Raw genomic sequence first — 55,586 nt, 5'->3', positions numbered from 1 at the left:
CGTAGCCTCGCTCGCCGGTGTAGCCGGTCCGGCACACGACCGTCCCGGCGCCTTGGAAGTCCGTCTCCAGGAACGACATGTAGTCGTGTCCGACCGGCAGGCCGAGCTTCGCGAGCGTCTCGTCGGCCTGGGGCCCCTGGACGGCGAGGACGGCGTACCGCTCGTGGTGATCGGCGATCGCCACTCCCTCGGGCAGCTCCGCAGCGAGCCGCCGCAGCACCTCCGCGGAGTTCGCGGCGTTGGGCACCAACAGCACGTGCTCGTCGTCGTGCAGGTAGGCGATCAGGTCGTCGACGATGCCACCGGACTCGGCGTCGAGGCACAAGGTGTACTGCGCCTGGCCCGCCTCGATCTTGCCGAGGTCGTTGCTCAGGGTGCGGTTGATGAAGTCGGCCGCGCCCGGACCAGAGACCATCGCCTTGCCGAGGTGGCTCACATCGAAGATGCCCACGCCCTCACGGACGGCGGTGTGCTCCTTGACCACGCCGGTCGGGTACTCCAGCGGCATCGACCAGCCGCCGAAGCCGGCGAACTTCGCCCCCAGAGCCTGGTGGCGCTCGTGCAGGGGCGACTGCTTCAGTACCGGCTCGTCTGCTGCCGTCGGACCCGATCCCTGTCCCGCGTCGTCTGTCATGGCAACGAAACCTATCGGACGCCGATCGCCCTGCTGCGCACCTGATCTAGAGTTCGCCAGGTGACGTCGTACACGCTGCGCAAGGGAAGCCCCGCCAAGACTCGGAGCGATGCCGTGGTCGTCGGTCTGGTGAAGACCGCGAAGGGGATCGTGACCGCTCCCGGGGCGGAGGAGGTCGGCGAGGCCTGGGGCCGCAAGCTGCGGCCCCTGCTCGAGAGCCTCGGCTTCAAGGCCGGGGTCGGCGAGGTGGCGAAGGTCCCCTCCGGCGGTGTCGTCAACGCGCCACTGGTGGTCTTCCTCGGCCTCGGTGACGCCGATGCCCTCTCCCCTGCCGTCGTACGCCGGGCCACCGGTGCCGCCGTACGCGCGGTGCCCAACGCGGCGACGCTGGCCCTGGCGGTGCCGTCGGAGACGCTGCCCCTGCTGGCCGCGGCGGCCGAGGGCGCCGCGCTGGGTGGCTATGCGTTCACCCGGTACAAGAAGGAGTCGGCGCCGACGAAGCCCGGGGTGGGCGAGGTGATCGTGCTCAGTCCGCTCGCCCGTCAGGAGGAGGCCACGCGGGCGTTCGAGGAGGCACTGCGTGTCGCGGAGGCGGTCAACACCACGCGCGACTGGGTGAACCTTCCTCCCAACGACCTCGACCCCGCCGCGTTCGTCGACCTCGTCACCAGCCAGCACAAGGCGACGACCAAGGGGCGCGGCGCCCCGAAGATCGGTCTGGAGGTGTGGGACGAGGAACGTCTCGCCGCCGACGGCTGCGGCGGAATCCTCGGCGTCGGCGGTGGTTCCGCCGCGCCGCCGCGGCTGGTGAAGCTCACCTGGTCGCCGAAGGGTGCCGAGCGGCACATCGCTCTGGTCGGCAAGGGCATCACCTATGACTCGGGCGGCTACACGATCAAGCCCGCCGGGTCGATGCAGACCATGAAGAGCGACATGGCCGGAGCGGCGGCGGTGGTCCAGGTGCTCTTCCACATCGCGCGGGCCGGCCTGCCGGTCCGGGTCACTGCTTGGGCGCCGCTGGCCGAGAACATGGTCTCCGGCACCGCGATGCGGCCCGGCGACGTGCTCACCATCCGGGGCGGCACCACGGTGGAGGTCACCAACACCGATGCCGAGGGACGCCTGGTGCTGGCCGACGCGCTGGTGCTCGCTGCCGAGGAGGAGCCCGACGAGATCATCGACGTCGCTACCCTGACCGGCCACATGGTCGTCGCGCTCGGCGACAAGATCAGTGGCGTGATGGGCGACGACCGTCTGGTTGCCGACCTGCGTGCTGCCGCCGACGAAGCCGGCGAGGCGATCTGGCCGATGCCGATCCCAGCCGAGATGCACGACCGGCTGCGGAGCTCGAAGGTGGCCGACATCGCCCAGCACGACTGGGTCCGGTGGGGCGGCGGGCTCTACGCGGCCGGCTTCCTGCGCGAGTTCACCGCCGGCCTGCCCTGGGCCCACCTCGACATCGCAGGCCCGTCGTTCAACTCCGGTGGCCCTCACGGGCATGTGCCCAACGGCGGTACCGGAGCGGCGGTAGGCACCCTGGTCGCCTACCTGCGGACGCAGGCAGCAACAGGCGCGTGACCCGGTTCCGACCTGCCGAGTAGCGGCGGTCGGGCTCCGACCCGCGCCGGGGCTCAGACGGCGGCTCGGACTCAGCGTTCTTTCTGGCGGCGGTTCCAGTCGCGCATGCGTTGCGGAACGCCGACCACAGCGGCGTCGTACGACGGCACCCGGTGCTTGTTGGCGAAGTTGTGTGCCCACTGCACCGACGGGACCCGGCGCCGGGTCCACTCGCCGTCGTGGGCGACCAGCAGCAGCGTCACGTCCGAGACTGCCGTCCGCGGCTCCACGAACCCCTCGACACCACGGCGCGTGGTGACGAACTCCAGCAGGTGCTTCTCGTCGGCGGAGTTGGAGGAGCGCACCGTGGTCGACCCGGTACGAGCAGCGTCACCTTGGGGACGTCGCATTCCCCCGCGACGAAACCTGTCGAACATTCCCATAGGCACAGTGTGACGCATGGGATGTGCTGGACCGAGCCGACCGGCGTAGTGCAAAGATGGGTCCGTGCCCGAAGGTGTGGAGGATGCGGTGGCCGGCGCAGCGCCGGGATCGACCCATGACCTGATCGTCCTGGGCGCCGGATCGGGTGGCTATTCCTGTGCGCTCCGCGCGGCCCAGCTGGGGCTCGACGTGGTGCTCGTGGAGGCCGACCGGGTCGGTGGCACCTGCCTCCATGTGGGCTGCATCCCGACCAAGGCGCTGCTGCACGCCGCCGAGGTCGCCGACGCGGCTCGCGACTCCGAGCAGTTCGGAGTGCGGGCGAGCTTCGAAGGTATCGACATGGCCGGCGTCAACGCCTACAAGGACGGCGTCGTGCAGCGGCTCTTCAAGGGTCTGGAGGGCCTCATCAAGGGCCGCGGGATCACCGTCGTCCGCGGGCGCGGGCGCCTCACCTCCCCCACCACCGTCGAGGTCGACGGCACCACCCTGACCGGCCGCCACATCGTGCTGGCCACCGGCTCGCACAGTCGCAGCCTGCCGGGACTGGAGATCGACGGCTCGCGGGTGCTGAGCTCGGAGCACGCGCTCACCCTCGACCGGGTGCCGACCTCGGTGGTCGTCCTCGGCGGCGGTGTGATCGGGTGCGAGTTCGCCAGCGTCTGGCGCTCCTTCGGCGCCGAGGTGACGATCGTCGAGGCGCTTCCCCGCCTGCTGGCCGCTGAGGACGCCGCGTCGTCGAAGGCGGTGGAGCGCGCGTTCCGCAAGCGTGGCATCAAGGCACTCACCGACACGCGCTTCGAGTCGGTCGAGGCCACCGACTCCGGCGTCCGAGTCCGCACCGCGGAGCAGACCCTCGAGGCGGAGCTGCTGCTGGTCGCCGTGGGCCGCGGGCCGAGCACCGACGGCATCGGCTTGGAGGAGGTCGGTGTGGCCACCGAGCGCGGCTTCGTGACCACTGACGGTCGTGGACGCACCAACGTGGCCGGCGTCTGGGCCGTCGGCGACATCGTGCCCGGCCTGCAGCTCGCACACCGAGGCTTCCAGCAGGGCATCTTCGTGGCGGAGGAGATCGCCGGCCTCGCCCCCACCACCATCGACGAGGCTGTCATTCCGCGCGTGACCTACTGCGACCCCGAGGTCGCCTCGGTCGGGCTCGATCAGGCGACCGCCGAGGAGCGGTTCGGCACGGAGGAGATCGAGACCCTCACCTACGACCTGGGTGGGAACGGCAAGAGCCAGATCCTGCGTACCCAGGGCTTCGTCAAGCTCGTCCGCCGGCGCAACGGACCGGTCGTCGGCGTTCACGTGGTGGGCGCCCGGGCCGGCGAGCTGATCGGGGAGGCGCAACTCATCACGGCATGGGAGGCTCATGCCGAGGACGTCGCTCCCTTGATCCACGCGCACCCCACGCAGAACGAGGCACTCGGCGAGGCGCACCTGGCGCTGGCCGGCAAACCACTCCACGCTCATTCCTGATAGACCAGCACCCGACACCCACCAGTTCAGAAGGACATTCATGGCCAGCGAAGTCAGTCTCCCGGCACTCGGCGAATCCGTCACCGAGGGCACCGTCACCCGATGGCTCAAGCAGGTGGGTGATCAGGTCGCCGTCGACGAGCCGCTGCTGGAGGTGTCCACCGACAAGGTCGACACGGAGATCCCCTCGCCTGTCGCGGGCGTGCTGCTCGAGATCCGCGCCAACGAGGACGACACCGTCGAGGTCGGCGCGGTTCTCGCTGTGATCGGCGAGGAGGGCGAGGGCGGCGGCTCCGCCTCTGCCCCGGCTGAGGAGACCCAGACCGAGGAAGCCCCGGCCGAGGAGCCGGCACCGCAGTCCGAGCCGGAGGCCCCGGCAGCTCCCGCCGAGGAAGCCCCGGCAGCTCCGGCGGCCCAGGCTCCGGCCCAGCCCTCCGGTGGTGGATCCGGTACGTCGGTCACGCTGCCCGCCCTGGGTGAGTCGGTCACCGAGGGCACCGTCACCCGCTGGCTGAAGCAGGTCGGCGACGACGTCGCGGTCGACGAGCCGCTGCTGGAGGTCTCGACCGACAAGGTCGACACCGAGATCCCCTCACCCGTCGCCGGCACTCTGCTTGAGATCAAGGTGGCCGAGGACGAGACGGTCGAGGTCGGCGCCGAGCTCGCGCTGATCGGCGACAAGGGCGCGGCACCCGCCGAGCAGGCAGCAGCCCCGGAGAAGCCCGCCGAGCCGGAGAAGCCTGCCGAGCCGGAGAAGCCCGCCGCGCCGGAGAAGCCCGCCGAGCCCGAGAAGCCCGCCGAACCGCAGGCCCCGGCACAGCCCTCGCAGCCCGCCGCACCGGCGCAGCCTGTCGCGACGGAGGCGCCCAGCAACCCCGCCAGCGACACCGGCTACGTCACGCCGCTGGTCCGCAAGCTCGCCAACCAGCATGGCGTCGACCTGGCCGAGGTGCAGGGCACCGGCGTCGGTGGGCGGGTCCGCAAGCAGGACGTGCTGGACGCCGCGAAGGCGAAGGAGTCGGCTGCTCCGGCCGCTCCGGCCGCCGCCGCATCGGCCGCTCCTGCCCCGGTGACCCCGTCGCCGCTGCGCGGCAAGACCGAGCCGATGAGCCGGCTGCGCAAGGTCATCGCCAAGCGTATGGTGGAGTCGCTGCGGGTCTCCGCGCAGCTCACCCAGGTGGTCGAGGTCGACGTCACCAACATCGGTCGCCTCCGCGACCAGGTGAAGGCCGACTTCCACGCACGCGAGGGCGTCAAGCTCAGCTACTTCCCGTTCTTCGCCCGCGCCACCATCGACGCGCTCAAGGTCCACCCGGCCCTCAACGCGCAGGTGGACGAGGAGAAGGGCGAGATCACCTACTTCGACGCCGAGCACCTGGCGATCGCAGTGGACACCGAGCGCGGCCTGCTGAGCCCGGTGATCCACAACGCCGGTGACCTCAACGTGGCGGGCCTGGCTCGCAAGATCGCCGACCTCGCCGACCGCACCCGCAACAACAAGGTGCTGCCCGACGAGTTGTCCGGGGGCACCTTCACGCTCACCAACACCGGCAGCGTCGGGGCGCTCTTCGACACGCCGATCATCAACCAGCCGCAGGTGGCGATCCTCGGCACCGGCGCCGTGGTGAAGCGCGCGGTCGTCATCGACGACCCGAACCTGGGCGAGACGATCGCGGTGCGCCAGATGGCCTACCTGTCGCTCACCTACGACCACCGCATCGTCGACGGTGCCGATGCCGCTCGCTTCCTGCAGGACGTGAAGCAGCGGCTCGAGGCCGGCGCGTTCGAGGTCTGATCGAGATGCACGTCGTGGTGGCGGGGGCCAGTGGATTCCTCGGGAGCGCGCTCTCCCGCCACCTCGTGCGTGCCGGACACCGGGTCACCGCACTGGTCCGGCGTCCTCCCTCCTCCGCGGACCAGTCGCAGTGGGATCCGTATGCGGGTGAGGTCGACCAGAGCCTCGTCGACTCGGCCGACGCGGTGGTCAACCTGGCCGGCACACCCACCATGGGCAATCCGCACTCGGCCCGGTGGGCCAAGGCGCTCGAGCACAGCCGGGTCACGACGACCGGCGTGCTCGCCACCGCCGTGGCCAGGGCGCAGGAGCATGGCCGAGGACCGGCATTCGTCGCCGGCAACGGCATCTCCTGGTACGGCAGCCAGGGCGACCGTCCACTCGAGGAGTCCGCGCCGTCGGTCGGCGACGCCTTCCTCACCGAGGTCACCCGGGTATGGGAGCAGGCAGCCGCACCAGCCGTCGAAGCGGGAGCGCGGGTCGCGGTGTTGCGCACCGCGCCGGTTCTCGACCGGCAGAGCCCGCCACTGCGCCAGCTCGCGCTCAGCGCGAAGCTCGGGCTGGCCACCAGGATCGGCGACGGCCGGCAGTACTTCCCGGTGATCTCCCGCCGCGACTGGGTGGGCGGCGTGACGCACGTGCTCGCCACCGAGGTGTCGGGGCCGGTGAATCTCTGCTGCCCGACCACCCCGACCAACGGCGAGTTCACCAAGGCGTTGGCGGACGCCGTGCACCGCCCCGCGTTCCTGTTCGTGCCGGCGCCCGTGGTCAAGGTGGGTGCCGGGCGGATGGCGCCTGAGGTTCTGGGGTCGATCCGCGGCGTGCCGGCCGCGCTGGCCGATGCGGGCTACGAGTTCCGCGACCAGGACGTGCGCGACGTCCTGGCGACCGGGTTGCGCTCAGCCGACTGACCCGCGCCACCAGCCAGGCGCCGTCTACGCGGCGCAGCACCACCTCCTGCCGCTGGGCTGCCGCGCGGGGCAGCTCTCGGACCACGCCGGCGGTCCGTACCCGCGCCCAGGCGACCCGCTGGGTCACCTGCAACCGCACCCGTCGCGCGCCGGTGCCCATCACCTCGAAGGCCAGCAGCTGCGGCTCGACCTCGACGCCGTCGACGCCACGTCGCAGCCAGGTGGCCAGCAACCGTAGGTCAGCGCGCGCCACCCGCGAGTCGACGTACAGCGAGCGGAGGCGGCGGGCATCGCCAGCCGCCCAAGCCGCGGAGCGACGGCGTTGCCAATCCCGGTAGATGCGCAGCGCCGTCGGCTCGGTCACCGTGCCGAGCCGTGCCGGCGCCTCCGGCGTGGGTTGCTCCGGGTCGTCGCGCACGCTGAGCGCGATGGTCATCGCACCGGCGAGCAGCAGGACGACCACCGCGGTCGGCCCTCTGGGAAAGCTCCTCGACACCATGGGGACCACTCTGCGCCGGACCACCGACACCCGCATCCCGTCATCCACAGGCCCGGCGTAGTCTCGAACCGTGACCCTCGACTTCACCATCGCCGGACTCGGACCGGACGCGGTCCCCTACCTCGAAGCCTGGGAGCTCCAGCGCCAGCATCATGCGGAGGTCGTCGACGGAGCGCCGGGCCGGGTCCTCCTGCTCGAGCACCCGCCGGTCTTCACCGCCGGCAAGCGCACCGACCCGCACGAGCGCCCCCTGGACCCGGGCGGCGCGGAGGTCATCGATGTCGACCGTGGCGGCAAGATCACCTTCCACGGTCCGGGGCAGCTCGTCGGCTACCCGATCGTCAGACTGCCCGATCACGTGAAGGTGGTCGACTACGTCCGACGTGTCGAGGAGGCGCTGATCGCGGTCTGCACCGACCTGGGCGTCACGACGGCGCGCGTGCCGGGCCGCAGCGGGGTCTGGCTGCGTGCCGACGAGCGCGGACCGGAGCGCAAGATCGCCGCCCTCGGCATCCGGGTCAGTCGCGGCATCACCATGCACGGCTTCGCCCTCAACTGCGACGTCGACCTCGGCTGGTACGACCGCTTCGTCCCGTGCGGGATCGCCGACGCCGGCGTCACCTCGCTCTCGCGCGAGCTCGGACGCGACGTCACCGTCGCCGACGTGCTTCCCTCGGTGCAGCAACACCTCTCCGAGCTCCTCGCCTGGCAGCCGTACGACGCCACCCCGGACTACGAGCCGCGTCCCGAGCCCAAGCGCATCCAGCTGGTCACTCCCGGCGCCTGAGCCTCCGGCAGGCGTTGCCGGGCTACTTCCCCGACTCGGTGAGTGCCGGCGTACCGAGGTCGCGCTTGAGGTAGTGGTGGAAGCCGTAGTTGCCGATCCACTCCCAGCCCTGCTCCTGGAGGCGCCGCGAGGCACGCGCGCCGGCAACACGCTTGTGCTCCCACTGCGTCGCCCCGCGGACGACTCGGTGGTGGAGGAGACCCGGTGCGACGCTGTGCCAGCCGTAGCGGCCGGCGAGGTTGAGCTCGCCCATCTCGTCGAAGGCGGTGACCGGTCCGATGATCCGTTCGTCGGCGGCCAGCGGCAGGTCACCCGGCAGCGTCGCCGGAAAGCGCTTCTGCGCGGCCTGCTTGGAGACGCCGAGCGTCTCGCCGATCCGCTGCCAGGTCACCCCGGAGTCGCGAGCGGCGATCACCGCGTGATGGAGCACGGTGCGTGCCTCCTCCTCCAGCTCGCGGGCCTCCCGGACCCGGGCCAGGAGCGCATCCTGGCTGTCACCCGCAACCCCTGCGCGACGCTCGAGGAGATCGAAGAGATCGGCTGCCTCGGGGTGCGTGCTCATTGGGGCGGGAGGGTGTCGGAGGGGCGCCATCCGCCGCGCTTGCGGAACATCAGGCGCGAACCGACGAAGACCAGCACCAGGATCACCACCACTCCCGTGATCTGAAGCCAGGTCGGGGGGTCGGTCAGGGCAAGCACCATGCCGATGAAGACCGGCAACATCATCAACACGTAACCGAGCTGCCAGGCGTTCCGCGCGTCGTTGGTCATGCGTCAATCTTTGGTTGACGAACACCCGGTTGTCAACCCTGGGTTGACCGACGCGTCAGGTCCTTGCATTCCACGAAGGTCGGGTCCCGAGCGCCCCAGGTGGGACCTGAGTACCGACCTGCTCGTCCCCTGGTACCGCGGAGCGCCGCGGCGGCGCAATCAGCGCTGAACGCACCCCTGCGCCTGACATGATCAGCGCGTGAGCGACCTGGTGATTGAGACGACCGGGCTCCGCAAGGAGTTCCGAGGCCGGAAGGGCGGCCCTCGCGTCGCCGTACAGAACCTCGACCTGGCGGTGCCGGCAGGCGGCGTACACGGCTTCCTCGGGCCCAACGGCTCGGGTAAGACGACGACGATCCGGATGCTGCTGGGCCTGGCCCGACCGACGAACGGCACGATGCGGCTCTTCGGGCAACCCGTCCCGGAGCACCTTCCGGAGGTGATCGGCCGGGTCGGTGCGGTGGTGGAGTCACCCAAGTTCTCCCCCAGCTTCTCCGGTCGACTCAACCTCGAGCTGCTCTCCGACGCCATCGGGGCTCCCCGTTCGCGGGTCGACGCCGCCATCGAGACGGTGAACCTCACCGGTCGCGAGGACGACCGCTACAAGGGCTACTCGCTCGGCATGAAGCAGCGGCTGGCGATCGCGGCAACGCTCCTCAAGGACCCGGACCTGCTGATCCTCGACGAGCCCACCAACGGCCTCGACCCGGCGGGTATCCGGGAGATCCGAGAGACGATCCGCGCCCTCGGCGATTCCGGCGTCACGGTGCTGCTGAGCTCGCACATCCTGGCCGAGGTGCAGCAGGTCTGCACGTCCGCCACGATCATCGGCAACGGCCGCCTGCTCGCCTCCGGGGAGGTACAGGACCTGCTGGGCAGCAGCAACGCGCATCGGGTCGTCACGCCCGACCCCGCCCGGGCGGCCGAAGTGCTCACGAGGGCCGGGCTCAGCCCCAGCCTGGACGCGGGGGTGCTGCGGGTGGAGACGGACGACGCCAGCAGCGTCACCCGCACCCTCGCGGAGGCCGGGATCTGGCTCTCCGAGCTGACGCCGCTGCGTCCCGATCTCGAGACCTTCTTCCTGCAACTCACCGACGCCGACAAGCTGGGGGCCTGACATGCTGCGCCTGACCAAGGTGGAGCTGCGCCGCCTCCTGCACCGCCGCGCCGTCCTCGTCCTCCTCGCTGCCTGTGTAGTGATCCCGACGCTCATCGGCATCGGCGTCGCCTACGACACCCGGCCGCCGTCCGACGAGGACCGCGCCGCCGCCCAGGCCCAGCTCGATCGAGATCGCACCTCCGGCGACACCGCCGACTCACTGCGCAACTGCGTGCGCCACCCCGACGACTGGGGCCTGCCGGTCAACCTGACCGACCAGCAGGTGCAGCAGCAGTGCGAGGAGATGACCCAGCCGCAGCTGGACTGGTACCTGTGGACCCAGCCGCTCGACCTGGAGCAGCAGCGCGAGGAGGGCAGCGGGATCTTCGTCGTGCTCGCGGTGGCCATGCTGATGCTCGTCGTCGGCACGACCTTCGCCGGGCACGACTGGTCCAGTGGCTCGGTGAGCAACCAGGTGCTGTTCGAGCCGCGGCGCGGCCGGATCTGGGCGGCCAAGGCGGTCGCGCTCGCGGGCGTCGCGGGCGTCGTCGCCGCAGTGGTGCACAGCGGCTACTGGCTGGTGCTCGACGCACTGGCGGGCCATCGGGGCGAACGGCACGGCGGCGCACTCCTGATGGACTGTCTGCAGCTCGGCTGGCGGGCCTCGGTCATCACCGCGCTGGCAGCCGTGATGGGCTTCGCCCTGACCATGTTCTTCCGCAGCACGGTGGCCACCTTGGGCATCGTCTTCGGCGTGGCCCTGGCCGGCGGCATGGTGCTGGCGATCATCGGCGTCACCGATGCCTGGAACCCCGCGCTCAACCTCTGGGCGATCGTCAGCAACGGTGTGAATTACCACGCCGAGGTCGCCTGCCCGGGCGCCAACCCCGGCGGCGAGCAGTGCTTCGAAGAACGGACGCTCACCTTGGCCCGCGGGGCGGCGTACGCCGGCGTGGTGGTGCTTGCCGTCGGCATCACCTCGCTGCTCAGCTTCCGCCGTCGCGACGTGGCCTGAGCCGCCGGGAGCAGACGTACGCCGGCCGGCCGGCGGTCACCCCACGCTGGTGACCGCCGGACTCGGGTGCTGAGTAGAGTTGAACCCGTGACGCACACCCCTGCCGACCAGTCCCCCACCGCCCCCGGCGGGCGCAAGCTCCTCCGCCTGGAGGTCCGCAACTCGGAGACCCCGATCGAGCGGAAGCCGGAGTGGATCAAGACCCGGGCCAAGATGGGTCCCGAATACAAGGCGCTGCAGCATCTCGTGAAGTCCGAGGGCCTGCATACCGTCTGCCAGGAAGCCGGCTGTCCCAACATCTTCGAATGCTGGGAGGACCGCGAGGCCACCTTCCTCATCGGTGGCGACCAGTGCACCCGACGCTGCGACTTCTGCCAGATCGACACCGGCAAGCCGCAGCCGTTGGACCGCGACGAGCCCCGGCGGGTCGCGGAGTCGGTGCAGAAGATGCAGCTCAAGTACGCGACCATCACCGGTGTAGCCCGCGACGACCTGCCCGACGGCGGCGCCTGGTTGTACGCCGAGACGGTGCGCGCGATCCACGAGCTCAACCCGGACACCGGCGTCGAGAACCTCATCCCCGACTTCAACGGGGAGCCCGACCTCCTGGCCGAGGTGTTCGAGTCCCGCCCCGAGGTGCTGGCGCACAACGTGGAGACGGTGCCGCGCATCTTCAAGCGGATCCGTCCGGCGTTCCGCTACGAGCGCTCGCTCGACGTCCTGACCCAGGCCCGCGCGTTCGGCCTGGTCACCAAGTCCAACCTCATCCTCGGCATGGGCGAGACCCGCGAGGAGATCTCCCAGGCCCTGCGCGACCTGCACGAGGCCGGCTGCGAGCTGGTCACCGTCACCCAGTACCTGCGTCCCAGCCTGCGCCACCACCCCGTCGAGCGTTGGGTGAAGCCGGAAGAGTTCGTCGAGCTGGCGGCGGAGGCCGAGGAGATCGGCTTCTCCGGCGTGCTCTCGGGTCCGCTCGTCCGTTCGTCGTACCGCGCCGGGCGGCTGTACCGTCAGGCGTTGGAGAATAGGTCCACGGCCTCCGCGCAGGCCTGACGGCGAACGCCGTCACCCACCACAGAACCACCACGCACCGTCCCAGAGAGCAGGCAGATGTCGACGCCCACCCCTGAGAAGTCCAGCCGCCGCCAGCAGCTCGTCCAGACCTACCGGATGGCGAGGAAGACCGACACCAAGCTCGGTCTGTGGATGCTGGGCAGCTTCGTGCTGGGCTTCGCGGCGGGCTTCGCGCTCTTCGCGTTCCTGCCTGGCCCGATCTGGCTCTTCCCGGTCATCGGCGGTCTGCTGATCGGCCTGCTGCTGATGATGATCGTCTTCGGTCGACGCGCCCAGAAGGCGGCGTACAACCAGATGGACGGTCAGCGCGGTGCCGCAGCGGCGGCGCTGAGCATGTTGCGCCGCGGCTGGAAGGTCGACTCCGCTGTCGCGTTCACCAAGCAGCAGGACGTCGTGCACCGGGTCGTCGGCCCGCCCGGGATCATCCTGGTCGGCGAGGGCAGCCCGGCACGCGTGAAGCAGCTGCTGGTGACCGAGCGCCGCAAGCACGAGCGTGTTGTCGCCGACACCGAGATCCACGAGGTCGTCTGCGGCAACGGCGAGGGCGAGGTGCCGCTGCCCAAGCTGGTCAAGCACGTCACCAAGCTCGGCAAGTCCCTCAAGGGATCCGACATGACCGACGTGCTCTTCCGGCTCAAGGCGCTGGACGCCAACCGTTCCAACGTGCCGCTGCCCAAGGGACCGGTGCCGACCAGCATGAAGGGCCACCGCGGCAACCTGCGCGGTCGCTGACCGGCGGCCCCGGCGCCGAACGCATCGCCTGCGTCCGGCCAGGCTCTCCTCGAGGGCGATACGGAGCCGGGCGTGCGCTCCTGGCCCTCAGGACGAACGACTCACTCCGCCGGTGCCGTCAACGTCGGGCTGCTCGGCCGGGGCGCCGCCTCAGGGTCAGGCAGGTCCAGGTGGCTGTCGAGCTCGGTGACCTGAGCGGCCGGTGGCTCGACCACCTCGGGCGCCTTGCCGAAGTCGCCGAGAGTCATGGTGAGGGTGTTCTCCGCCTTGGAGTCCACGACCGTGAGCACCAGCTTCACCAAGCGGCCCTGCGGGTCGAGCCACAGATCCTCGACGGTGGACTTCGGCTTCTCCGACTCCTCCAGGAGGCCACCGAAGAGCTTGTCGAGCGCATCGTTGCTGGCCGTCACCCGGTAGCGGGTGGCGACGACGCCGCCGACCTGCTCCTCGCCCGTGTGCTCCACCTCCGTGGCGCCGTCGAGCACCAGACCGGTGAGCTGGTAGGGATGCAGGAACGCAAAGAAGGACACGCCGTCGTCGCCGGTGCCGGTGACCTCCGGCGTGAGCTTGGCGTACTTCGGCTCGTCCGACTCCTTGGTGTAGACGACGTCGTCGATGAAGATGAAGCGGGAGTCGTCGATGCCCTCCTCCTTGAGCAACAGGTCGAGCGCGTCACGATCGCCGCTCAGGTCGAGCGTGCCGCTGCCGGTGCCACCGTCGTCGTCGAAGTCGGCGATCAGATCGACGGATGCCGTGGTGACGGCGCTCCGGCCCTGCTCGACGACCGCGGCGAACGCAGCCGGGTCGATGTCACCGGTAGGCAGGTCGACCTCGGGGACGCCGCCGTCGGTCTCGGTGCCGTCGGTCTCGGTGCCCGGGTCGTGCCCCGTGGACTGGTCACCGCTGGGCGATGAGCTGGCGGCCGGGTCCGATGCGCTGTCGTCCTTGGACTTGTCGCCGCAAGCGACCAACGTGAGGACGAGCAGCGGTGCGACTGCTGCGGCGGCGAGGGTGCGGCGTACGGAGGAGTGCATGGGGGAAGCCTCTCCCCCACCAGCCCGGTCGAAACGCGACGCGGGGCCGGTCCGAGTCGGACCGACCCCGCGGGCGTTCTTCAGAGACCCGAGGTCACTGCTTGCTGAGTCCGCCCATCATCTCGGACATGTCCTGCACCTGGTTGGCCGGCGGAGCCTTGATGTCCACGTCCGCGCCCCAGTCGAAGACGTTCATCTTCATGCTGCCCTGGCCGTCGAGGTCGGCCTGCATCTGGGTGAAGCGGCCCTCGCCGTCGAGCCAGATGTCGTAGGTGAGCTCCTTGGGCACCTCGGCGCCCTCAGCGCCCAGGTCGCCGAGCATCGCGGCCGCCTCGGCGGTGTCGACGGTGACCCGGTAGTGGGTGGTGTCGACGCCGTCGATGTCCTCAGAGCCGATGGTCTCGACCTTCTTCAGACCCTTGGTGAAGCTCTCCATCATGGTGGCCATGTCGAAGTTGCTCAGGCCGCCCATCTGCTTCTCGAGCTCGGGGTTGGCCTTGGGGTCGATCTTCATGTACCCCTTCTGCCCCTCGATCGGCATCGTCATGTAGATGACGCCGTCGACCATGATCACGTCCATCTTGCCGCCGTTGGGCGCGCCGGGGACGGTCATCGTCATCTGGGTGGCCGGCTGGTCGCCGGTGTAGTCCATGACGCCCTCGGCGGTGGTGGCGACACCGCTGGCCGTGATCTCCATCTTCATCTTGGCCGTGGTGGTCGCCTCGATGCCGTCGCCGATCAGCTTGGCGAAGTCGTCGTTGCTGATGGCTTCACCGGAGTTGGTCTCGGGAGTGTCGGTCTCCGGGGCATCCGTCTGCGGAGTGCTCTCCTGGGAGATCGTCTCCTTGGGCTTGTCGGAGTCCGACTTCTTGTCGTCGTCGTTGCACGCGGCGAGGCCGAGCAGGACGACCGGCACGACAGCAGCGGCAGCCAGGCGGCGGGTGATGTTGGTTCGCATGGGCGTCAATCTAACCGGTGGATGGTGAGGCGAACCTATTTCCTGCCCTGCAGGGAGGCCAGGGTCGCGGTCGCGCTGCCGGCCGCCATGTCGTGGAGCCCGCGGCCGTCGGGGCGATAGACCAGCGGCGGGATCACGAGCGCGACCATGACCTGACGCAGCAGGCAGTGCAGCAGGTCGACCGGGCGGCCGGAGCCGTCGACGCGGACCACGCGCAGGCGCACGAGGAGCTTCCCGAAGGAGCCGCCCAGCAGGGCCGTGAGCAGGGTGGACTCGAGGACGAAGACGCCGAGCACGTAGAGACCGGAGGCGGCGTTCTCGTTCCAGCCGGCCGGGCCGATCACTCCGATGACGATGAGGCTCGAGACGATCCAGTCGACGAGCAGGGCGAGTGCGCGTTGTGCCCAGGAGGCGGTCTGTTCCACGGCGGCGAGCCTACCTGCGGTGCCCGTCTCGTGATCCGCACCACATCTGCTCGCTGATCGGGCCGGTGTTACATGCCCGAAACAAACCAGATACGGTCAAGAAACCGCTCACTGCTTCAGTGAGCACCAAGCTTCTGGTGCAGAGTCGCATCGGGAATCTCCATCCGCACTGAATTGCGGTCCGGACCCGAGCTCCGTGGTCCGTGACCTAGGAGGACCACATGTTCGCCAACAGCGACGAGCTGTTCCGTTACATCAAGGACGAGAACGTCGAGATGATCGACGTCCGGTTCTGCGACCTGCCCGGTGTGATGCAGCACTTCACGGTGCCCGTCTCCTCGTTCGACGAGTCGGTCTTCACCGACGGCCTCGGCTTCGACGGGTCCTCGATCCGCGGCTTCCAGGCCATCCACGAGTCCGACATGTCGCTCTTCCCTGACGTGACGACGGCGTACCTCGACCCGTTCCGGGTGGCGAAGACGCTGGTGATCAACTTCTTCATCCACGACCCGATCACGGGTGAGGCGTACTCACGGGACCCGCGCAACATCGCCCGCAAGGCGATGGCCTACACGGCCAGCACCGGCATCGGCGACAAGGTCTTCTTCGCCCCCGAGGCGGAGTTCTACGTCTTCGACAAGGTCCGCTTCGAGACCAAGGCGAACGCCGGCTTCTACTTCATCGACTCCGAGGCGGGTGCCTGGAACTCGGGCGCCGAGGAGAACAACCGCGGCTACAAGGTGAAGTACAAGGGCGGATACTTCCCCGTGGCGCCGTACGACCACTTCGGTGAGCTGCGCGACGAGATGGTCAAGGAGCTGGAGGCCTCCGGCCTGCAGGTCGAGCGGGCCCACCACGAGGTCGGTACGGCTGGTCAGGCGGAGATCAACTACCGCTTCGACGAGCTGCTCAAGGCGGCCGACGACGTGATGAAGTTCAAGTACATCATCAAGAACGTCGCGTGGCGCAACGACAAGACGGCGACCTTCATGCCGAAGCCGATCTTCGGCGACAACGGCTCCGGCATGCACTGCCACCAGTCGATCTGGAAGGACGGCGAGCCGCTCTTCTACGACGAGACCGGCTACGCGGGCCTCTCCGACATGGCGCGCTACTACATCGGCGGCATCCTCAAGCACGCGCCGAGCCTGCTCGCCTTCACCAACCCGACGGTGAACTCCTACCACCGCCTGGTGCCCGGCTTCGAGGCCCCGATCTCGCTGGTCTACTCGCAGCGGAACCGCTCCGCGTGCGTGCGGATCCCGATCACCGGCTCGAACCCGAAGGCGAAGCGCATCGAGTTCCGCTGCCCCGACCCGTCGGCCAACCCCTACCTGGCGTTCTCCGCCCTGCTGCTGGCCGGCCTCGACGGCATCCAGAACAAGATCGAGCCCCCGGCCCCGATCGACAAGGACATCTACGAGCTCCCGCCGGAGGAGATGGCCGAGATCGACCAGGTCCCCACCTCGCTCGACGCCGTGATGGACCACCTCGAGGCCGACCACGAGTTCCTCACCCGCGGCAACGTCTTCACGCCCGACCTCATCGAGACGTGGATCGACTACAAGCGCCAGAACGAGATCCTCCCCGTGCAGCAGCGTCCGCACCCGCACGAGTTCGAGCTGTATTACGACATCTGATTTGAGGGTTTTCGCCCTCTGCCAGTAGTCCGCGAGAACGGCCTCTGACCTGCACAAACGTCTTTCGGCGTCTCTCAGCGTCAGGGGTCGTTTTTCGTTGTTCTGCGGCCCCACCGCGGCCCCAGCGTCAGCGGCCCTGGCCCGGCCGACGCTGCGCACCTAGTGCCGCGTGGCGTAAATAGATAGATGGTTGGCTGTGAAATCCTTTCGCTATGGCCAATCGCCCTGCCCCTGCCCTCGTCCTGCGTGATGGCGATCGTGAGGAACTTGAGCGTCGGACTCGCTCGGATCGGGTTGGTGCCAGAGCTGCGAAGCGGGCTCGGATCGTGCTGCTGGCGGCCGATGGCGTAGCGAACACACGGATCGCGGAGTTGACCGACTCGACCGTGACGACGGTATTGAACTGGCGTGGGCGCTACGTCGAACGCGGGATCGCGGGTCTGGTGGACGCGGCCAAGCCCGGCCGGCCGCGGGAGTTGGACCACCGCGCGATCGTGGCCGAGACGTTGAAGCCCCCGCCGAAGAAGCCGGGCGTGACGCACTGGTCGACGCGGCTGCTCGCGGACCGGCTCAAGATCTCCAACACCACGGTCGCACGAGCGTGGCGCTCCTACGGGATCAAGCCCTGGAAAGCCGAGTCGTTCGTTCCGGTTTTCCACCGACCTCGAGCTTGTCGGGAAGGTGACCGACATCTGCGGGCTGTACCTGGCCCCGCCCGAGAACGCGATCGTGCTGTGCGTGGATGAGAAGTCGCAGATCCAGGCGCTGGATCGGACGGTGCCGATCCTGCCGATGCAGGAGGGGCGGATCGAGCGACGCTCGCACGACTACTACCGGCACGGCACCACTACGCTGTTCGCGGCGCTCGACATCGCAACCGGCAAGGTGACCGCCGCGTTGAAGCCGAAGCACCGCCACCAGGAGTTCCTGGGCTTCCTCAAGCAGATCGAACGGACCTACCGCGATGTCATCGATGCCGACGGACAGCCCGTCGACCTGCACCTGGTCATGGACAACTACGCCGCCCACAAGCACAAGGACGTGAAGGCATGGCTCGCCGAGAACCCCCGCTTCAAGGTGCACTTCACCCCGACCCACGCCTCCTGCTCGTCGAGGTCTGGTTCGGCATTGTCGAACGCCAAGCCATCCGTCGAGGGGTCTTCAAGTCCGTCAAGGACCTCAACGCCAAGATCCGCGCCTTCATCGACGGCTGGCAAGACCGCGCCCACCCATTCGTATGGACCAAGACCGCCGAGCAGATCCTCGCGAAGGCCAACCGTCCAACTACATCAAATCCGCGCCACTAGACGTCCTGCTGCTCTGCGGGTGGTACCACGCGATCAGCTTCGTAGCACGCGGCGTGCGGGTACCGTTGGAGCCGGGAGCACCCACCTTCGCATCATTCGCATGACTCCAGTCAGTATGTCGTTTCCACCCGTCCCAACGCTCTCCGCACATCTGGAATCGTCCTCGCGATGCTCACGTCCTCCGCAATCTCCGCCGAGAACGCGTGCCACCGGCTTCGGAAGTCTGGTCCGATACGCTCCGCGTTCCGAGCGGGAACCGGGCGACGATCTTGAGAGTGAGCCGCTTCGACGCGAACGGCAGGCAGCGGGTTCACCTCGATTAGGCGGAACCATCCGACCAATATCGGCCAGGGATTCAGTCTGTCGGTTCGAACCGACAATTCACCGCGGGCCAAGGAGGACGGCCGACATCCCGTCTGAAAGCCGGCTCACTCGATAGATCGCTACATTGGCAGCGAGTTGTCAAGGTTCGCTGCATCTCGACAACAAGTGCTGTCGAGATGCAGCGAAAGACTGGCAAAATCTCTGCGCGAAGCGTTATCGAATCCGCGGTTGCACGTGCGTTCCGGTCACAGTCCATGCGCCGAGGTGGATGCCGGTCGAAACAGCGGTCAGGGCGTCGAGGGTCCCACCGTTGCTTTTTGATTGACCGATGGACAACTGCACCGGAGGCGCGGGCGAACGGCAGTCGACGTCGCGCGTGCGTCAGGCGTTTGCAACCGCCTGGTACGCAGCGGTTTCGAACTCGATGAAGCTGGTGAACGACGACGGGTCGCCGAAGGGCAGGATCTGGGTGGCCCAGTAGCCGCCGAAACCGTTCTCCCGGTCGATCCAGTAGAAGAGGTTGGCCAGGCCGGCCCAGCCGATGGCACCGGCCGGACGACCGGTGGGCCACGGCTCCTCGTTGTACTGGAAGGTGTAGGACCAGCCCTTCTTGAGCCCGGGGAAGAACTCGGCGTCGTTGGAGAGCCACTTGATGACGCCGGGCAGCATGGTGACTTGAAGGTTGTCCGGGAGTTGGTTGCTGAAGCCGAGGTCGACCGACGCGGGCGAGAGCACCTGCTCGCCGGAGGCGCTGCGGCCCTCGTTGAGCCACATCCGGATGAACTTCAGATAGTCGGTCACGGTCGAGAACAGGCCGTGGCCACCGAAGTCGACCTCGGGCTCGGTGGGGGCGGCGAAGTCGCTGGGGCTCAGCGTGCCATCCTCCTCGCGCAGGTGGTGGCGAACCTTACGGGCCAGCAGCTCGGCGGAGGGCGCGAACGCGGACTCGTTCATCCCGAGCGGGGCGAAGATCCGCTCGGCGAAGACCTCGCCGAGCCGCTTGCCGGTGATGCCCTCGACGATCTGGCCGGCCCAGTCGATGTTGGTGCCGTACTCCCACTTGATGCCGGGGTCGAACAGCAGCGGCGTGGTGAGCGCGGCGCGGCTGGCGGTGGCCACGCTGGGCTGGCCGTGCTCCTCGGCGAGCCGGTTGTAGGTCTCGTTGAAGAAGTCGTAGCCGAAGCCGGCGGTGTGGGTCAGCAGGTGGTGGGTGGTGATGTCGGTGGCCGGCGGGCGCAGGATCGGCTGGCCGTCACCGTCGAAGCCCTCGATCACCTGCAGCTCGCCGATCGCGGGCGCGTACTCCTTGGCCGGAGCCTGCAGATCGAGTTCGCCGGACTCGACCAGCTGGAGGACGGCCGTGCCGGTGATGGCCTTGGTCGTCGACCAGATGTTGAAGACCGTGTCTGTGGTCATCGGCGTGTCACCGGAGAGGTCCCGGACACCGGAGGCGCCGAGGTAGATGTCGGCGTTGCGGTCGGTGACACCGGCCACGACTCCCGGCACTCGGCCTTCGCCGGAGACCGGCCCCTGGGAGGCGCTCTGGACGACGACGTCGACTGCGGCGGCGAGCTTCTCGCTCATGGTGGTCCTTTCGTCGAGTGGTGCCGCCCACCTTCTCCGAGTGTGACGGGCGCCACAACCGCCGTCGCGGCGCAGTTCTCTCCCTTCCTCCCGCCATTTGGCGGCACCGGCGAGGTTTCCTCGCCCGTAGACTCCCGGATGGGGCAATCGAGCGACCGGCCGGACCGGCCGCCGGAGGAGGGCGCACGTGCACGACGGGACCAGGACTGACGTACCGCGGCCGGGCTTCGACGCCGAACTCCGTGCCGGCCTCGCCGTCGTGGGCGGCATGTTCCCGCCCACGATCACCCCCGACCTCATCGACTTCATGCGGATCTCGTATGCCTCGCCACCGATGGCCGAGGTGTTCGACGAGCGGCGGATCGACGTCACCGAGGTGAGCTTCCCCGGCTATCAGGGCGCGGACCTGGGCGCTGCCGTGCTGCGCCCCTGCGACGCCGAAGGCGCCCGGCCCACCGTCCTCTATGCGCACTCAGGTGGACTGATGTTCGGAGACAAGTTCAGCGGGGTCGACCTCGTGCTGGACTGGGTCACCCGGCTCGGCGTCACCCTGGTCACCGTCGACTACCGACTCGCTCCCGAGTTCGGCGACCCCTTCGCCCGTGAGGACATGTACGCCGCACTCGAATGGGTCGCCGCGAGAGCGAAGGATCTCGGCGTACGCCGCGACCGCATCCTGGTGGCCGGCGCCAGCGCCGGTGGCGGACTCGCGGCAGGCCTGGCGCTGGCCGCGCGCGACCGCGGCGGCCCGCGGCTGTGCGGCCAGGTGCTGGACTACCCGATGCTCGATGATCGTCTCCTCACCGCGTCGACTACCCAGTTCGACGGGGTCGGGGTGTGGGATCGGATCAGCAACCAGACCGGCTGGCAGGCCCTGCTCGGCGACCGGTGCGGCGGCGATGAGGTGTCGCCGTACGCCGCACCGGCGCGGGCGAGGGACCTCGGCGGGCTGCCGCCGGCGTTCATCGACGTGGGGGCGGCCGAGATCTTCCGCGACGAGGCCATCGACTACGCCAACCGGATCTGGCAGGCCGGCGGCGACGCCGAGCTGCACGTCTGGTCGGGCGCGTTCCACGCCTGCGACATCTTCGCGCCGCACACGAGCGTGGGTCGCGCGATGATAAGGACCCGCAACGATTGGGTGGAGAAGGTCCTTGCCGACTGACGATCCACCCGGCGATGGCTCGACCTCGATCTGGCGAAAGGACCGGTGACATGCAGGAGCTGCTGGGCCGGATCTCGCGCCTCGATCCCAGTTCGAGCCTGGGCCTGCGGGTGATCGCCTGCTTCGACGAGCTGATCGTGGGAAACGTGAACACCCGCGCGCTGCTCGCGGCCGCCGCGGCGCTGGCGGGCTGCACGGCCGGCTTCCGGCAGGTCGACGGGCGCCGGGCGATGCGGGTGACCCCCAAGGGGCAGATCGACGAGACCGCCGCGCCGCCGCAGCGCGACGACCTCGTGGTCCGGGCCGGGGAGGACCTGATCGTCTGGCTCGAACGAGCCGAGACCCCTGGCGCCAACGACGCGATCATCCTGGAGCGGCTCGCCCTGTCCATCCGGATCCGGCACGGCCGGGGCCCGCGCGGCCTCGACGACCGCCGCCACCTCGGCGTCCTGACCGATCGCGTCAGCAGCCCCGAGGACCGGCTGGATGCGGCCGGCTCCCTCGGGCTGGTGGCGTCCCGGTCCTACCGGGTGGTCGCCGCTCCGCTCTTCGCCGTCTGGGAGGCCCGCCCGGCTGGACCCGAGGACGTCATCGCGACGCGCTTCGGCCCGATCCACGCAGTCGTCGTGCCGGAACACCACGAGCCATTCCGGGCCTCGCCGTGCGGGCTCGGCGTGGCAGTGCCCGCCTCCGACCTCGACCGTTCGTTCCGCAGCGCCCTCGTCGCCCTGCGCCTGTGCGACCCCCCACGCGAGCCCCTGGTCGCGGCCGATGCCTACGGCGGTCTGATCGACCTCCTGGCCGAGGTGGACGAGGCGCAGCACGCCTACGCCGACACGCTCTCTGTCGTCGTAGAGCACTCGTGGGCGCTCGAGACCGTCGCCGCGCTGGTCACCACGCAGACGGTGCGGGAGGCAGCGCGGATGCTGAACATCCACCACAGCACGCTGCAGGCGCGTTGCGACACGCTCAAGGCGAATCTGGGTTACGACCCGCTGCACGGCTTCGGGCGGACCCGGCTCGGCACAGCGTTCCTATTGCATCGGCTGAACCGGTCGAATGTCCTGGACATGCCGGCGCCCGGAAGCACCTGAGCACGCGCTCAGAACCGCCGTAACACCGCGTGCTTGAGGGGGCTCAGTCCGAGACCGGTGAAGGTCGCCGCGGGAACTCTGCGGGGTGTGGTGCTCCAGGCGTGCGGTGAATGCTGACCTGAATCGCACTGGGTTTCGTTCCGCTTGATCAGTCAGGATGGGAACGATGGCCAGGTATACGAACGAGATGCGTGAGCGAGCGGTCCGGATGGTCGCCGAGGTCCGCCCAGAGCACCCGCACGAGACAGCCGCGTTGCGGCACGTCGCGGGTTTGTTGGGGATGAACGTCGAGACCCTGCGGCTGTGGGTTCACCGCGCTCAGGTCGATGCCGGGGTCCGGCCCGGCACGACCTCGGAGGAGGCCGAGGAGATCAAGCGCCTCAAGCGCGAGGTTGCCGAGCTCCGCAGGGCGAACGAGATCTTGAAGTCCGCCTCAGTGTTTTTCGCCAAGGAGCTCGACCGCCCCACGACGAGATGATCCGCTACATCGACGAGCACAAGGATCAGTTCGGGGTCGAGGCCATCTGCCTGCCGGGTGTTGCGCCCGGCAGTTCGTGGGTTCATCACCGCCCGCGGCTACCGGGCCGCGAAAGCCAGGCCGCCGTCTGCACGCGCGTTGAAGGACGAGCTACTCGTCTTGGAAGTCGCCCGGTTGCACGCGGAGAACTACGGCGTCTACGGGGTGCGGAAGATGTACGCCCTGATGCGACGCCAGGGCTGGAAGATCGGTCGCGATCAGACAGCACGGCTGATGAAGATCGCCGACGTTCGCGGGGTGAAGCGGTCGAAGAAGGTCTACACGACCAAGCCGGATCCGGCGGCGGTGAAGCCGGCCGACCTGGTCCAACGGCGCTTCCACGCGCCTGCGCCGCGGCGTCTGTGGGTTGCTGACATCACCTACGTGGCGACCTGGTCGGGGTTCGCCTACGTGGCGTTCGTGACCGACGTCTACTCGCGTCGGATCGTGGGCTGGAACGTCGCAGCGACGTTGAAGGCCGACATTCTCCCGTTGCAGGCCCTCGACATGGCGGCCTGGGACGCCAAGCGCGAGGGCGCCGCCGATCTGACGCGACTGGTTCATCACGCCGACCACGGGTCGAACTATCTCTCGATCGTCTACACCGATCGCATCGGCGAGCTCGGTGCGAAGCCCTCAACCGGCACCGTCGGTGACTCCTTCGACAATGCGCTCGCTCAGGCAGTCAACGGGCTCTACAAGACCGAGCTGATCCGACGGCGAGGGCCGTGGCGCACGATCGAGCAGGTCGAGCTCGCGACGCTGGAGTACGTGTGGTGGTGGAACAACCAACGCCTTCACGGGGAGCTCGCCATGAGGACCCCACTCGAGGTCGAGGCGGCGTACTACGCTGCCCAAGAATCATCCCGGCCGGCACTTGCTGGCCAAGGGAACACATAGGAACTAGATCCAGTGCGATTCACCGTAAGATCGTGCACCTGCGCTGGAAGCAGCGGCTCGGACCGGTGGAAATCGCCGACCGACTCAACATGGCGTCCTCGACCGTGCACGCGGTCTTGGTCCGTTGCCGGATCAACAGGCTCTCCCACATCGACCGGGCCACCGGCGAGCCGATCCGCCGCTACGAACACGAGGCGCCGGGCGGCCTGATCCACGTCGACGTGAAGAAGCTCGGTCGCGTGCCCGATGGCGGTGGCTGGCGCTATGTCGGCCGTCAGCAGGCGCGCCGCACCGGCGGCGACCTGTCCACCTTGTGGGTCATCGAAGGGATCGCCACCAGGACCCCGACCATCTGCAGCATCGTCGTCAGGTGGTAGATCCAGTCATCGGTGTCGTATGCAGAGGCGAACCAGGTGAAGTTGATCCACGCCCAGGAGATGGCGAAGGTCGCGAAGCAGAACGCCACGATGCCGGCGCCGACGTGGTCCTCAGCGAGTGCGTGGGCCAGCTCGTTCGCCGCCGTGCCGAACGCGACCACGAAAGTGAGGTCGAACAGCAGCTCCAGCGGCGTCGCGCCCCGCTGCCGCTCGTCCGGGTCGCGCCCCACCATCGGCACGGCGCGGTGCGTCACGCTCACCCCTCGCGGATCGTCATCGACGCGATCTTGTCGCCGTCCACGGCAAACGTGAAGCGGCTCAAGCCGTTGGCGTAGTTGCTGCGCCAGTCGCCGACGACAACGACCTCGTCGCCGTCGGCGGTCACCGAGTAAACGCTCAAAGTGCCTTGGGCGCCGATCAGCTCCTTGTTGCTCCAGCCGTCGATGGCCGCGCGGCCGCGGAAGATGCGGCCCCAGTCATCGACGAAACCGTCAGCGGTGAACGAGTCGAGGAAGGCGTCCTCGGCGTGGCCGTTGACGGCGGCGACGAGGCTGGCGACGGGCTCGGGGATCTGGGTGGTCATGGAGTTCTCCTGGATTCAGCTCGCGCAGATGCGAGGAGGTCGGCGACGTCGTGGGCGAAGTCGAGCACCGCCTCAGCGGGTGGTGTAGCCGCCGTTGGCGAAGATGGTCTGGCCGGTGATCCACCAGCCCTCGGTCGCGAGGAAGCGCACGATCGGGGCGATGTCCTCGATCTGCGTGAGCTGGTTGCCCATCGCCTGCGACTTGTGGAACGCCACCCGCTCCGGCGTCTCCTGGCCGTAGAAGAACGGCGTGTCCATCGGCCCGGGCGCGATCGAGTTGACCGAGATGCCGCGCGCCGAGAACTCCTTGGCCGCGGCGCGGGTGAAGTGCTCGACGGGCGACTTGCCACCGGCGTAGGTGGAGTAGCCGTCGGTGAAGGCGGCGAGCAGCGAGGTGAGGATGGTGATCACCTTGCCGTTGTCGGCGAGCTGTCGGCCGGCCTCGCGGAGGAAGAAGTACGCCGACTTGGCGTTCACGTCGAGCATGTCGTCGTACTCCGCCTCGGTGGTGTCGACCATCGGCTTGCGCAGCACCTTGCCGACGGTGTTGACCGCGACGTCGATCGGGCCGAGCGCGGCGGCGGCGTCGGCGAAGAGCCGCTCGATGTTCTCGACCTTCGTCAGGTCACCCGTGAGCAGGACGCCCTTCTGGCCGGCGGACTCGACCGCCGCGAGCGTCTCCTCCGCAGCAGCCCGGGTCGGCTCGGAGTTGTAGTGGATGGCGACGTTCGCGCCGGCCTCCGCGGCCTGACGGCTGATCAGGCCACCGAGGTTCTTCGCACCGGCGGCGACGAGGACGTTCTTGCCTTCGAGGGTTCGGGCGGACATGTCATTCCCTTCCTATCCTGTCGATACAGACCGTCTATATCGCTCTTCGGCACGTACTATATCGATGTGACAGCGGAACGCAAGAGCGATACACGAACCGACACGCGGCAGGAGCTTCTCGAGGCCGCAGCGGCGCTGATCAGCGATGCGCCGGGGCAGGACGTCCCCCTGCGGGCGATCTGCGACCGCGTGGGAGTGAAGCTGCCGACGCTCTACCACTTCTTCGGGAGCAAAGACGGCCTGCTCGAGTCGGTCATCGACTACGGCTTCGAGAGCTACCTGGCGCTCAAGCGGGCGGCCGAGCCGACCGGTGACCCCATCGAGGACATCCGCCGCGGCTGGGACACCCACGCGCGCTTCGGGCTCGACCACGCTGGCTTCTACGCGCTGATGTACGGCCAGGTCACGCCCCACCGGCGGCCCTCCGCCGCAGCCGCTCCCCACGCCGCGCTAGTCGAGCTCTGCCGGACGGCGTACGCCGACGGCCGCCTCGCCGTGACGGCCGAGGAGGCAGCCGATCACGTGCTCGCCGCCAATGTCGGCGTGACCCTCTTCCTGATCACCGCCGAGGAGCCCGACCTCGCCCTCTCCGCCCAGGTACGCGATGCCACGATCGCCGCAATCACCGGGATCGCACCTGCCTCCCCCAGCGAGTCGGCAACCGGCGCCGACCTGGCCCGCCACCTGCTGCACGCCCTCGCGGGAGCGGAGAAGAGCCTCGGGCCGGAGGAGATCGCGCTGCTCCGCAAGTGGCTGCGAACACTGGCCGAGAGCAGCAGAACCTGACCGACGCACGTCAGCGAAACCGGCGAGTTGCTCCCAGCAGGTCGATCGGCACCCGTGCGGTCTCCGCGGCCAGGACGGCGGCAGTGGCCACGATTACCACCGAGACCGCTGCAGCCGATGCGCATGGCTCGATGAACACACCGTCGCCAGTCCGTGAGCCTGCGATGCGACTCCCATCGCCGCCCGTGGCGCCTCGCCTGGCCCATCGGATCGACCTGGCTCGGGACACGACGACAGACCCGCTTCGCATGTGGACGACCCGGAGGGAGCTCGCGTACCGAGTCCTAGCAGAGGCCGGAGTCCTCCGCGCCGACCCCGCCCTCGCAGACCCCGACTTCCGGGCGGCATACTCGTGGATGCGACAGGAGGCCGGTCGGCGGCTGACGACGACTTCGAGGCACGGCTCCGGGCGGCCGGTCACGACACCGTCGGCATGCAGGACCACCGGCTCTGGCCCGACGACCTGCGTGTCGAGATCGAGATGTCGTGGAGGTCGATCTTCGATCCGTCGACTTGGCATCCGCGGAGCACGTCCAGTGCGTCGTACACGAGATCTGCGCTGAGCACGTCGTGAAGGCGACCAGAATCCTCTAGATCGCCAGGCCGACTGCTACAAGCCCCGCTCCCCCTCCACCATGGCGGCGAGGATGCGGCGCGCGCGGACGGCGGCACGGTCGGCCTTGACGCTGACGTAGCGCCGCGGGGTGGCGTCCTCGTCGAGGCAGCGCTGCATGGTCTCCAGGACAGCGGTGTCGCGGTCGGCCATCTCGTGGAAGACGGCCGCCAGGCCCGCGCCGGCATCGGGTGAGACCGATGCGCCGCGCCAGGAGATCTGCAGGAAGACGTGGGTGGTGCCCGACGACGCCGGCGTGAAGCCGTGGGTGCGCACCAGTTCGACCTCGGGGCCGTCGGGTCCGGTGATCGTGTAGGTCTGCTTGTGCAGGCCGGGCGTGACGAACGCTCCCGTCTCCACACGGCCGAAGGAGTCGACGCTGTCGAGTCCGGAGACCTGCGCCTCCCACGGCGCGAGCGGCGCCTTGGGCAGCTCCCGCCGGTAGGCGACCGCGACCTCGGAGACCTCCACCTCCTCCAGCGGCGGCAGCGCCTCGATGCCCGGCGGCACCATCTCCGCGTGCATCGCGAAGACGTTGGTCAGGTCGAGGTAGTGCTCGTGCAGCAGCACCAGGCCGGCAGCCACGTCGCGCCGCTCCCCCACGCTGCTCCAGCCGTCACCCTCGAGCCACGGTGTCGACGGCGGCGGACGCAGCCGCTCACCCCCGGGGGTGCCGGTCCAGAGCCAGACGAAGGGCCCGCGCTCGACCACCGGGAAGGCGCGCGCCCGCGCACCCGAGGGCGGGTTCTCCTGCGACGGCACGTGCACGAGTCGTCCGGTGGCGTCGTACGTGCAGCCGTGGTAGCCGCACACCACCAGGTCGCCCTCGCGGTGGCCCGCCGACAACGGATACGGCCGGTGCACGCAGCGGTCCTCCAACGCGGCGATCGAACCGTCGGAGAGCCGGAAGAGCACGACCGAGGTGTCCGCGACTCGGCGCGCGAGGAACCCGTCACCGACCTCGTCGGAGGTGGCGGCGACGTACCAGCAGTCCCTGGGGTAGGTCGATACCGGGTGGTTCATACGTCAAGCACCAACCTCTTCGACAGTGAGCGGGAGACGCAGAGCATGACCGTATCGCCACGCTCCCGCTCCGCCTTGGACAGGATCGAGTCACGGTGGTCGGGCGTGCCTTCGATGACGTCGGCCTCGCAGGTGCCGCAGATCCCCTCCATGCAGGAGCCGAGTACGTCGACACCCGCCCGCTCGACCGCCTCGAAGACCGTCGTCCCCTCGGTCACCGTCACCGTCACGCCGGAGCGCGAGCACTCCACCTCGAACGAGTCGAGTGCATCCTCCGACGCCGCGACCTCCTTGGCCGCGAACCGCTCCAGGTGCACACTCCCGTCGGGCCACGCCGCGCACCCCTCCTCGACCGCGTCCAGGAGCGCGCCCGGCCCGCAGCAGTAGACGAGGGTCTCCGGTTGCGGTCTCCCGAGCACCGATGCGAGGTCGAACCGCCCCTTGTCCTCACTCGGCCAGACCGTCACCCGGCTGTCACCTTCAAGCCCGTCGAGGAACGCCATCGTCGCGCGCGACCGACCGACGTACAGCAGCTCCCAGGCAGCACCGCGCGCCTCCGCCGCCTCGATCATCGGGAGGATCGGGGTGATCCCGATGCCGCCGGCGATGAACTGGTAGCGCGGGGAGGCGACCAGCGGGAAGTGGTTGCGTGGACCGCGGACGCGGACACTCACTCCCTCGGCCAACCGCTCGTGCACGTACGCCGACCCGCCCCGACTCTCGGGGTCGCGCAGCACTCCGACCTTCCACGACGACCCGTCGGCGGCGCTGCCGCACAGCGAGTACTGCCGCGTCAGCGACGAGTCGAGGACGAGGTCGATGTGGGCACCGGCCGTCCAGGCGGGCAGCGGTGCGCCGGTCGGGTCGGTCAGCGTGAGCTCGACGACCCCGTCGGCCACCTCGCGCCGCGCTGCGACCTGCAGATCGACCTCGGTCTCCGCCGTACTCGTCACCCAGCCGTCACGGGAGCCACCTCGCGCCGGCTGCGGAGCGGGCTCCGACCGGGTCAGGTCGGCTCGCGCGATACGGGGGCTGTCGGCACGTGGCTCCTGCCCGATCGCGGTGAGGGTGACCATCAGCTTGGTGTAGCCGCGGACGAAGTTCGACTGCAGGTACTCCGGCTCCTCGACGACCGCGATGTCGCTGAAGCGGGCCAGCAGCTCCTCCCACAGGATCCGCAGCTGCATCTCGGCCAGCCGGCTGCCCATGCAGCGGTGCACGCCGATGCCGAAGGAGAGGTGGTGGCGGGCGTTGGGACGGCCGATGACGAAGGCGTCGGGATTCTCGAAGGTGCGCTCGTCGCGGTTGCCCGAGGCGTACCACATCACGACCTTGTCACCCTTGCGGATGAACTGCCCGTTCAGGACGGTGTCCTTCTTGGCGATCCGGCGCATGTAGGCCAGCGGCGTCTGCCAGCGAATGATCTCGTGGACGAGCTTCGGGATCAGGCCGTGGTCGGCCTTGAGCCGGTCGAACTCGTCGGGGAACTGGTTGAGCGCGTAGACACCGCCCGACATCGAGTTGCGCGTGGTGTCGTTGCCGCCGACGACGAGCAGGATCAGGTTGCCGAGGAACTCCATCGGCCGGTTGATGATGTCCTTGGTGTCCTCCGACATCTGCATCAGCGTGATCAGGTCGTAGCCCGGCTTCTCGCCTGCCGCGCGACGCGCGGCCTTGTCGTGCCACAGCTCGCTGAAGCTCTTCGCCATGTCGGCGATACCGGCATACATCTCATCGAGGTCGGTGGCACCACCCGTGGCCGACGCACTCGCGGCCGCCAGGTCGGTCCAGTAGACGAGCTTGCGCCGTTGCTCGTAGGGGAAGTCGAGCAGCGTGGCCAGCATCCGCGAGGTGAGCTCGATGCTCACCTTGTCGACCCAGTCGAAGGGCTCGTTGACCGGCAGGTCGTCGAGCACCTCCTGCACCCGGGACCGGATCAGGCCCTCCATCTCCTCGAGGTTCTGCGGCGCCACGACGCCCTGCACCGCATTGCGCTGCTGATCGTGGCGCGGCGGGTCCATCGCGATGAACATCTCGATGTCCAGACCCTCGGGCGGGGTGCCGATGACGATCTGCGGCTCGGCGGAGAACGTCTCGAAATCCCGGTCGACGGCGACGATGTCGTCGTACCTGGTGATCGACCAGTACGGCCCGAACGGACTGTGCGCCCGGAAGTGCACCGGCGCCTCGTCCCGCAGGCGTTTGAAGTACGGGCGCCACTGCCCCTGCCCGTAGAGGAAGGGGTTGCTCGGGTCGATCTCGGTCAGGGCGAGCTCGTCGACGTCGGGGATCGTCTGCTCACGGAAGACCGGCTGCTTGTCGCCGACCACCCGCCTCTTGGCCTTCTGGAACAGGTGCAGCCCCTGGATCTGCCGCTCCATGGGGATGGTCGCCTGGACCTTGTTGATGACCTTGTCCCGAACACTCATCGCTGCAACCGCCCTCATGAATGGAATCTCCGGGCCCTCGCCCACCCGGAGACCACGTGCACCTTGGTCTCCCTGCGGCAAGTGTCAGGGCTCCCGCACCTCATCGCAAGGGCACGAAGCGGTCCGACGGAAAGTTCAGAGATTGGCATCCTCGACGCCGGGCACTTTTGGATTTTTCGCCATAGATTTCGAAATGACGGCCCCTCTCATCCCGATCCTGGGCGACCGGTTAGTGCGCCTCGCCACATCGCACGGCCGGCGTCAGACGCGTGCCAACTCGACCGCCTCGAGCTCGCGGACGATCGGCAGCACCTCACGCCCGAAGTACTGCACGTCCTCTTGGAAGTGCAGGAAGCCGAGCAGGAAGAGGTGCACGCCGCGGCGCTTGTACTCCAGCATCCGGTGCGCGATCTGCTCCGGTGTCCCGACCAGTCCGGTGCGGAATCCGTCGTTGTACTGCACGAGGTCGGCGAACTCCGAGTCCTGCCACATCCCCACCTTGTCACCGGCCGACTGGCCCGCCTGCTTCACCGCTGCTCCGAACCCCTCGACCGCCTCCCGGTCGGCCTTGTCGATGATCTCGCGCAGCACCCCCCGGGCTTCCGCCTCGGTCTCCCGGCCGATCAGGAAGCCGTTGACGCCGTACCGCACGTGCCCGGCCCGGCCGTGGACTGCCGCCACATCGTCGACGTCGCGGATCTGCTCGGCGATCCCGTCGGGGGTGTTGCCGTTCATGAAGTACCAGTCACTGACCCGGCCACCCATCCCTCGAGCGTCGGTGGAGTTGCCGCCCATGAAGATCTCCGGGTGCGGGCGCCCAGGGACGTCGTACGGCTTGGGCTTGAGGTCGAAGTCGTGGAGCCGGTAGAAGTCGCCGTTGAACTCGGCATGCTCGCTGGTCCAGATCTCACGCAGGTAGCGGATGAACTCCTCCGAGCGGCGGTAGCGGTCGCCGTGCTCCAGCCATGGCTCGCCGAGCTTGGTGAACTCGTCCTTGAACCAGCCGCTCACCACGTTCACGCAGAAGCGGCCCTTCGTGTACTGGTCGGAGCTGGCGACGAGCTTGGCCAGCACACCCGGCTGCCACAGCCCCGGATGGATCGCGGCGATCACCTTCAAGCGCTCGGTGGCCAGTGCGATCGCCAGGCTGATGCTCGTCGACTCGTGCTGGTACGCCGCCCCGTAGGACGCGATGTAACGCACCTGCGACAGCGCGTAGTCGAAGCCGTTGCGCTCCGCCAGCCGCGCCAGCTCGATGTTGTAGTCCAGCCCCCAGTCGGTGCGCTGCTCGATCTTGCTGACCACCAGGCCACCGCTCACGTTGGGCACCCAGTAGGCGAACTTCAGCGGCTCACGGCCGCTCGGATTGCTTGTCATTCCTCAGTCCTTCGGAGAGTTGTCGGTGGTCTCGCTGATGCGTTCGGTGCGGCCGATCGCCCAGGCGTACGGCGGCGGGGTGCCGTTGACGAGGCTCCCGCCGACCACGCGGGCCTTCAGGTTCCGCGGGTTGTGCGAAGAGACGGTCCGGGCATTGCGCCAGTGCCGGTCCAGGCCGGATCCGACCGCAGTGGCCGACGCGCCGAGCGTGTCGAAGAGGTCGGTCGCCGAGTCCAGGACCAGCTGCGTGACGACGACCTGGGCCGCCGACGACTCCAACTCGGCGGCCTCGGCGGCCCGCTGCGCCGCCGTCGGATCGCCGACCGTCTCGGAGGCCTCCTGCAACGCCGACGCCACCCGCAAGGTCGCTGCCTCCGCGGCGTAGACACGGGAGGCGATGGTGCCGACGGTGGCCAGCACCTGGGCGTCGTCACGCACCCGGGCGGCATTGGCGTGCGAGTAGTTGCGCTCCCGCTCCCGCACCGCGGTCACGGTGTCGGTGAGCGCCCGCCGCCCGATACCGACCAGCGTCGCCAGCAGGTTCAGCTGGTAGAGCGCGGTCTGGTACGGGAAGCGTTCCTCGAACGGGAGCACGTGGGCCGGGTCGATCCGCACGCCGTCGAAGTGCGTGGTCCCGCTGCCGGTCCCCTTCTGCCCGAAGCCGCCCCAGTCGTCGGTGACCGTCACGCCCGGCGCACGGGTGTCGACGAGCACGATGACGAAATCGTCCGCGTGCCCTGGGCGCACCCGCCGTGCGTACACGTCGGCCCACTCCGCATAGATGGTCCCGGTCGTGTAGTACTTCGCCCCATCGAGCCGCAGGACGCCTGCACCGTCGTCGGTGAGCACGGTGCGCTGGGTCTCGATGGCCGTCGAGCCGACCTCCGACCAGGCATTGCCGGCGATCTCCCCTGCCGCGAACCGCTCGAACCACGGCCGCTGGCTCAGGCCGCGCCCGTCCTGCCACACCCTGTCTTCCACCAGCGCGAAGTGACCGCGGAGCGCCTGCGGGAGATTGGCGTCAGCAGCGGCGAGATCTATCCACAGCTGAGTGACGTCGGTCCAGGACGCTCCCCAGCCGCCGTACGCCGCGGGCACCCGCAGCGCCCCGAAGCCGGCCTGCTTGAGCGCGGCGACCTGCTCGATCGGCAGCCGGTCGTCGAGCTCGCGTTGCAGGGCGCCAGCGGCGATCTCGTCGAACAGCGCGGCGTACTCCCGCCGCAGCTGGCGAAGCAGGTCGCTGCCCGCCGCGGGGCGGCGGAGGAAGGAGCCGACCTCCTCGTGCGTGATCGTCATCGTCGCCACCTCACGTGTACCAAGTCGGCTCGGGCAGCTGCCCGAGCAAGGCGTAGCGGCCGACCTCGGCACGCTTGTGGGCGATCGGGTCGTGGAGACTGTGCGTGCGGATGTTGCGCCAGTAGATATCGAGCCCGACCGAGCTGGCGGTGGCGCGAGCACCGGTGACCTCGTAGATCCGGTTGCCGATCTCGAGCCCGACATCGATCGCGACCTGCTTCGCCGCGGCGATCACGACGGCGGCCTCACCGCGCTGGCGCTCGGTCACGGTGTCGGCGTGCTCGTTGATCTCCTCGATGTGCGTGGCCGCACGGTCGGTCAGCGCCTCCGCGGCCCAGAGCTTGGAGCGCAGGTCGCCATAGGTCTCGAGCACGTAGAACTCTTCGCTGCCACGCTCCTTGAGGTCCGGCGTGTAGGGCCACGGGCGCGTCCGCTCGCGGGTGTAGGTGCCTGCCGTCGCGAGTGCTCCCTCCGCGATGCCGAGGTAGAGGTTGGCGAAGATGATCTGGATCAGCGGCACGTTCAGCGTGTTGTAGACCCGAGGCACGAAGACGTGCTCTCCGTCGGCCGTCTCCACGTAGCCCGCCGCGGCCGCCCACGGCACGCGGACGCCGTCGATGACGACGCCGCCGCTCTCGGTGAGCCGCTGGCCGAGGCTGTCCCAGTCGCCCTTGAACCGCAGCGCCGGCTGGTCGGTCGGGACGATGGCGAAGACGTGCCTGTCGGTGCCTGCAATGACCCCTTCGAGGACGGTGACGTCGGAGACCCGGCCGCCGGTGGAGAAGCTCTTCTCGCCGCGGAAGATGAGCTCGTCACCCTCGACGGCGATCGTCACCTCGGCGTCCCGCGGGTTGACGGCGCCGCCGAAGAACCATCGGTTGAGCGTGGCCTGCTCCTCCACCGCGGCGATCTGCTCCGGGGTGCCGACCAGTCGCGCCGCCCAGGCCCACAGGTAGTGGTAGCCGAGCAGCTGGCCGACGGAGCCGTCGCCGACCGAGACGGCACGGACCACCCGCAGCGCGGTCGTCCAGCTCTCCCCCGCGCCGCCGTGGTCGACAGGCCCGAGCAGGGTCACCAGTCCGCTGTCCTTGAGCAGCTGGACCTCGGCGTACGGCGCCCGGTTGGCCCGGTCCCGTTCCAGGGCGTCGACGGCAAGGGTCGCGGCGACCTCCTGCGCGCGCTGGAGCCAGCCCTCGGCACTGGCGGGCGATCGCCCCCAGTCGGTACGTCGGGTCTCGATCTGTTCGGTGGAGGACACAGGCTGCTCGCTCTCTCGCTTGGGAACATCTTATGTCTATTAAGTTTGTGGACTTTTATGCCGAAGACAAGGCGCCCGCTCCGATCGCGACAACCAATCTGCCGAGGGAGCGGACGGTCCGGGCTATCACCTGCCCCGAGGAACCGGCGTCAGCGGAGCAGTGACCCCGTCGACTTCGCTCCGAATCGGGTACCGGGAAGGAGCACCGCGCAGGAGGCGCGGCGCACACCGCAGATCGAAGGAGCACCAGTGACCGGGAAGAACCCGCTCGACCTGATCAAGCACGTTGCTCACTCCGGCCTTGCGGCCGGAGCGCACCTGGCCAGGTCGGTCGCCCGCATCGTGGCCACCGACTCCCCGTCGGCCCACCGCACGCAGGAGCCGGAGACTCCCGTCCCAAGCGTCGACCCACGGCAGACTGTCGACCCGGCCCCGCCCCCGCCCGCCGTCGAGATCGACCCGGACCGCCCGGTCAACGTCGTCAAGGAGCTGGGGCTGGACCCGGCGCCGGTTCCGGACACAAGCCCCAAGCCCACCACCCGCATCGACGCAGCTGCCGACCCGGAGAGCGTCGAAGCCACCCCCGCCGACGTTGCGAAGGTGGTCGATCCCGACCAGGAGCGGTGACGGAACGCTCGACCGCCCCGCCACACCCCGGCACCGCCCCGCCCGTAGGGTCGAGGCGTGCGCCTCATCCTCATCCGCCATGGCCAGACTCCCCACAACGTCACGGGGGCACTCGACACCGCCTTCCCCGGCGCCGGGCTCACCCCGCTGGGCGGCGCACAGGCCGGAGCGGTGCCCGCGGCGCTGGCGGAGCGTGATCTCGCAGGCATCTATGCCTCGCCCCTGGTCCGCACCCAACTGACGGCGGGGCCGCTGGCAGCAATCCGCGGGCTCGACGTACGGGTGACGCCAGGCGTCGAAGAGGTCGCCGCCGGCGAGCTGGAGCTGCGGTCTGACCAGGAGGCCGTGCGGACCTACGTCGAGACCTTGATCAGCTGGATGCACGGCGACCTGGCGCGCGCGATGCCCGGCGGCATGTCGGGCCACGACTTCTATCAGGGGTACGACGCGGCGCTGCAGGAGATCGCCGCTGCCCACGGCTCGAAGGAGACCGTGGCCGTCTTCAGCCACGGCGCAGCGATCCGCGTCTACACCTCGTTGGCGGCCCGACTCGACCCGAACGAGTCGACGAAGCTGTGGATGATGAACACCGGGATGGGCGTGCTCGAAGGCGACCCGCACGCCGGGTGGGAGCTGACCCAGTGGCACCCCGAGCCGCTCGGCGGCCTCGACCTCGAGGACCCGGCCGCCCACGACGTCACCGGCGAGGCACCCGAGGAGGCCGTCGACGACGCCTGAACCGCAGCGGTTCAGTTCCTGTTGTAGCCCAAGGAGCGTGCCTGAAGCACCTCCTTCCAGTAGGACTCGCGCTCCAGCACATGCTGGTCGTCGGCGCGCATCGACCAGAACTCCAGCAGCGCGAACCGCAGGTTCGCCCGGAAGTGCTCCTCACCCCGCTCCTGCAGCAGCTCCTGCAGACCCACGTTGTGACCGTGCAGGGTGGCGGCGTACGTGCTCCAGCGTTGCCAGATGCCGGTGTCGCCGTACGCCGACCCGACGTAGCGGGCTCCGGTCGTCTGGTCGTGGATCACGTAGACGCCCTTCATCTGCTCCAGCGCGATCCGCCAGTCGGGCCGTTGCTGGCTCACGATGACCTGCAGGTCGGCCAGTGTGTGGTTGATGCGGTCGTGGCCGGGGAACGGGTCACCGGTGAACGGCTCGTCGAGGATCGAGGCGACCGTCATCTCGTCGAGGCAGGACTCCATGGTCCGGCGCCGCTGCCGCCCCGACAGCGCCAGCCGCACGTAGAGGCGACGGACGAAGGCGCCCATCAGGTCCTCGCGCGGTACGACGTCGTAGGAGTGGGCCTGCGGCTCCGGCCGACGACCGACCACCTCCCAGATGCCGCCGAAGAGCCAGAGCGTGACGTCGTGCCGGTCCTGCGCCAACGAGAAGACGAACCTCCGGTTGAAGTCGTTCTTGTCGCCGCGCCACGAGTTCCAACCCCGCCACTCCTCCGGGTCGTTGGCCAGCACGTCGATCGGATGCTTCTCACCGTTGAAGACTGCGCAGTGCAGCTTGCAGGTCGCCGGGTCGAACTCTCGGGGCAGCAGCGCGGCGAGTGGGATGGCTTCCATGCACCGGAGGCTAACCCCCCCCCCCCCGCGAGCCGGCTCATCGCTCCGCGACCGCCTCCAGGAACTCCAGCAGCAGGCGGTTGATCTCCTCTGGCCGCTCCTGCTGCACCCAGTGCCCGCAGCCGGGCAGGATCTCGGCACGGGTGAGCCGCGGCAGAGTCTGGGAAAAGCGGTCGATGGCGCGCCCACCCCACCGCGTCGGCCCGTCCAGCTCACCGCCCACGAAGAGCGCCGGGACCTCGATCGAGCGCCCGCGGAAGACGGAGAGATCCTCCCAGTCGCGGTCGACGTTGCGATAGCGGTTGAGCGGCCCGGCGAGACCACTGCGCTCGAACTCGGCGACGTAGAAGTCCAGGTCCTCCTCCGCCAGCCAGGCCGGTGGCCGCTCCGGCCACAGGAACCGATCGCGCATTCGGCCGCCGCGCGGTACCAGCGACGGCCCCTGCAGGCCGGCCGCCAGGGTCGCGCGTACCCCCTCGCCGCTGGCGCTGTAGTACATCCCTTGCAGCCAGCCGCGGAGGTCGGCCTCGATCTCCGCCTCGGCGCGACCCGGCTCCTGGAAGTAGGAGATGTAGAACTCCTCCTCCCCTCCCATCGCGGCGAACGCCTCCGTCGGGCGCGAACGGCCGGCCGGCGTGAAGGGCACCGAGAGACCCGCCACCGCACGGAACAGGTCGGGGCGCAGCAGCGCGGATGCCCAGGCGATGGGCGCGCCCCAGTCATGACCCACCACCACGGCGTGATCCACGTCGAGCGCACCGAGCAGGGCCACGTTGTCGCCGACGTGCCGCAGCATCCGGTACTCCTCGACGGCGGCGGGCTGCGCGGATCCGCCGTAGCCCCGCACGTCGAGTGCCACAGCTCGGTAGCCGGCCTCGGCCAGCGCCGGCAGCTGGAACCTCCACGAGTACCAGGACTCCGGGAACCCGTGCACCAGCAGCACCGTCGGGCCGGCACCGGCCTCGACCCAGTGCAGCACGGTGCCGGCCACGGACTCGGTGCGGTGACGGAGGCCGGTGAGCTCAGGTCGCATGTCGTGACTCTGTCAGTACTCGTCGTTCGCGTCGAGGCGGATCGGGGGCGTCGAGCTCGTCCCCCCGCAGCAGCACGAAGACCGGGCGCCCACCCGTGCCGCTTGCGACTGCGGTATCCGCCGTGCCGCGCAAGTCATGCGGACGCTGGTGGACAACTCAGGTGCGCCAGCTGCACCACGGCCTTTCCCATGTCGCCCGTCTCCCTCAGCACCGCGCGCTGCCGCACGGCACCGGTCCCGCGGCGGCGCAGCCGCTCCAGGTGCTCACGCACGTCGTGGAGGTCGCCGTTGGTGCGCAACGCGGACTCCACGTGCGCCGCCAGCGTCTCGACCACTATTCCGGCCGGGAGCGGCCGATGCGTGAGTGGATGCAGCAGGTCGGCCGACAGACCGTGGCGCCCGGCCTGCCACATCGCCAGGCGCAGAAGGGAGGACGATGCCACCGGCGGCTCCTGCCCCCGCCGCCAGGCGAAGGCGGCCGTGTCGACCAGCGCTCTGCTCAACGCCGCCACCAGCACCGCGTCCCGCGGGTCCAGACAGACGTCGGCGACCCGGATCTCCACCGTGGGGTAACGCCGCGAGGCACGAGCGTCGAAGTACGCCATCCCCTCGTCGATGGGCACACCGGTGCCGATCAGCAGCCGCAGATTCTCCTCGTACGCCGCACCCGTGCCGAAGAGCTCGGTCGGTCCGTTGGTGGGCCAACGCGTCAGCACCTGCGATCGGTAGCTCTCGTACCCGGAGTCAGCCCCCTGCCAGAATGGCGAGTTCGCGCTCAGTGCGAGCAGCACAGGCAACCAGACCCGGATCCGGTCGAGCACGCCGATGGCCTCGTCGTCGGATTCGATGGACACGTGCACGTGCAGCCCGCAGGTCAACTGCTCACTGGCGGTCAGGCCGAACCGTTGCGCCATCTCCCGATAGCGGGGGTCGTCGGCGATGCGGGCCTGCACAGGCAGCGGCGTCGTGCCGCTGGCAAGGACGAGCGCGCCGCTGACCTCAGCTGCCGCTCGGGCCTTCTCGCGCCACGAGCGCAGCGCCGTCTCCAACTCGACGAGCGTCGTGGCGGGCGGCGTGTCGGTCTCGATCTGCTCCTCCTGCAACTCCGGTCCCAAGGAGCCGCCGGGCACCGCGTCGGGACGGGCCTCCTCGGTCTCACCGCGCAACTCCGCGACGCGCAGCACCTCGCTCGCCACAGAGCGGGCAGTGCCGTCGGCAGCGTCGACCAGCAGCAACTCCTCCTCCACGCCCACGCGCCGCACCTCTGCCCGCTCCGTCATCGCGCCACCCCTCTCGCAAGCCCACGATGCTGACGCAGTACCCAGGCGCACTGCGCCGACGCCCTCCTGTGCAGACCCCCGTGGCCTGGGTACCGCCTTCCGGGTGCCCGAACCCTCCCCGGAAGGAGCAGCCCGCCGTGTGCCGCCTCTACGGCTATGTGACCAGGGCGGAAAGATCCGCCGCCGACCTGCTGGGCGAGGACGGCCTAGCGGCGTTCACCTCCCTGACCGCGGTCCATTCCGACGGCTGGGGAACGGCATGGCATACCGCCGACGGTCGCACCCACACCGAGTCCTCACCGCGGTCGGCAGCCATGGATCCGAGGTACGACCAGCTGATGCGCGAGCCGTTGTCCTGCGCCGGGCTGGTCCACCTCAGATGGGCTACCGGCGGCCTGGACGTCGGGCCGCAGAACACCCATCCGTTCTTCGACCGGCAGTACGCCCTCGCCCACAACGGCCATATCGCGCCGATCTCCGGTCTGGAGGAGCTGCTCACTCCGCCGAGCCGCGCGGCGCTGCACGGCGACACCGACAGCGAGCGCTACTTCCGCTTCGTCCGGCAGTGCATCGATGAGTCCGGTGACGAGGTGCGCGGCGTCACCCACGCACTCGCCCGGCTGATCAAGCACTTTCCACACTCCAGCCTCAATGCGCTGCTGCTGGCTCCCACTCGCATGTTCGCGATCCATATCAACTCCCGAGCGACGTCTCCGCTGCGTGCCCTGCGCGCGATGTTCGACGACGAGGACGAGATCCCACCCCGCCATGCCACGGAGTACTTCGCCATGGACTACCGGGTGCGGGAGGAGAGCATCGAGGTGGTCTCCAGCGGACTTGACCAACCCGGCTGGACGCCGGTGCCTGCCGACACCGCCGTCGTGGTCGACTTGGAGAGCCGCGAGGTGGAACGCCTGGACCCGGTCTCTGTGCTCGACGAGATCTGAGGTCCGTCAGAGCCAGCTCTCCGCCAGACGCAGATCGTCGACCAGGGCGTCGTACGCCGCGCGGCGCTGGTCGTGCGCCCGGAGCACTGCGGCGGGATGAGTCGTGGCTGCTACCCACCGCGGGGCGTGATCGAGCGGGAATGCCCCCGGCCAGGACAATCTGCGGCCGCGCTGCTCGGTGACCTTGAACGACGGACCGAGCAGCGCGTTGCCAGCCGTGCCGCCGAGCAGCACCACGCCGGTCGGCCGCAGCAATCGGAGCTCCGCCTCCAGCCAGGGCCGGCACGCGTCCACATGACCGTGGTGCGGCGACTGGTGGATGCGGCGCTTCCCCCGGATGGTGGACCAGCGGAAGTGCTTGACCACGTTGGTCCGGAAGACACGGCTCTGCTCGATGCCCGCGTCAGCGAGCGCATCGTCCAGCACTCTGCCCGCAGGCCCGACGAAGGGTTCGCCCTGCTGGTCCTCGCGATCACCTGGCTGCTCCCCCAGCAGGACCAGCTCGGCGTCAGCGGAGCCGTCGCCCATCACGCCCTGGGTCGCGTCCCGGTAGAGCTCGCAGCCACGGCATTCCTGCACCGCCTCCCGCAGCCGAGCGAGGTTCGGACGCTCGGGCACCCAGGCTCCAGCTCCGGGCCGCTCGATCCGCTCTGACATGGCAGGTCGGTACCCAGCCCGCACCTGGGTACCGACTCGCTCAGAGCCCACCTCGTGAGCCGAAAGGAGTCACCGATGAACGCCACACCTGACCAGTGGCCGGACGCCGACAAGGAGGATGAACGGGACGCGGCCCAGCGCAGCGAGACCGAGGCGAACCCGACGCCGCCGGCAACCGACGCCACAACCTCCGAGGACGTGCAGGACTCCCCGCAGCTGCCGCCCGAGGGCAACCGGGGCGCGGCGACGGAATGAGTGCCGACGTCCTCGCCAGCCGACACATGTCCCTGTGGTGGGACGGCGTCGCCGCTCCCCCGCGACCACCCCTGGCGGAGGACGCCTCCTGCGATGTGGCGGTGGTCGGCGCGGGGATCACCGGCCTCACCACGGCGCTGCTCGCCGCCCGCGCAGGACTCTCCGTGCGAGTCATCGACATGGCGGGTGTCGCGACCGGCACCAGTGGCTACACCACCGCCAAGGTCACCTCCCAGCACCACCTCACCTATGCCCGACTGCGGCTCACCCACGGCGACTCCGGCGCCCGCACGTACGCCGCGGCGATGGAGGCCGCCAAGGAGCAGGTGGCGACGCTGGCCGAGGGCGTGCCCTGCGACCTGCAGCGATGCCCGGCCTACGTCTTCGGCACCCGCCCTGGGGAACGGACGCTGCTGGAGCTCGAGACCAGGGCTGCACAAGCAGCCGGGCTCCCGGCTCGGTTCGACGACGAGGTGCCGCTCCCCTTCTCCACGATCGGCGGGATGCGTCTCGACGACCAGATCCAGTTCCACGCCGTGAAGTACCTTCTCGGGCTCGCCGATCAGGTGACGGCAGCCGGGGCGACGATCCACGAGCAGACCCGCGCCCTCGACGTGAAGGAGCACGACGCCTTCGCCGAGGTCCGCACCACTCAGGGCAACCTCCGCGCCGCCCATGTCGTGGTGGCCACGCTCCTGCCCTTCCTCGACCGCGGGCTGCACTTCGCTCGCGCACACGCCAGCCGCTCCTACGTCGTGACCGCCCGGATCGCCGGTGACCTGCCGACCGCGATGCTGCAGGGAGCTGGTCCACCGGCCCACTCGGTCAGGTCCGTGCCCTTCGGAGACGAGACGTTGCTGATGGCGCTGGGGGCAAGTCATCACACCGGCGGACGAGCCGACGACAGTCGCTATGCAGCGGTCGCCGAGTTCATGGCGCGGCACTGGGAGGTCACCACCTTCACGCACCGCTGGTCCTCACAGGACTACATCCCAGTCGACGGCATCCCCTACATCGGACGGCTCGGCCACGGCAGCGAGCGGGTGCACGTGGCGACCGGGCTGAAGAAGTGGGGCATGACCGGCGGCACGCTCGCCGGGATGCTGATCACCGACGCCATCACCGGCCGTGACAATCCCTGGGCCGGTCTCTTCTCCGCGGAGCGACTCTCTCTCGTCTCCGGCGCTCCGCGCCTGGCCGGCGAGAACGGCCGGGTTGCGCTCCACCTGGTCGGCGATCGGCTGCTGGACCGGGGCAGCCGCGATCTCGAGGAGCTCGCACCCGACGAGGGCGCGATCGTCTCGTTCGACGGCGACCTGGTCGCCGGCTACCGCGCTGCGGACAGCACCTTGCACGCCGTCTCGCCTACGTGCACCCACCTCGGCTGCCACGTACGGTGGAACGGCGCCGAACGCTCCTGGGACTGTCCCTGCCATGGCTCTCGTTTCACTCCCGACGGCGAGATCCTCTGTGGGCCCGCGACGGAGCCGCTACGGCGGCATCGTTAGTCCCCAGCCGCTGGGTACCAAGCGGCATGCGATTGCATGCGCCCCTCCCCGACCGCTCCCCCCTCACGTACGGCGCGGCACGGGCCGGAGGGGCGCTGCTGGCCGGGGCGGCGGGCGTGCTCGGGCGGCTCCGCCGCCCCGCGAAGCCGTTGCATCCCCGCGGTGAGGTCTGGTCGGCGTGCCTCACTCGCCACGGCAGATCGGAGCCGCCGACGGGTGTGCCCTGGCTCGACGACCCCGGCACCGACACCGCCGTCGTCCGCCTCTCCGCCGCGCTGGGGCTCCCTCGCCCGTGGCCCGACGTGCGCGGGCTGGCCCTGCGGGTGCTGGACGGGCCGGCCGCCGCGGACGGTCTGCCGGCCGATCTGCTGCTGGCCACCACCGGCAGCGGACGGATCAGTCGCTTCCTCCTCGCCCCGGCCTCCCGTACGACGGGGCACACCTTCACCACGCTGCTCCCCTACCGCGGCCCTCAAGGCGCCGTGGAGGTCTCGGCGCAGGCGAGCGGCGAACGCCGCTTCGGCCTCTGCCATGCCACCCTCGCCGGCCCCTGGCAGCCCTTCGCCACCCTCGACCTGAAGGAGCGGCTGTCAGAAGAGCCGACCTTCGACCCGCTGCGCCACCTGGTGCCGGGACTGAGCCAGTTCGGATGGGTCCGGCTGCTGCGCGACCCCGCCTATCGCGCCGCCCGCCGGATCCGCTCTTCACGCCCGGTGTGACTGCTGGCGCCTCGGGTACCGCGGTGAGGCCCCACACTCCCACCCGACTCGGAGGACCCATGGACCCGCGCAGCACCGCCAAGGCCGCGAAGGACGCCATCACCGAGACCGCGGAGAAGGTGCGCGACAAGGCCGCCGAGTTCGTCACACCGGATGCGCCCGGCCGGCCGGCTCCTGAGGCACCCTCCGTCGAGGAGCCGACGACCCCGCGCAAGCCGCTGCCGTCCAAGGGCGATCAACGCGGCCCTGCTCACCGCACACCGACCGGTGCAACCCCGGACGACCACGACCGTAGCGCGGCACAGCAGGGCGGCCACCTCACCACGTCGCAAGGCGCCCGGCTGCGCGACTCCGACCACTCCCTCAAAGCCGGAGCACGTGGCCCGATCCTGCTCCAGGACCACCACCTACGGGAGAAGATCACCCACTTCGACCACGAGCGGATCCCCGAGCGCGTGGTGCACGCCCGCGGAGCGGCTGCCCACGGTGTCTTCGAGGGCTACGGCACCGCAACCCCCGTGACGCACGCTGCGTTCCTCGCCGAGGGACGCCGTACTCCGGTGTTCACCCGCTTCTCCACCGTGCTCGGCTCCCGCGGGTCGATGGACACCGCGCGGGACACCCGGGGCTTTGCGACGAAGTTCTACACCAGCGAGGGCACCTTCGACCTGGTGGGCAACAACATCCCCGTCTTCTTCATCCAGGACGGCATCAAGTTCCCCGACGTCGTCCACGCCGCCAAGCCGCACCCGGACCGAGAGATCCCTCAGGCTCAGAGTGCTCATGACACCTTCTGGGACTTCGTCTCGCTCCACACCGAGGCGCAGCACCACACCCTGTGGAACATGTCCGATCGGGGTATCCCGCGCTCCTACCGGATGATGGAGGGCTTCGGCGTGCACACCTTCCGACTCACCAACGCCGACGGGGACACGTCGCTGGTCAAGTTCCACTGGAAGCCGGCGCTGGGTGTCCACTCGGTGACCTGGGACGAGGCGCAGCTGCTCGGCGGTATCGACCCCGACTTCCACCGCCGCGACCTCGCCGACGCCATCGAGTCCGGCGCCTTCCCCCAATGGGAACTGGGCATCCAGGTCTTCCCCGACGACCCCGACCAGACCTTCGCCGGCATCGACCTGCTCGATCCGACCAAGTTCGTGCCCGAGGAGCTGGCCGAGGTGCAGCCGGTCGGTCGGCTGACCCTCAACGCCAACCCGAGCAACTACTTCGCCGAGACCGAGCAGGTCGCCTTCCACCCGGGCAACCTGCCGCCGGGCATCGACGTGACCGACGACCCGCTGCTGCAGGTGCGGCTCTTCTCATACGTCGACACGCAGCTCACGCGGCTCGGCGGACCGAACTTCGGGCAGCTGCCGATCAACCGGCCGCACGCTCCCGTCAACGACATGCTGCGCGACGGATACGGCCAGCAGGCAGTGCACTCCGGAGTGGCGCCGTACAAGCCGAACTCGCTCGACGGCGGCTGCCCCTTCTTCGCAGGCGTCGAGGATGGTGCATTCACCGACGTCCCGGTCAGGGTTGCGGCCGCGGTCAAGAAGCGCGAGCTGCCAGCGAGCTTCGATGACCACTTCAGCCAGGCGCGTCTCTTCTGGCGCAGCATGTCGCCGCCCGAACGCGAGCACATCGTCGGCGCCTACTCCTTCGAGCTCGGCAAGTGCTACGAGCCGGCGATCCGAGAGCGCCAACTGGGGTGCCTGGCCGAGATCGACGCCGAGCTGTGCGCCGCCGTAGCTGCAGAACTCGGCCTGCCCGCCCCGGAGCCCACCGTGCCGCCGGCGGCCATCGAGCCCAGCCCAGCGCTCTCCCAGGTCGGCGCCACCTGGCCGGTGGACGGTCGCCTGGTCGGCATCGTGGTCGACCGCGACGCCCCGGACGACGCCCTGCCGGCTCTGCGGGCCGAGATCGCAGCAGCCTCGATGGTGCCCCTGGTGGTGGCGGAGCGGGGCGGAGACGCCAACGGCATCCCCGTGCAGCGCACCTTCCACACCGGACGCTCCGTCGAGTTCGACGCGCTCCTGATCGCCGGACCGGCCGGATCGGTCGATCCACGGCTGTCCCAGCTGGTCGAGGAGGTGTGGCAGCAGGCCAAGCCGATCGGCGCCTGGGGGGCCGGCGCGGCAGTGCTGGAGAGTCTCGGGCGCAACTCGGGGCCGGGTGTGGTCGTGGGCGAGTCGGTGACGGAGGTGCTCGGCGAGGTGCAGCAACTCCTCGGCCGGCATCGGGTCTGGGAGCGATTCCCGGCCGCAGTGTGACGACAACGAGACGCAAGGAGAAGCAGATGGGAAAGCTGGGAGTGCTCGTCGGATTCGGGGCCGGGTACGTGCTGGGGGCCCGCGCGGGCCGCGAACGCTATGAGCAGATCATGGGTCAGCTCCGTCGGGCCCGTAACGACCCGCGGGTCCAGATGGCCGCCGAGCAGGCTGTGGGGGTAGCGGCCGAGCAGGCCCAGCACGCCCGCGAGGCAGTGGGCGAGATGGCCGGGCAGGCCGGGGCCGCCGTGAAGGAGAAGGTGGGCGAGGCCGCGGAGGCGGCGAAGGAGCGGATGCCCGGCTCCTCCGGCGGGACCAGCGAGGAGTGGCCCACCTCCGGCCCCACCCCCGGTACGCCCGGCACGCCGCACTGACCACTGGGCCACGACAGTGACGCGCGACCCGGTCGGCTCACTGCGCCAGATCGGCCTGGGAGGGCGGATCGTCCGGCGTCTGGGTGGACGCACGCCGGGTCCCCTCCGGGTCGGCCGTGCGCTGGTCGGACTCCTCGAGGATCGCGGCCGCCTGTGCCTGCGGATCGTCGGCTCCGACGGCCTGCTCCTCCGGCAGCTGCTCGGCCCGCGACTCCACGCGCTCGTCCTCGCCCTGGCTCTCGGATCGCTCGCTCATCCCTCCACGCTAGCGCGACCAGGCGCAACGCCGTGACCGTCTATCTCGCATGGGTCGCGCAGCCTCCTGCTGACCTCCACGGACCGTGGGAGGAGGCCAGGGTGATCGCGCCGGGGCTGCTCCTCATCGAGAGCGACGAGGCGCTCTCGCCCGTCTACCACGCGCTGAAGTGGTCACTGCCCGACAACACCGCGCTCATCGTCAGTCCCGTCACCCAGCAGCCGAAGTCACGAGGCATGGCACCCGGCACCACGAGCTGGCTCCGGGAGCGGACCCGGCCTGCCGGTCACGATCCGGAGTGAGTCACTCCCGGCCGCGGGCTCGGATCTTCGGCACCAGCAGTCCCACGATCACTCCCGCGGCGAAGATCACCAGGAGCCAGATCCAGGCAGGCATCGAGATCGACCAGAAGAGGAAGTCGATCCGGCCTCGCTCGTGGTTCTGGAAGACGAAGACGAGGGCGAGCACCCCGAGCACGGCAGCCCCGATCATCCGGGGACTGACAGGCGAGGTGCTGGTGGGCTCAGACATGTGCGCTCCTCAGATCGGTGGTGGGTCGACGGTACAGCGCCCACCCCGTCGTACGCCGCCCGTCGATCTCAGGTCATGCGTCGAAGTCGACCCTCACCTCGTCGCTCACCGGGAGGCTCTGGCAGGTGAGCACGAAGCCCGCCGCGACCTCGGCGGCCTCCAGGGCGTAGTTGCGCACCATCTCGACCTCGCCCGCGCTCAGCCGTGCCCGGCAGGTGCCGCAGACGCCGCCCTTGCAGGCGAAGGGGAGGTCGGGGCGCACCACCTGTGCCGAGTCGAGGATCGACCGACCCCGCTCCATCGGCGTCGTGGTGGCGCGACCGTCGAGCACCACGGTCACCTGGCTGGTCTCCCCCGCCAGCTCGGGATCGGCGTGCCGCAGCACCGGCGGCGGCTCGTCGACGTAGAAGTGCTCGACGTGGATCCGGTCGGCTGACACACCGGCCTCCGCGAGCACCTCGGTGGCACCGGCGATCAACCCGAACGGACCGCACAGCCAGACCTGGTCGACCTCCTCGACCGGGACCAGCGCCGACACGATCCGGCGCAACCGGTCCGCATCGAGGCGACCGCTGAAGAGCTCCACCTCCCGCGGCTCGCGCGACAGCACGTGCACCAGCTGGAGCCGCTCCGGGTAGGCGTTCTTGAGATCGGCGAGCTCCTCGGCGAACATCACCGACCCGGTCGTGCGGTTGCCGTAGAGCAAGGTCACCCGGTCGTCGCCGCGAGCCAGGACGGTCGCCGCGATGGAGAGCATGGGAGTGATCCCGGAGCCGGCGGCGACGCAGAGGTGCCGGCCGCCGCGACCCGCGACCTGGAAGCTCCCGCGCGGCGGCTGCACCTCGACCTCGTCCCCCGGCCGCAGGTCGCGCACCAGCCACGAGGAGAAGATGCCGCCGGGGATCTCGCGCACCCCGATCCGCAGGCCCGCTCCCTCCGACGAGCAGATGGAGTAGGTGCGACGGTGCTCCACTCCGTCGACCACCCGGCGCAGGGTGAGCGACTGCCCGGCGGTGAAGGCGAACGTCTCCTCGAGCTCGGCCGGGACCGTGAAGCGCACCGCGACGGAGTCGTCGGTCAGCCGCTCCACGCCGGCGACCGCGAGCGGGTGGAACGTCGTACGGGTGGCGGTGAGCGTCACCTCAGATCTCCTTCACGTGCTCGAACGGCTCCCAACAGGAGCGGCAGCGGTAGAGCGCCTTGCAGGCGGTGGCCCCGAACTCGGAGAGCAGCGCGACCTCCCGGCTCCCGCACCGCGGGCAGCGCGCCGTACGCCGGGTGGGCAGCAGCAGTAGCGGCACCGGGCCGTCCCGCTCGGGCGCCGGCCCCGGCGCGGAGATGCCGGCTTCGGTCAACGCCGCGCGCCCCGCCGGGCTGATCCAGTCGCTGCTCCAGGCGGGCGCGAGGCGCACCTGGACGCGCGAGTCGGCGTACCCCGCGGTGCGGAGTGCACGCAGCAGGTCGTCACGCATGGTGGTGAGCGCCGGGCAGCCCGAGTACGTCGGGGTGAGGGTGACGACCACGGTGCCGGCCTCGTCGACCTCGACGTCGCGCAGCACCCCGAGGTCGGCCAGGGTCAGCATCGGCAGCTCGGGGTCGACCACCCGTTCGGCGACCTCTCGGGCGGCGATCACCACAGCCCCCGCGGGTGCGCCCGGGCGACCACCTGCATCTCGGCGAGCATCCGGCTCAGCGCCTCGGTATGACAGCCGTCGCGCCCCTTGCGACCACGCACCCCCGCCAGCGCACCGATCGACGGCCACTCCACCTGTGCGGTGGCGAAGACCTGCTCCAGCACCGGCTCGACGTCGACGACGAGCGATCCCGGATCGACTCCGATGCCCTGTGCGGCTGCCTCCACCTCGATCGGGTGGGTCTCGACGAGCTCGTGCCACAGCGGCCACAGCCCGCCGAGCGCAGCCAGCAGACGCCGCCGCGACTCCTGCGTCCCTCCGGCCAGCGTCACGAACCAGCGGGCGGCGAACTCCCGGTGGTAGGCGAGTTCGCGGGCCCCCTTGGCAGCCAGCGCCGCGAGGACGCTGTCACGGCTGGCTGCCAGGCGCTCGAAGAGGGCGAGTCGCCAGGTCGAGAAGAGCAGGATCCGGGTGATCGTCTCGGCGAAGTCGCCCACCGGGAGCTCGACCATCCGGACGTTGCGGAACCCCGACTCCTCGCGGAAGAAGGCGAGCCGGTCTTCAGGTGGCACCGGCGACCCGTCCGGCAGCGGAGGCGGCAGCGTCGGGTCGATCGCCGCTGCTCGCGCCAGCAGCAACCGTGCCTGGCCGAGCAGGTCGAGTGCGATGTTGGAGAGGGCGATGTCCTCCTCCAGGTCGGGCGCCCGGCCGCACCACTCCGAGAGCCGTTGCGCCAGCACCAGCGCGTCGTCCCCCAGCATCAGGCAGTACGCCGCCGCGGCGGTCCGGTCCACACCCTCCGGCACCGGCGCCACCACCGCGGTCGCCACCGGATCCTCGTCGGGCCGGAACTCCTGCCCCGCCCCGAAGGCCCAGTGCGCGTCGTCGACCAGCAAGCCGGCGTACGGGTTGTCTGCTTCGTCGTGGGTCATGGCCGCCTACATGTGGGGGACGTCGGAGGGAAGCACGTAGAAGGTGGGATGGCGATAGACCTTGTCGCCGCTCGGCGCGAAGAGCGGGTCCTTCTCGTCGGGGCTCGACGCAGTGATCGCGCTCGAGGGAACCACCCAGATGCTGACGCCCTCGTTGCGCCGGGTGTAGACGTCGCGCGCGTGCAGCAGCGCCATCCGGTCGTCGGGAGCGTGCAACGACCCGACATGCACGTGGTTGAGGCCACGCTTGCTGCGCACGAAGACCTCGTAGAGCGGCCACTCACTCATGACAAGCCTCCTTCTGCTGTCGCACTGCCCAGGCGGAGCTGGCCTCCCGGACCCAGGCGCCGTCGTCCCAGGCACGCTGCCGATGGGCGATCCGCTGGGTGTTGCAGGGCCCGTTCCCCTTCACCACCGCCCAGAACTCCTCCCAGTCGGGTTGGCCGAAGTCGTAGTGGCCGCGCTCCTCGTTCCAACCCAACTCGGGATCGGGGAAGGTGACGCCCAGAGCCTCGGCCTGCGGCACGGACATGTCGACGAACTTCTGCCGCAGCTCGTCATTGGTGTGGGTCTTGATGCCCCAGGCCATCGACTGGGCGGTGTTGCTGGAGTCGGCGTCGGGTGGACCGAACATCATCAGCGCGGGCCACCAGAACCGGTTGACCGACTCCTGCACCATCGCCCGCTGCTCGTCGGTGCCGCGCATCATCGTGAGCAGCAGCTCGTAGCCCTGTCGCTGGTGGAACGACTCCTCCTTGCAGATCCGGATCATCGCGCGCCCGTAGGGCCCATACGAGGTGCGGCACAGGGGCACCTGGTTGCAGATCGCGGCCCCGTCGACCAGCCAGCCGATGGTGCCGACGTCGGCGTAGCTCAGGGCCGGGTAGTTGAAGATCGAGGAGTACTTCTGGCGCCCGGTCAGCAGTCGCTGGGTCATCTCCTGGCGGGAGATGCCGAGCGTCTCGGCCGCGGAGTAGAGGTAGAGCCCGTGCCCGGCCTCGTCCTGCACCTTCGCCAGCAGGATCGCCTTGCGGCGCAGCGAGGGCGCCCTGCCCACCCAGGCCCCCTCCGGCTGCATGCCGATCACCTCGGAGTGGGCATGCTGCGCGACCTGCCGGATCACCGTGCTGCGGTAGGCCTCCGGCATCCAGTCGCGCGGCTCGATACGATCCCGCCGCGCGACGGTCTCGTCGAACCGGGCTGCGAGCTCCTGCTCGTCGACGGTCGTCGTCATGTCACCACCTGATTTACTGACCGATCGTTCTGTTTTAATGTGACACACGCCACGCGGTGGCGACAAGTCCGCGAGGAGACCCGATGTACCGGATGACCATCCACTACGAGACCCCGGCCGACCCGGAGGCCTTCGACCAGCACTACTTCGACGTGCACGTCCCGCTGTGCCGCCCGCTGCCGGGCCTGGTGGGCTCCTCCTTCTCCAAGCCGCGTGCTCTCGGGCCGGGCGAGGCGCCGTACCTGGTCGCGCAGCTCGACTTCGCCGACGCCGCCACCTTCCAGGCGGCGATGTCGTCGCCCGAGATGGCGGTCGTCGCCGCAGACGCCGAGAACCTGGCGGCCAAGCGCTCGATGTTCACCGGCGACGTCACCGTCGGCTGATGTCGGCCGTGCCGGAGCCGGTGCGCACCCGCGGACGCCCGGGGCACGACCGGGAGTCGGTGCTCCGGCACGCTGTCGACCTCTTCAACCTCCAGGGATACGACGCCACCTCCGTCAGCGACCTGGCTGCCGCCCTCGGCGTCACCAAGTCGGCGGTCTACCACCACTTCCCGAGCAAGGAGGCGCTGCTCGGGGCCGCACTCGACGAGGCGCTCGACGGTCTGACCACGGCCGTCGAGAGCGCCGCGGAGACGGCGGCCGGCGGCCGCGCCTACGAGCGGCTGCGCGCCACCGTCACCGCCGCCGTCGAGATCCTGGCGGACCACCTCCCGGCGGTGACCCTGCTGCTGCGGGTGCGCGGCAACAGCCCCATGGAGGAGCAAGCACTCCAACGACGCCGCCGGATCGACGAGCGCTTCGCCACCCTCGCCCGCCAGGCGGCAGCCGAGGGTGACCTGCGTACCGATCTCGAGCCCGAGCTGATCAGCCGGCTGATCTTCGGCACCGTCAACTCGCTGACCGACTGGTACCAGCCGCACGGCTCCCTGCCACCGGCGGCACTCGCCCGCGCCCTCACCGGCGTCCTCTTCGACGGCCTCCATCCCCGGCCGCCGCTGTGACGCGGGATTGTGGTCGCTTCACAAGCACCCAGGACGAGCCTCAACCGCGGTTGAGTGCGACCGCCTCCTGCACCAGCGCCACGAACGCCCTCTCGTCCAGTTCGTCGCCCTCGAAAAGATCGAGGGCACGGCGAGTCCCGGCGTCCATGCTGGCGTTGAAGAGGCCCGTCGGGTCCTCCAGCGAGGCGCCCTTCGCGAAGGTCAGCTTGACCTTGTCCTTGTAGGTCTCCACGGTGCAGATGAGCCCGGCGCAGGAGAACGTCGGCACGCCGTCGGGATTCGAGGCCTTGCGCCACTTGGCCTCCTCGGTGACCTCGGGCTCAGCCCGCATGATCAGCGCCCGCACCTGCTCGACCCTGTCTCCACGCCAGTCCGTACTCATGCCCGCATGCTAGGGAACCCCTGGTTGACCGCGGCTGCAACGCCCGGGAGGATGCCGTCATGTGACCGCTCCGGGATCCGTGCGCGAGGTCTTCGCCGCCTTCCTGAGACTCGGACTCACCTCGTTCGGCGGCCCGGTCGCCCATCTCGGCTACTTCCGTGACGCCTTCGTGGTGCGGCGCCGCTGGCTGACCGAGGAGGAGTACGCCGACCTGGTGAGCCTGTGCCAGTTCCTGCCCGGCCCCGCGTCGAGCCAGGTCGGGATGGCGATCGGCCTGCAACGCGCTGGTGGCGGCGGCATGCTCGCCGCCTGGGCTGCCTTCACGCTCCCCTCCGCGCTCGCCCTCGTCGCCTTCGGGTACGCCGTCACTCAACTCGGCGACCTCTCCGGCGCCGGGTGGATCCTCGGGCTCAAGGCGGCCGCCGTCGCCGTCGTCGCCCAGGCGGTGATCGGGATGGGCCGAGCCCTCACCCCGGACCTGCGGCGGCTGGCGATCGCCGTCGCCGCAGCAGGCGTGGTGCTGTGGCTGCCCGGTGCACAGGCCCAGGTCGCGGTGATCGTCGGCTCGGGCCTGCTTGGACTGCTGGTCGTGCGCGAAGGCCACCGGCCGGCGGTCGAGGCCGCGCCCTCGGGCGGATCAGTCGCCCGCTGGGTGTCGACGGCCGCGCTGACGGCGTTCGGCGCCCTGTTGGCGGTGGCGATCCTGGCCGGCACCGGCGACGGGGTCGCCCGGCTGTTCACCGGCTTCTACCGCGCCGGAGCCCTGGTCTTCGGCGGCGGCCACGTGGTGCTGCCGCTGCTCGAGTCGGAGACGGTCGGAGCCGGACTGCTCGACCACGACACCTTCTTGGCCGGCTACGGCGCCGCCCAGGCGGTGCCCGGCCCACTTTTCACCTTCGCGGCGTTCCTCGGACAGACCAGCCACGACGGGCTGCCCGGCCCGGTGGGAGCGACGGTCGCCCTCGTCGCGATCTTCTTGCCCGCAGCGCTTCTGGTCGCCGGGACCCTTCCGCACTGGCAGGCACTGCGCTCCTCCGCGCGGGCCCGTCGCGCCTTGGCCGGTGTCAACGCAGGCGTGGTCGGACTGCTCGCCGCCACCCTCTATGACCCGGTGCTCAGGGACGGCGCGCCCACCCTGCCGACGTTCGCGCTGGCGGCCACCGCCCTCGGCGTGCTGGTCGCCGGCAGGATCCCACCGTGGATCGTCGTGGTCGCTTCGGCCGCTCTCGGATGGCTCCTGCTCTAGATTGCAGCCATGTCGTTCGAGGTGCACCCGCTCACGCCCGACCGGTTCGAGGACTTCGCCGACATCCTGAACCCGAACCGCCGGTCGACCCACTGCTGGTGCCTCTCCCACCGGCTGGCTGCCGGCGACATCGGCGGCAGCCGCGAGGAGACGATGCGCCGCCTCGCCGAAGGCGAGCACGCACCAGGCGTCGTCGGGTATGCCGAGGGAGTGCCGGTCGGCTGGTGCTCGATCTCGCCCCGCACGGAGATCCCGCGGCTGGAGCGCTCCAAGCTGATCCGGCCCGTCGACGACGTACCGGTCTGGAGCATCATCTGCACGGTCATCCGCGGCGGCCACCGCAAACGCGGCCACACGCTGCCGCTGCTGGAGGGCGCCGTCGCCTACGCGGCCGCCCAGGGCGCACCCGCGGTCGAGGCGCATCCGGTCGACCCGCCGGGACGGATGGACACCACGATGGCCTTCGTCGGCACCCGGGCGATGTTCGAGGCCGCGGGCTTCGTCGTCGTCGGCACCACCGATGCGGTGGCGAGCCGGCTCCCCCGGCTGGTGATGCGACGTACGCTCGGGGCCGCCGCATGACCGAGCAGGCACCTCGTCGTGACCTCGGCCGGGTCGGGCGGATCGCGGACGCGGTCGCCGGCCGGGTGGCCGATGCGCTGCCGCCCGAGGTGATCCTCGACCACGTCGACCTGGACGCCCTCCTGGACCGCGTCGACGTCAACCACCTGCTCGACCGCGTCGACGTCGAGCGGCTCCTCGAACGGGTGGACCTGGACCGGCTGCTGGCGCGCGTCGACGTCAACACCCTGCTGCGCGACGTGGACCTGGAGGAGCTGGTGCAGCGCGCAGGGATCCCCGCGATCGTCGCCGACACCACCAGTCAGCTCGCAGGCACCGGCCTCGACACGGCTCGCCGCCAGCTGATCGGCATCGACACCCTCCTCGGCCGGGTCGCGGACCGGTTGCTCCGGCGTACCTCTCCGGCCGGACCACCGGCCCTCCTCGGCCCGGCGCGCCCCGACGGGCACCGCTACGAACGCGACGGGCGCGCCGTCGTCACCGGCCGGTACGCCGGCGCTGCGACCCGGGCGACCGCCAGCCTGGTCGACCTGGGCATCGTGGTGCTCACCTTCACCCTCGGGCATCGGCTGCTGGGACTGATGACCGATGTCTTCCTCGATCGCGCGCTCCCGGACGCGGACGGCCTGTGGGCCACCGTCGGGCTGGGCGCGTGGACCGTGCTCTATGTGGTCGTCTCCACCATGTTCACCGGGAGCACGCCGGGCAAGGCGATCGTCGGGCTGCGGATCGTGCAGACCGACGGCGCGCCACTGCGGCCGCGCGCCGCGCTGCTCCGGATGCTCGCGCTGCCGGTGAGCTCGCTGCTGGTCGGCGCCGGCTATCTCTGGGTGTTGGTCGACCGGCGCCATCGCGCCGCCCACGACCTCGTCGCCCGCACCGTCGTCGTCTACGACTGGGGCAACCGCGACGCCCAGGTTCCCGCTCCGCTCAGCGACTTCCTCCGCCGCCACGACGCCTGACCGTCGGCGTCCGCACCCTCGACCACTGTCTGCCGCGTGCTTTGTGACCGGTCACAAAGCACGCGGCGAGAACGTTGGCCCGACGGCCATGGCCGTCAAGCGGCCCGGTTGGAAGCATCCTCTCCAACAGCCGCCCGGTGAGGGCAGGTGCTGTCCGTCCTGCAGGAGGCCCAATGAAAGCGCAGTCCCGTCGTTCCCGCCTGATGGCCACGGCCACGGCACTCACCCTGGCCGGCACGCTCGCGCTCAGCGCCTGCGGCACCGGCGAGACCAGCTCGGGAAGCAACGGCAAGAAGACCCTGGTCATCAGCCTGGACAGCGCGGTCGACGTGATGGACCCGCAGCAGTGGCGGACCCCCGCCTCGATGGTCACCAGCGGATCGCTGGTCGAGCAGATCATCGAGCAGAACTACACCGAGACCGACGGGGTACGTGTCGGTGGCACCGACTTCAGCGAGGCCCTGGCGGAGAAGTGGGAGTACTCCGAGGACGGCAAGACACTCACCATCACGCTGCGTGACGGCCTCACCTTCGCCGACGGCAGCCCGCTGACCGCCGATGACGTCGTCTGGTCCTACCAGCGCGGCCTCGAGATGGCGACCGCCTACACCAAGGTGCTCTACCCGATGGTCGGCCTGACCAAGGAGAGCTTCACGGTCGTCGACCCGCGCACCGTGCAGGTGAAGTCGGAGTTCGGCACGCCCCTGATGGACAAGATGCTCGCGATGCAGCCCTTCGGCGTCTTCTCCAAGAAGGCCGGAGAGGAGCACGCCACCTCTGACGACCCGTGGGCCGGTGCTTGGTTCCGCGAGCACAGCAACTCCTCCGGCCCCTACACGATCGGCGCCTACGACAAGACCACCAGCGTCCAGCTCACGCCGAACCCGAACTACTACGACCAGGACAGGATCGCCAACGGCGGCGTCACCATCCAGTTCATCTCCGACCCCTCGCAGCGTGCCCTGCTGCTGCGCAACGGCGAGCTCGACGTCGCCGGCGGCCTGCCGCTCGACCAGGTCGCCGAGCTCAGCAAGGTCGACGGCCTCTCCGTCGTCTCCGAGGCGTCCAACCGCCTGGAGTACCTCGGTGTGAACACCGCCAAGGCCCCCTTCAACGACAAGCGGGTACGCCGCGCGATCTCGCTTGCGCTCCCCTATGAGACGTTCGTCGACGAGGTGCTCTACGGCTATGCCGACCCGGCCTCCGGGCTGGTCTCGGCCAACATGGAGACGCACTCCCCGGACTCCGCCGCGGCGTTCACCACC

Annotated in this window: 56 protein-coding genes and 3 pseudogenes (2 of these 59 running past the window's edge); 31 read left to right on the top strand and 28 right to left on the bottom strand. The window is 69.7% G+C overall.

Translation table 11 applies throughout. The features are described from left to right. On the bottom strand, positions 1-634 hold the 5' portion of the coding sequence (gcvT, locus tag DNK54_RS02470; RefSeq protein WP_110205341.1) for a glycine cleavage system aminomethyltransferase GcvT. It extends 515 nt beyond the left edge of the window; 634 of the gene's 1,149 nt are visible here — the first part of the coding sequence; its start codon is at positions 632-634; its stop codon lies beyond the left edge, outside the window. A 60-nt stretch (positions 635-694) separates the two neighbouring features. Between gcvT and DNK54_RS02465 the strand changes: the two genes are divergently transcribed. After that, complete coding sequence (locus tag DNK54_RS02465; RefSeq protein WP_110205340.1) at positions 695-2,212, top strand: leucyl aminopeptidase; 1,518 nt, start codon at positions 695-697, stop codon at positions 2,210-2,212. A gap of 71 nt (positions 2,213-2,283) precedes the next feature. Here DNK54_RS02465 and DNK54_RS02460 read toward each other — a convergent pair whose 3' ends face one another. Continuing rightward, positions 2,284-2,601, bottom strand: coding sequence for a hypothetical protein (locus DNK54_RS02460; protein WP_204164386.1), 318 nt, complete (start codon positions 2,599-2,601; stop codon positions 2,284-2,286). A 97-nt stretch (positions 2,602-2,698) separates the two neighbouring features. On the opposite strand from DNK54_RS02460, the gene lpdA reads away from it, so the two are divergent. The 4 genes from lpdA to lipB all read left to right on the top strand — a co-directional run bounded on the left by lpdA (position 2,699) and on the right by lipB (position 8,103). Then, complete coding sequence (lpdA, locus tag DNK54_RS02455; RefSeq protein WP_239459870.1) at positions 2,699-4,111, top strand: dihydrolipoyl dehydrogenase; 1,413 nt, start codon at positions 2,699-2,701, stop codon at positions 4,109-4,111. Positions 4,112-4,151: 40 nt separating this feature from the next. Beyond that, a complete protein-coding gene (gene sucB / locus DNK54_RS02450) occupies positions 4,152-5,906 on the top strand; it encodes a 2-oxoglutarate dehydrogenase, E2 component, dihydrolipoamide succinyltransferase (protein ID WP_110205337.1) in 1,755 nt (584 codons plus the stop codon). Positions 5,907-5,911: 5 nt separating this feature from the next. Further along, positions 5,912-6,817, top strand: a complete 906-nt coding sequence (locus DNK54_RS02445; RefSeq protein ID WP_110205336.1) for a TIGR01777 family oxidoreductase — start codon at positions 5,912-5,914, stop codon at positions 6,815-6,817. Between the two features lie 569 nt (positions 6,818-7,386). Next, positions 7,387-8,103 carry a lipoyl(octanoyl) transferase LipB gene (gene lipB, locus DNK54_RS02435; protein ID WP_204164385.1) on the top strand — a complete coding sequence of 239 codons (717 nt, stop codon included), beginning with the start codon at positions 7,387-7,389 and terminating at the stop codon, positions 8,101-8,103. A 22-nt stretch (positions 8,104-8,125) separates the two neighbouring features. Here lipB and DNK54_RS02430 read toward each other — a convergent pair whose 3' ends face one another. Beyond that, positions 8,126-8,665 carry a hypothetical protein gene (locus tag DNK54_RS02430; RefSeq protein WP_110205334.1) on the bottom strand — a complete coding sequence of 180 codons (540 nt, stop codon included), beginning with the start codon at positions 8,663-8,665 and terminating at the stop codon, positions 8,126-8,128. Beyond that, positions 8,662-8,874 (bottom strand): hypothetical protein, encoded by a 213-nt coding sequence (locus DNK54_RS02425; RefSeq protein WP_110205333.1) that lies wholly within the window; start codon positions 8,872-8,874, stop codon positions 8,662-8,664. Before DNK54_RS02425 ends, DNK54_RS02430 begins: the two co-directional genes overlap by 4 nt. A gap of 199 nt (positions 8,875-9,073) precedes the next feature. On the opposite strand from DNK54_RS02425, the gene DNK54_RS02420 reads away from it, so the two are divergent. From DNK54_RS02420 to DNK54_RS02405, 4 genes are all read left to right on the top strand, one after another. Next, the gene (locus DNK54_RS02420; RefSeq protein ID WP_110205332.1) at positions 9,074-9,991 is read left to right on the top strand and encodes an ABC transporter ATP-binding protein; all 918 of its coding nucleotides are present in this window, start codon (positions 9,074-9,076) and stop codon (positions 9,989-9,991) included. Position 9,992: 1 nt separating this feature from the next. Continuing rightward, positions 9,993-10,988 (top strand): hypothetical protein, encoded by a 996-nt coding sequence (locus DNK54_RS02415; protein ID WP_110205331.1) that lies wholly within the window; start codon positions 9,993-9,995, stop codon positions 10,986-10,988. Between the two features lie 87 nt (positions 10,989-11,075). After that, positions 11,076-12,041 carry a lipoyl synthase gene (gene lipA / locus DNK54_RS02410; protein WP_110205330.1) on the top strand — a complete coding sequence of 322 codons (966 nt, stop codon included), beginning with the start codon at positions 11,076-11,078 and terminating at the stop codon, positions 12,039-12,041. 57 nt (positions 12,042-12,098) lie between these two features. Next, positions 12,099-12,794: a DUF4191 domain-containing protein gene (locus DNK54_RS02405; RefSeq protein WP_110205329.1), complete on the top strand. Its 696-nt coding sequence runs from the start codon at positions 12,099-12,101 to the stop codon at positions 12,792-12,794. Between the two features lie 101 nt (positions 12,795-12,895). Here the strand turns inward: DNK54_RS02405 and DNK54_RS02400 are convergent, their stop codons facing one another. The 3 genes from DNK54_RS02400 to DNK54_RS02390 all read right to left on the bottom strand — a co-directional run bounded on the left by DNK54_RS02400 (position 12,896) and on the right by DNK54_RS02390 (position 15,211). After that, complete coding sequence (locus tag DNK54_RS02400; RefSeq protein WP_110205328.1) at positions 12,896-13,828, bottom strand: LppX_LprAFG lipoprotein; 933 nt, start codon at positions 13,826-13,828, stop codon at positions 12,896-12,898. 94 nt (positions 13,829-13,922) lie between these two features. Beyond that, on the bottom strand, positions 13,923-14,786 hold the full coding sequence (locus tag DNK54_RS02395) for an SCO4651 family lipoprotein (RefSeq protein ID WP_110205327.1): 864 nt from the start codon (positions 14,784-14,786) through the stop codon (positions 13,923-13,925). 35 nt (positions 14,787-14,821) lie between these two features. Further along, positions 14,822-15,211: an RDD family protein gene (locus DNK54_RS02390; protein ID WP_110205326.1), complete on the bottom strand. Its 390-nt coding sequence runs from the start codon at positions 15,209-15,211 to the stop codon at positions 14,822-14,824. 221 nt (positions 15,212-15,432) lie between these two features. On the opposite strand from DNK54_RS02390, the gene glnA reads away from it, so the two are divergent. Next, entirely contained in the window at positions 15,433-16,851 is a 1,419-nt protein-coding gene (gene glnA, locus DNK54_RS02385) for a type I glutamate--ammonia ligase (RefSeq protein ID WP_110205325.1), read from the top strand. Positions 16,852-17,063: 212 nt separating this feature from the next. Further along, positions 17,064-18,158: pseudogene (locus tag DNK54_RS02380) on the top strand (IS630 family transposase). Positions 18,159-18,863: 705 nt separating this feature from the next. Here the strand turns inward: DNK54_RS02380 and acmB are convergent. After that, positions 18,864-20,066, bottom strand: coding sequence for a methyl acetate hydrolase AcmB (acmB, locus tag DNK54_RS02370; protein ID WP_110205324.1), 1,203 nt, complete (start codon positions 20,064-20,066; stop codon positions 18,864-18,866). 187 nt (positions 20,067-20,253) lie between these two features. Between acmB and DNK54_RS02365 the strand changes: the two genes are divergently transcribed. The 4 genes and pseudogenes from DNK54_RS02365 to DNK54_RS02350 all read left to right on the top strand — a co-directional run. Next, a complete protein-coding gene (locus DNK54_RS02365; protein ID WP_239459869.1) occupies positions 20,254-21,231 on the top strand; it encodes an alpha/beta hydrolase in 978 nt (325 codons plus the stop codon). A 50-nt stretch (positions 21,232-21,281) separates the two neighbouring features. Then, positions 21,282-22,325 carry a CdaR family protein gene (locus tag DNK54_RS02360; protein ID WP_110205323.1) on the top strand — a complete coding sequence of 348 codons (1,044 nt, stop codon included), beginning with the start codon at positions 21,282-21,284 and terminating at the stop codon, positions 22,323-22,325. 157 nt (positions 22,326-22,482) lie between these two features. Then, a pseudogene (locus tag DNK54_RS02355) lies at positions 22,483-23,742 on the top strand (IS3 family transposase). Between the two features lie 29 nt (positions 23,743-23,771). After that, a pseudogene (locus DNK54_RS02350) lies at positions 23,772-24,032 on the top strand (IS481 family transposase); the annotation flags it as partial. Here the strand turns inward: DNK54_RS02350 and DNK54_RS02345 are convergent. The 3 genes from DNK54_RS02345 to DNK54_RS02335 all read right to left on the bottom strand — a co-directional run bounded on the left by DNK54_RS02345 (position 24,017) and on the right by DNK54_RS02335 (position 25,530). Further along, a complete protein-coding gene (locus DNK54_RS02345; protein WP_110205782.1) occupies positions 24,017-24,352 on the bottom strand; it encodes a low temperature requirement protein A in 336 nt (111 codons plus the stop codon). The pseudogene DNK54_RS02350 and the gene DNK54_RS02345 sit on opposite strands and share 16 nt — an antisense overlap. Positions 24,353-24,375: 23 nt before the next feature. Next, positions 24,376-24,702 carry a nuclear transport factor 2-like protein gene (locus DNK54_RS02340; RefSeq protein ID WP_110205322.1) on the bottom strand — a complete coding sequence of 109 codons (327 nt, stop codon included), beginning with the start codon at positions 24,700-24,702 and terminating at the stop codon, positions 24,376-24,378. 72 nt (positions 24,703-24,774) lie between these two features. Beyond that, positions 24,775-25,530, bottom strand: a complete 756-nt coding sequence (locus DNK54_RS02335) for an SDR family oxidoreductase (RefSeq protein ID WP_110205321.1) — start codon at positions 25,528-25,530, stop codon at positions 24,775-24,777. 66 nt (positions 25,531-25,596) lie between these two features. Between DNK54_RS02335 and DNK54_RS02330 the strand changes: the two genes are divergently transcribed. Beyond that, positions 25,597-26,316, top strand: coding sequence for a TetR/AcrR family transcriptional regulator (locus DNK54_RS02330; protein ID WP_110205320.1), 720 nt, complete (start codon positions 25,597-25,599; stop codon positions 26,314-26,316). Between the two features lie 610 nt (positions 26,317-26,926). Here the strand turns inward: DNK54_RS02330 and DNK54_RS02320 are convergent. The 5 genes from DNK54_RS02320 to DNK54_RS02300 form a co-directional block, all read right to left on the bottom strand. Next, the gene (locus DNK54_RS02320; RefSeq protein ID WP_110205318.1) at positions 26,927-27,952 is read right to left on the bottom strand and encodes an aromatic ring-hydroxylating oxygenase subunit alpha; all 1,026 of its coding nucleotides are present in this window, start codon (positions 27,950-27,952) and stop codon (positions 26,927-26,929) included. Next, entirely contained in the window at positions 27,949-30,381 is a 2,433-nt protein-coding gene (locus DNK54_RS21380) for a cytochrome P450/oxidoreductase (RefSeq protein ID WP_110205317.1), read from the bottom strand. Before DNK54_RS21380 ends, DNK54_RS02320 begins: the two co-directional genes overlap by 4 nt. Positions 30,382-30,642: 261 nt before the next feature. Continuing rightward, positions 30,643-31,758 carry a dimethylsulfone monooxygenase SfnG gene (gene sfnG, locus DNK54_RS02310; RefSeq protein ID WP_110205316.1) on the bottom strand — a complete coding sequence of 372 codons (1,116 nt, stop codon included), beginning with the start codon at positions 31,756-31,758 and terminating at the stop codon, positions 30,643-30,645. A gap of 3 nt (positions 31,759-31,761) precedes the next feature. Then, the gene (locus tag DNK54_RS02305; RefSeq protein WP_110205315.1) at positions 31,762-33,054 is read right to left on the bottom strand and encodes an acyl-CoA dehydrogenase family protein; all 1,293 of its coding nucleotides are present in this window, start codon (positions 33,052-33,054) and stop codon (positions 31,762-31,764) included. A 10-nt stretch (positions 33,055-33,064) separates the two neighbouring features. Then, positions 33,065-34,312, bottom strand: a complete 1,248-nt coding sequence (locus DNK54_RS02300) for an acyl-CoA dehydrogenase family protein (RefSeq protein WP_239459868.1) — start codon at positions 34,310-34,312, stop codon at positions 33,065-33,067. A 249-nt stretch (positions 34,313-34,561) separates the two neighbouring features. Between DNK54_RS02300 and DNK54_RS02295 the strand changes: the two genes are divergently transcribed. Then, positions 34,562-34,939, top strand: a complete 378-nt coding sequence (locus DNK54_RS02295) for a hypothetical protein (protein WP_110205314.1) — start codon at positions 34,562-34,564, stop codon at positions 34,937-34,939. A gap of 57 nt (positions 34,940-34,996) precedes the next feature. Further along, entirely contained in the window at positions 34,997-35,677 is a 681-nt protein-coding gene (locus DNK54_RS02290; RefSeq protein WP_110205313.1) for a histidine phosphatase family protein, read from the top strand. 11 nt (positions 35,678-35,688) lie between these two features. Here the strand turns inward: DNK54_RS02290 and DNK54_RS02285 are convergent, their stop codons facing one another. The 3 genes from DNK54_RS02285 to DNK54_RS02275 form a co-directional block, all read right to left on the bottom strand. Continuing rightward, a complete protein-coding gene (locus tag DNK54_RS02285) occupies positions 35,689-36,516 on the bottom strand; it encodes a GIY-YIG nuclease family protein (protein ID WP_110205312.1) in 828 nt (275 codons plus the stop codon). A gap of 37 nt (positions 36,517-36,553) precedes the next feature. Beyond that, entirely contained in the window at positions 36,554-37,549 is a 996-nt protein-coding gene (locus DNK54_RS02280) for an alpha/beta fold hydrolase (RefSeq protein WP_110205311.1), read from the bottom strand. A gap of 134 nt (positions 37,550-37,683) precedes the next feature. Further along, positions 37,684-38,829 (bottom strand): carboxylate-amine ligase, encoded by a 1,146-nt coding sequence (locus DNK54_RS02275; RefSeq protein ID WP_110205310.1) that lies wholly within the window; start codon positions 38,827-38,829, stop codon positions 37,684-37,686. A 137-nt stretch (positions 38,830-38,966) separates the two neighbouring features. Between DNK54_RS02275 and DNK54_RS02270 the strand changes: the two genes are divergently transcribed. Further along, positions 38,967-39,776: a class II glutamine amidotransferase gene (locus tag DNK54_RS02270; RefSeq protein WP_162602281.1), complete on the top strand. Its 810-nt coding sequence runs from the start codon at positions 38,967-38,969 to the stop codon at positions 39,774-39,776. A gap of 6 nt (positions 39,777-39,782) precedes the next feature. On the opposite strand, the gene DNK54_RS02265 is transcribed toward DNK54_RS02270, so the two are convergent. Continuing rightward, complete coding sequence (locus tag DNK54_RS02265; RefSeq protein WP_110205308.1) at positions 39,783-40,433, bottom strand: UdgX family uracil-DNA binding protein; 651 nt, start codon at positions 40,431-40,433, stop codon at positions 39,783-39,785. A gap of 75 nt (positions 40,434-40,508) precedes the next feature. Here DNK54_RS02265 and DNK54_RS02260 point away from each other — a divergent pair, with 75 nt between their 5' ends. The 5 genes from DNK54_RS02260 to DNK54_RS02240 are packed head-to-tail and all read left to right on the top strand — an operon-like array spanning position 40,509 to position 45,559. Beyond that, positions 40,509-40,688 (top strand): hypothetical protein, encoded by a 180-nt coding sequence (locus tag DNK54_RS02260; protein ID WP_110205307.1) that lies wholly within the window; start codon positions 40,509-40,511, stop codon positions 40,686-40,688. Further along, positions 40,685-42,196 carry an FAD-dependent oxidoreductase gene (locus DNK54_RS02255; RefSeq protein WP_110205306.1) on the top strand — a complete coding sequence of 504 codons (1,512 nt, stop codon included), beginning with the start codon at positions 40,685-40,687 and terminating at the stop codon, positions 42,194-42,196. Before DNK54_RS02260 ends, DNK54_RS02255 begins: the two co-directional genes overlap by 4 nt. 26 nt (positions 42,197-42,222) lie before the next feature. Further along, positions 42,223-42,915, top strand: coding sequence for a hypothetical protein (locus DNK54_RS02250; protein WP_162602280.1), 693 nt, complete (start codon positions 42,223-42,225; stop codon positions 42,913-42,915). A 59-nt stretch (positions 42,916-42,974) separates the two neighbouring features. Continuing rightward, a complete protein-coding gene (locus tag DNK54_RS02245; protein WP_110205304.1) occupies positions 42,975-45,188 on the top strand; it encodes a catalase in 2,214 nt (737 codons plus the stop codon). Between the two features lie 26 nt (positions 45,189-45,214). After that, a complete protein-coding gene (locus DNK54_RS02240; protein ID WP_110205303.1) occupies positions 45,215-45,559 on the top strand; it encodes a hypothetical protein in 345 nt (114 codons plus the stop codon). Between the two features lie 37 nt (positions 45,560-45,596). Here the strand turns inward: DNK54_RS02240 and DNK54_RS02235 are convergent, their stop codons facing one another. Beyond that, a complete protein-coding gene (locus tag DNK54_RS02235) occupies positions 45,597-45,815 on the bottom strand; it encodes a hypothetical protein (RefSeq protein ID WP_110205302.1) in 219 nt (72 codons plus the stop codon). A 32-nt stretch (positions 45,816-45,847) separates the two neighbouring features. On the opposite strand from DNK54_RS02235, the gene DNK54_RS02230 reads away from it, so the two are divergent. Beyond that, positions 45,848-46,117, top strand: a complete 270-nt coding sequence (locus tag DNK54_RS02230) for a hypothetical protein (RefSeq protein WP_162602279.1) — start codon at positions 45,848-45,850, stop codon at positions 46,115-46,117. 1 nt (position 46,118) lies between these two features. Here the strand turns inward: DNK54_RS02230 and DNK54_RS02225 are convergent, their stop codons facing one another. From DNK54_RS02225 to paaA, 6 genes are all read right to left on the bottom strand, one after another. Continuing rightward, positions 46,119-46,346 carry a LapA family protein gene (locus tag DNK54_RS02225; RefSeq protein ID WP_110205300.1) on the bottom strand — a complete coding sequence of 76 codons (228 nt, stop codon included), beginning with the start codon at positions 46,344-46,346 and terminating at the stop codon, positions 46,119-46,121. A gap of 73 nt (positions 46,347-46,419) precedes the next feature. Continuing rightward, complete coding sequence (gene paaE, locus DNK54_RS02220; protein ID WP_110205299.1) at positions 46,420-47,487, bottom strand: 1,2-phenylacetyl-CoA epoxidase subunit PaaE; 1,068 nt, start codon at positions 47,485-47,487, stop codon at positions 46,420-46,422. A 1-nt stretch (position 47,488) separates the two neighbouring features. Continuing rightward, positions 47,489-47,980, bottom strand: a complete 492-nt coding sequence (paaD, locus tag DNK54_RS02215; RefSeq protein WP_110205780.1) for a 1,2-phenylacetyl-CoA epoxidase subunit PaaD — start codon at positions 47,978-47,980, stop codon at positions 47,489-47,491. Beyond that, a complete protein-coding gene (paaC, locus tag DNK54_RS02210; protein WP_110205298.1) occupies positions 47,977-48,912 on the bottom strand; it encodes a 1,2-phenylacetyl-CoA epoxidase subunit PaaC in 936 nt (311 codons plus the stop codon). The genes paaD and paaC overlap by 4 nt, the downstream gene beginning before the upstream one ends. Positions 48,913-48,918: 6 nt before the next feature. Beyond that, positions 48,919-49,200, bottom strand: a complete 282-nt coding sequence (gene paaB, locus DNK54_RS02205; protein WP_110205297.1) for a 1,2-phenylacetyl-CoA epoxidase subunit PaaB — start codon at positions 49,198-49,200, stop codon at positions 48,919-48,921. Further along, complete coding sequence (gene paaA, locus DNK54_RS02200; protein WP_110205296.1) at positions 49,193-50,146, bottom strand: 1,2-phenylacetyl-CoA epoxidase subunit PaaA; 954 nt, start codon at positions 50,144-50,146, stop codon at positions 49,193-49,195. Before paaA ends, paaB begins: the two co-directional genes overlap by 8 nt. 83 nt (positions 50,147-50,229) lie before the next feature. Between paaA and DNK54_RS02195 the strand changes: the two genes are divergently transcribed. Continuing rightward, a complete protein-coding gene (locus DNK54_RS02195) occupies positions 50,230-50,529 on the top strand; it encodes an EthD family reductase (RefSeq protein WP_110205295.1) in 300 nt (99 codons plus the stop codon). Continuing rightward, positions 50,529-51,149, top strand: coding sequence for a TetR/AcrR family transcriptional regulator (locus tag DNK54_RS02190; protein ID WP_110205294.1), 621 nt, complete (start codon positions 50,529-50,531; stop codon positions 51,147-51,149). The genes DNK54_RS02195 and DNK54_RS02190 overlap by 1 nt, the downstream gene beginning before the upstream one ends. A gap of 40 nt (positions 51,150-51,189) precedes the next feature. Here the strand turns inward: DNK54_RS02190 and DNK54_RS02185 are convergent, their stop codons facing one another. Next, a complete protein-coding gene (locus tag DNK54_RS02185; protein ID WP_110205293.1) occupies positions 51,190-51,531 on the bottom strand; it encodes a DUF1801 domain-containing protein in 342 nt (113 codons plus the stop codon). A gap of 61 nt (positions 51,532-51,592) precedes the next feature. Between DNK54_RS02185 and chrA the strand changes: the two genes are divergently transcribed. The 4 genes from chrA to DNK54_RS02165 all read left to right on the top strand — a co-directional run. Beyond that, positions 51,593-52,777 (top strand): chromate efflux transporter, encoded by a 1,185-nt coding sequence (gene chrA / locus DNK54_RS02180; RefSeq protein WP_110205292.1) that lies wholly within the window; start codon positions 51,593-51,595, stop codon positions 52,775-52,777. Between the two features lie 9 nt (positions 52,778-52,786). Then, positions 52,787-53,359, top strand: coding sequence for a GNAT family N-acetyltransferase (locus DNK54_RS02175; protein WP_110205291.1), 573 nt, complete (start codon positions 52,787-52,789; stop codon positions 53,357-53,359). Beyond that, positions 53,356-54,321 carry an RDD family protein gene (locus DNK54_RS02170; protein ID WP_110205290.1) on the top strand — a complete coding sequence of 322 codons (966 nt, stop codon included), beginning with the start codon at positions 53,356-53,358 and terminating at the stop codon, positions 54,319-54,321. Before DNK54_RS02175 ends, DNK54_RS02170 begins: the two co-directional genes overlap by 4 nt. 173 nt (positions 54,322-54,494) lie before the next feature. Continuing rightward, positions 54,495-55,586, top strand: the 5' portion of a protein-coding gene (locus DNK54_RS02165; protein WP_110205289.1) for an ABC transporter substrate-binding protein. Its footprint extends 522 nt past the window's final position; the window shows 1,092 of its 1,614 coding nt (coding positions 1-1,092); it begins with the start codon at positions 54,495-54,497; its stop codon lies off the right edge, out of view.

The organism is Nocardioides daejeonensis (genome assembly GCF_003194585.1).
Classification (GTDB): Bacteria; Actinomycetota; Actinomycetes; order Propionibacteriales; family Nocardioidaceae; genus Nocardioides; species Nocardioides daejeonensis.
Note: the sequence above shows the minus strand (reverse complement) of the source record. Positions and strands in the feature narration are given on the sequence as shown.

Excerpts from the sequence above, each read along its gene's own strand:
- DNK54_RS02460 (WP_204164386.1), bottom strand. The coding sequence starts at position 2,601 with ATGCGACGTCCCCAAGGTGACGCTGCTCGTACCGGGTCGACCACGGTG.
- sucB (WP_110205337.1), top strand. The coding sequence starts at position 4,152 with ATGGCCAGCGAAGTCAGTCTCCCGGCACTCGGCGAATCCGTCACCGAG.
- DNK54_RS02445 (WP_110205336.1), top strand. The coding sequence starts at position 5,912 with ATGCACGTCGTGGTGGCGGGGGCCAGTGGATTCCTCGGGAGCGCGCTC.
- DNK54_RS02430 (WP_110205334.1), bottom strand. The coding sequence starts at position 8,665 with ATGAGCACGCACCCCGAGGCAGCCGATCTCTTCGATCTCCTCGAGCGT.
- DNK54_RS02425 (WP_110205333.1), bottom strand. The coding sequence starts at position 8,874 with ATGACCAACGACGCGCGGAACGCCTGGCAGCTCGGTTACGTGTTGATG.
- DNK54_RS02415 (WP_110205331.1), top strand. The coding sequence starts at position 9,993 with ATGCTGCGCCTGACCAAGGTGGAGCTGCGCCGCCTCCTGCACCGCCGC.
- DNK54_RS02405 (WP_110205329.1), top strand. The coding sequence starts at position 12,099 with ATGTCGACGCCCACCCCTGAGAAGTCCAGCCGCCGCCAGCAGCTCGTC.
- DNK54_RS02400 (WP_110205328.1), bottom strand. The coding sequence starts at position 13,828 with ATGCACTCCTCCGTACGCCGCACCCTCGCCGCCGCAGCAGTCGCACCG.
- DNK54_RS02395 (WP_110205327.1), bottom strand. The coding sequence starts at position 14,786 with ATGCGAACCAACATCACCCGCCGCCTGGCTGCCGCTGCTGTCGTGCCG.
- glnA (WP_110205325.1), top strand. The coding sequence starts at position 15,433 with ATGTTCGCCAACAGCGACGAGCTGTTCCGTTACATCAAGGACGAGAAC.
- acmB (WP_110205324.1), bottom strand. The coding sequence starts at position 20,066 with ATGAGCGAGAAGCTCGCCGCCGCAGTCGACGTCGTCGTCCAGAGCGCC.
- DNK54_RS02360 (WP_110205323.1), top strand. The coding sequence starts at position 21,282 with ATGCAGGAGCTGCTGGGCCGGATCTCGCGCCTCGATCCCAGTTCGAGC.
- DNK54_RS02345 (WP_110205782.1), bottom strand. The coding sequence starts at position 24,352 with ATGGTGGGGCGCGACCCGGACGAGCGGCAGCGGGGCGCGACGCCGCTG.
- DNK54_RS02340 (WP_110205322.1), bottom strand. The coding sequence starts at position 24,702 with ATGACCACCCAGATCCCCGAGCCCGTCGCCAGCCTCGTCGCCGCCGTC.
- DNK54_RS02335 (WP_110205321.1), bottom strand. The coding sequence starts at position 25,530 with ATGTCCGCCCGAACCCTCGAAGGCAAGAACGTCCTCGTCGCCGCCGGT.
- DNK54_RS02320 (WP_110205318.1), bottom strand. The coding sequence starts at position 27,952 with ATGAACCACCCGGTATCGACCTACCCCAGGGACTGCTGGTACGTCGCC.
- DNK54_RS21380 (WP_110205317.1), bottom strand. The coding sequence starts at position 30,381 with ATGAGTGTTCGGGACAAGGTCATCAACAAGGTCCAGGCGACCATCCCC.
- sfnG (WP_110205316.1), bottom strand. The coding sequence starts at position 31,758 with ATGACAAGCAATCCGAGCGGCCGTGAGCCGCTGAAGTTCGCCTACTGG.
- DNK54_RS02305 (WP_110205315.1), bottom strand. The coding sequence starts at position 33,054 with ATGACGATCACGCACGAGGAGGTCGGCTCCTTCCTCCGCCGCCCCGCG.
- DNK54_RS02285 (WP_110205312.1), bottom strand. The coding sequence starts at position 36,516 with ATGGAAGCCATCCCACTCGCCGCGCTGCTGCCCCGAGAGTTCGACCCG.
- DNK54_RS02280 (WP_110205311.1), bottom strand. The coding sequence starts at position 37,549 with ATGCGACCTGAGCTCACCGGCCTCCGTCACCGCACCGAGTCCGTGGCC.
- DNK54_RS02275 (WP_110205310.1), bottom strand. The coding sequence starts at position 38,829 with ATGACGGAGCGGGCAGAGGTGCGGCGCGTGGGCGTGGAGGAGGAGTTG.
- DNK54_RS02265 (WP_110205308.1), bottom strand. The coding sequence starts at position 40,433 with ATGTCAGAGCGGATCGAGCGGCCCGGAGCTGGAGCCTGGGTGCCCGAG.
- DNK54_RS02260 (WP_110205307.1), top strand. The coding sequence starts at position 40,509 with ATGAACGCCACACCTGACCAGTGGCCGGACGCCGACAAGGAGGATGAA.
- DNK54_RS02255 (WP_110205306.1), top strand. The coding sequence starts at position 40,685 with ATGAGTGCCGACGTCCTCGCCAGCCGACACATGTCCCTGTGGTGGGAC.
- DNK54_RS02250 (WP_162602280.1), top strand. The coding sequence starts at position 42,223 with ATGCGATTGCATGCGCCCCTCCCCGACCGCTCCCCCCTCACGTACGGC.
- DNK54_RS02245 (WP_110205304.1), top strand. The coding sequence starts at position 42,975 with ATGGACCCGCGCAGCACCGCCAAGGCCGCGAAGGACGCCATCACCGAG.
- DNK54_RS02240 (WP_110205303.1), top strand. The coding sequence starts at position 45,215 with ATGGGAAAGCTGGGAGTGCTCGTCGGATTCGGGGCCGGGTACGTGCTG.
- DNK54_RS02235 (WP_110205302.1), bottom strand. The coding sequence starts at position 45,815 with ATGAGCGAGCGATCCGAGAGCCAGGGCGAGGACGAGCGCGTGGAGTCG.
- DNK54_RS02225 (WP_110205300.1), bottom strand. The coding sequence starts at position 46,346 with ATGTCTGAGCCCACCAGCACCTCGCCTGTCAGTCCCCGGATGATCGGG.
- paaC (WP_110205298.1), bottom strand. The coding sequence starts at position 48,912 with ATGACCCACGACGAAGCAGACAACCCGTACGCCGGCTTGCTGGTCGAC.
- paaB (WP_110205297.1), bottom strand. The coding sequence starts at position 49,200 with ATGAGTGAGTGGCCGCTCTACGAGGTCTTCGTGCGCAGCAAGCGTGGC.
- paaA (WP_110205296.1), bottom strand. The coding sequence starts at position 50,146 with ATGACGACGACCGTCGACGAGCAGGAGCTCGCAGCCCGGTTCGACGAG.
- DNK54_RS02195 (WP_110205295.1), top strand. The coding sequence starts at position 50,230 with ATGTACCGGATGACCATCCACTACGAGACCCCGGCCGACCCGGAGGCC.
- DNK54_RS02190 (WP_110205294.1), top strand. The coding sequence starts at position 50,529 with ATGTCGGCCGTGCCGGAGCCGGTGCGCACCCGCGGACGCCCGGGGCAC.
- DNK54_RS02185 (WP_110205293.1), bottom strand. The coding sequence starts at position 51,531 with ATGAGTACGGACTGGCGTGGAGACAGGGTCGAGCAGGTGCGGGCGCTG.
- DNK54_RS02175 (WP_110205291.1), top strand. The coding sequence starts at position 52,787 with ATGTCGTTCGAGGTGCACCCGCTCACGCCCGACCGGTTCGAGGACTTC.
- DNK54_RS02170 (WP_110205290.1), top strand. The coding sequence starts at position 53,356 with ATGACCGAGCAGGCACCTCGTCGTGACCTCGGCCGGGTCGGGCGGATC.